The following is a 57,671-nucleotide window of genomic DNA, read 5'->3' on the forward strand; positions in this document are numbered from 1 at the left end:
CTTTATTTGTTTAACAGGTGAAGAAAGTATTAAGAATGTATATGCGCCATCAGGGATTCGAACCCTGGACACCCGGATTAAGAGTCCGATGCTCTAGCCATCTGAGCTAATGGCGCTAACATATAAGTTATCAACTCATATGTTAGCCCTGTCTATTTTGTTTGTCAATATGGATTTTTGGTCTAATCAACTCCGGTTGACAAATAAATCAAATAGGTATATGATATGACTATAAGTCATATGACTAAAAGTCATATCATGAAAAAGGAGAATGGTTATGGCATATAATTATTTTAGCTATTTGTGTTTTGGATGGGCTTTTGTTGGAATTGTTACAAGAATTTTAATGATTGTATTTGGAGAACGGTGGAACAGGTGGGAGATGGAACGTGCCTACACACAGAAGAAACCTATCTGGGTTATAGTGATATCTATAATAAGTGTAATCGTAGTCGTTTTTACATGGTATCAAGTATTTAATCTGGAGGTTGCTTACAGTTGGATTATAGCCATGCTAACAACATTAACCTTAGTCAAGATTGCCATACTAACATTTAACTACGATCAATTTAGAGTATTTGCATCAAATACACTGAATAACCCTGAAAAGAAGATGCTCCTTAATTCAATAGTATTTGTATTGTCACTCGTATTTATAGTTTTGGGTATATTTGTTTACTAGGTAGAAAACTTAGTCTGACACTTTTAGCTTGTTCGACTTGATATTCGTTAGGAGAAAAAAATGCCAAAATCAACGTTTTTAAATCTTTCGCCTGAAAAAAGGGATAGAATCATAGAAGGTGCTAAAGTAGCCTATACAAAAAAACACTATAATGAAGTTACGGTGGATTCTATAGTGGCGCATGCTGATATTCCAAAAGGCAGCTTCTATCAATACTTTGAAAATAAAGATGATTTATATAAATATATCTTTCAAGATCTTGGTCTTAAGAAAAGTGACATGCTTCTTGAGGAAATAAGAGACAATACCCACATAACGTTTCTAGAGTTAATAGTAAAACTGGTATTGAGTGGGGAACGATTTGAAGAACAAGACATAATGATGAAGAATTTAAAAGAACGTTTTCTGAAGGAATGCCCCCAAGAAGTTAAGCAGGATATATTAAAAGAGCTTACACCACAGACCGTGAATTTATTTAAGAAAATCATACAAAGTTTTGTGGATCGAGGCGTCTTTAGAGAAGATCTTGATGTAAATATGGGCGCACATCTCTTTACCGCAGTTATAATGAACGTAGAAGCCATCCTTATGATTGAAGGGGTGAGTTATAAAGAAATCATAGAAAGAATATGTGATGTTTTAGAATTAGGCATGATAAAGTCTTAGATAAATAAAAGTCATCTATAATTGAAATTCATTTTTGATTTGTTCCTAATAAGATGCTTTATCGTAAAAAAAGTATTGATGAGATGGAGGTTATTCATATGGAGGTTCAAATTGTTCACCTTGGGTTGATGGATTATAAAAAAGTGTATGATCTGCAGAAGATGGCACTAGGATTACGTCAGAAAAATCTTATTAGCGATACTTTATTATTGGTTGAACATGATTCTGTGATTACATCAGGTATACGAGGGGCAAGAGATCATATTCTTGTTACGAATCATTTCCTAAAAGATATGCATGTACCTGTCTATGAAATTAGACGAGGTGGTGATGTCACCTATCATGGACCGGGCCAGATTGTAGGGTACCCTATTATAGACTTAAAAAACCATGGTAAGAACATTCGAAGCTTTGTCAGGAGTATTGAAGAAATATTTATTAGATTGTTAAATGACCACTATAATATAGTAGCAAATAGAGATTCGCTTCATCCGGGTGTTTGGGTGGAAGACAATAAAATAACAGCCGTAGGTTTTGAGATTAAAAGATGGGTCAGCATGCATGGTTTTGCCTTTAATGTGAATACAAAAATGTACGAATTTGATTGGATTATTCCTTGCGGGATAAAGGAAAAAGGTGTTACTTCTTTACAACAAATAATCGGTAGAGCAGAAGACGAGAATCAGATAAGGGAATGGATCATCCATTATTTTTCCGAAATATTTAAAGTAAAGACACACAATATGGATAAACAAGAGTTTTTAGCAAGCATTGAAAAACTGCTTTTGGATAACATGTGAAAGTTCAACTATATAGTTTTGACGCCTTAACCAAACATCTAAATTAAAAAATTTTATAAATAAAAAAATTAGTCATTATAAACCATGTAAGACAATTAAAATAACAAATATATGGGATAATACACAATGACAGTTGATAAGGACTATCACTATCCGTAGATTTGTCAAAAGAAGAGAAAAAACATCTAGCTAAGTAACAATTACTTCCTGTTTTCAGCATGAAAGAATTCTTGCAATAAATAATAATGCTTGAAATTGATGGAAAACTATGGTAGATTATACAAATATTATATCAACGACAAAGATGACCTACCGATGACTTACAAATATTTTCCCCAAAAAAGCGTAAGACATCCTATCATTATTAAATCAGTTTAAACGGTTATAACACTTAAGACAATAGAGTCTTGGAACATCCTACCAAGTGATTGGTAAGATGGTCTAAGGCTCTATTGTGCGTTACAGGAACTGATTTATAGTTGTTGCATAATAGAAAAAGAGGTTAATACCGAATCCTAATGTAGTAATGAAACTTACGAATCAATCCAATTTTAAACAAGAAATGAAAGGGTGACTATTATGAGACAAATAGCGATTTATGGAAAAGGTGGTATTGGTAAATCTACCACAACACAAAACTTAACAGCAGCATTGGCAGAAATGGGAAAAGAGATTATGATTGTGGGTTGTGATCCCAAAGCAGATTCAACTAGACTCATTCTTAACGGTCTAGCACAACAAACCGTGCTGGATACTTTAAGAGAAGAAGGGGAAGATATTGAACTAGAAAACATATTAAAACCAGGGTATGGCGGTATTAGATGCGTTGAATCTGGAGGACCGGAGCCTGGTGTTGGATGTGCCGGACGTGGTATTATCACTTCAATTAATATGCTTGAGCAATTAGGGGCCTATGAAGATGATCTGGATTATGTGTTTTACGATGTACTGGGGGACGTTGTATGTGGTGGGTTTGCAATGCCGATTAGAGAAGGTAAAGCAGAAGAAATATATATTGTTGCATCTGGCGAGATGATGGCGATGTATGCGGCTAATAATATAGCAAAAGGTATATTAAAATTTGCAGACTCAGGTGGAACGAGACTGGGCGGTATTATATGTAACTCTAGAAAAGTAGACAATGAACTTGAAATGTTAACAGCCTTTGCCAAAGAACTTGGAACACAACTTATTCATTTTGTACCCAGAGACAATATGGTGCAACATGCTGAAATTAATAAAAAAACAGTTATTGACCATGATCCAACCCATGCTCAAGCAGAAGAATATAGAGTTCTGGCAAGAGCCATTGATGAAAATAAGATGTTTGTAATTCCAAAACCCATGTCACAAGAACGACTTGAAGAAATACTTATGGAACATGGTTTACTCGGCGTATAAGAAAAGAGAAATAAATCCAGCCGGCAAGCATAGAATTTATTTCCCTTTATCAATTGGATGGCTAAAGCCATCTGTGAGCAGTGCTCATTTATAGTATATCAAATTAATCTTAATGTGTAAAACGAATCTAAGGAGGCTATAACGATGAAAATGATCAGAGCAATTGTCAGACCGGAAAAAGCAGGTTTTGTGTTAGACGAATTAAGTGATGCCGGATATCCGGCGGTTACAAAGATAGATGTAGTTGGACGTGGAAAACAAAGAGGTGTCAAAGTGGGTAACATTCATTACGATGAGTTACCTAAAGAGCTACTCATGATGGTGGTAGAAGATCAGGCAGTGGATGAAATCATCAGAATCATCTCAAAAAGTGCAAGAACAGGCGATGGTACCTATGGTGATGGTAAGATTTTTGTATCAGAAATGGAAGAAGCGTACACAATCAGCAGTGGCACATCAGGACTATAGGAGGTAGCGTATGAAAGAAGTTATGGCAGTCATAAGAATGAATATGATCAACGACACAAAAAAAGCACTTTCAGAGGCTGGATTTCCTTCAATCACCTGTCGTAAGGTTTATGGACGGGGGAAAAAGAAAGTGAATTTTGCACTTATTGAAGATTTAATTGACGGATTACCTGTTGAAGAGCCGGCCGTTATAGAAGCAATATCAGAGAACTATCGACTGATTGCAAAAAGACTTTTAACAATGATTGTTGAGGATTCAGAGGTACAAAAGATCGTAGACATAATAATCGAAACGAATCAAACAGGGAATATGGGTGATGGGCGTATTTTTGTTTCTCATATAAGTGATGTTATTCGAATCAGAACAGATGAAGTTGGCGCACTTGCACTTTAGAAAGGAGTGAAATCCATGTCAGAATCAAAAAAATTGGTAGATAAGGTATTAGACATATACCCTGCTAAAGTTATGAAGAATAGAAAAAGTCATATGGTCATAAAAGATGCATCAGTAAAACAAGAAATAGCAGCAAATACACGAGCGATACCTGGAATCATCACCAATAGAGGTTGTGCTTATGCAGGTTGTAAAGGTGTTGTTATTGGCCCAATCGTAGATATGGTTCATATTGTACACGGCCCCGTTGGCTGTTCCTATTATGCATGGGGTACAAGGCGTAACAAGGGAAAAGCAAGAGAAGGTGGCCAGAATTTCTTAGAATATGCATTTACAACAGATATGCAGGAAAGTGACATTGTGTTTGGTGGTGAGAAGAAGCTTAGAGCAGCCATTGATGAAGCCGTAGAACTGTTTCATCCCAAAGCAATATCCATATCTGCAACCTGTCCGGTAGGACTAATTGGTGATGATATTCATGCTATAGCAAGAGATAAGTCCAAAGAGCATGGATTGAAGATCTTAGCCTTTAGCTGTGAAGGTTATAAAGGTGTGAGTCAATCCGCAGGTCATCATATCGCTAACAATAAGTTAATGACAGATGTTATAGGTACAATCGACACACCGGCAAAGGAATTTTCCATCAACTTACTTGGTGAATACAACATAGGTGGAGATGAGTGGGAGATTGCCAGAGTACTTACAAAAATAGGCTATAACATTATATCAACCATGACAGGTAACGGTGCCATTGATGAAATTGCCAACGCACACAAAGCGGATTTGAACGTTATACAATGTCATAGATCCATTAACTATGTGGCAGAAATGGTTGAAACCAAATACGGACTGCCATGGATCAAGGTTAACTTTATCGGCGTCGAAGGTTTTTCAAAAGCACTCCGAGATATGGCCAAATATTTTGATGATCCGGCACTAACAGCTAGAACAGAAGCGGTTATAGCTGAAGAAACTACCAGTATTGAAGAAGAAATGGCAGGCTACAAAGCATTGCTAGACGGAAAAACAGCGGTTCTTTTTGTAGGTGGTTCTAGGGCCCACCATTATCAAGGCTTACTCAGAGAGATTGGTATTGAGACAATCGTGGCCGGATATGAATTTGGGCACCGAGATGATTACGAAGGTAGAGATGTTATACCATATATTAAAGTAGACGCAGACAGTCGTAACATTGAAGAAATTCATGTAGAAAAAGATGAGAAAAAATACTCGCTCAGAATACCGGCTTCAAGAGCAGAGCAACTTAAAAAAGAGATTCCATGGGCATCCTATGATGGCTTGTTGTCAGAGATGAAAGATGGCACCTTAGTTATTGATGACTTGAATCATATTGAAACGGAACAAATCATAAAAATCTTAAAGCCTGAGTTCTTTGGATCAGGGATCAAAGATAAGTACATGGTACAAAAAATGGGTGTTTATGCGAAGCAAATGCATTCCTATGATTATTCCGGACCTTATGCAGGGTACCAAGGCGCTGTTAATTTTTCAAGAGACGTTGCAGCAGGGATATTAACGCCTGCATGGAAATACATAACGGCACCATGGTATAAAGAGCCATTGCTAAGTGGCAAAGTGGAAGGAGTTGAACAAGTATGTTAGATGAAACCAAAGGTTTATATAAAAAAAGAACAGGTCTAAAAATCAACCCGGCAAAAACATGTCAACCAATAGGTGCTATGTACGCTGCTCTAGGTATTCACAAATGCTTGCCCCATAGTCATGGATCACAAGGCTGTTGTTCTTATCATCGTATGCATTTAACGAGGCACTATAGAGATCCAATAGTAGCATCAACCAGTTCATTTACAGAAGGTGCCTGTGTATTCGGAGGTAAATCCAACCTAAAGAAAGGTCTTGAAAATGTTTTTCATATATATAATCCGGATGTGGTCGCAGTCAATACAACCTGTTTATCGGAGACGATCGGAGACGACGTAGGTGAGATTATCAAATCCACGGATGTTCCCGAAGGGAAAACAGTAATCTTTGCCAACACACCAAGTTATGCAGGGTCTCATGTGACAGGCTTTTCCAATATGTGTAAAGCCATGGTCACCCATGTATCTGAGAAAAAAGAAGGCAAAAAAGCAAAAGGCATTAACATCTTACCGGGCTATGTAGAACCCAGTGACATGATGGAGATTAAGAGAATAGCCACATTGTTAAACGTTCCTTTTACAATGTTCCCGGATACAAGTAATGTTGTCGCAACACCCAACACAGGTAACTATAGCATGTATCCGGAGGGTGGAACCACCATTAAGGAAATCAGAAGAGCAGGCAATGCCATTGCAACCGTAGCCCTTGGTAGCTTCTCATCTGAAGCAGCAGCTTATGAACTTGAGAAAAAATGTGAAGTCGTCCCCTATATCATGAAAGAACCAATCGGTATCAAAGCAACAGATGCTTTCATTATGAAACTACTGGAATTAAACGGTGGAAATATGGATGCTTCATTAGAGTTTGAGCGGGGCCAATTGGTAGACGTTATGGTGGATGTTCACAATCATTATCATGGTAAAAAAGTTGCTCTCTTCGGAGATCCGGATATCTTGATTGCCATGACAGAATTTGTTATTGATCTTGGCATGATTCCCACCCTTGTGCTGACAGGCACACCCGGTAAGGCATTTGTGGCAGAGATTCAAGATATGTTTGACCAAGCGGGACTTGCAGAGAGTCAGGTGATGATCGAAGAAGATTTATTTACCTTCCATCAATTGATAAAAGCCTCACCTGTAGATCTAATTATTGGGAATACCTATGGTAAATACATAGCACGTGCAGAACAAGTGCCGCTTGTGCGTATGGGATGGCCCATTCTTGACCGAGTCGGCCACAGTTACTTCCCGGTTGTTGGTTATAAAGGTGCACTAAGAATCATAGAAAAAATAACAACAGCCTTATTGGATCACTACGATCAGACATGCGAAGAAGAAGATTTTGAACTGGTTATGTAAGCACTAAAACATTGGGTGATTTCAAATAGAAATCACCCAATAAATTAAACCATGAAGATAAGGAGGCGCCATATGAATCAGAAATCAACAATCATTGTAGATCATAGAGAAAACCAAGTGCTGGTCAACGACAAACAGAAAAATCAGGCCATCGCTTGTGATACCCATTCGGTTTCAGGGGTTGTCAGCCAGAGGGCTTGTGTTTATTGTGGTGCTAGGGTGGTTTTGAACCCGATTACAGACGCTGCCCATATCGTTCATGGACCAATAGGATGTGCTTCATATACATGGGATATTAGAGGCAGTTTAAGCTCAGATAGTGAGTTGTTTCGTACCAGTTTTTCTACAGATTTAAGAGAACATGACATTATTTTTGGTGGTGAGAAAAAGCTGATAGCAGCCATTGATGAGATTGTGATTCGAGAAAAGCCGAAGGCAGTATTCATTTACTCCACTTGTGTGGTAGGTGTCATTGGAGATGATGTCAAAGCCATAGCAAAAAAAGCAGAGATTAAACATGGTATTCGGGTCATCCCCGTTCACTCATCCGGATTTTCTGGAAGCAAAAAAGACGGTTATAAAGCTGCTTGTCATGCCATATTAGACTTAATGGGACCTGAAAAAGCAGAAGTCAAAACACCCCATAGTCTGAATTTCTTAGGGGATTTTAACTTGGCAGCGGAGGCATGGATTATAAGAGATTACCTTGAAACTATAGGACTAGAACTTAAAACAGTCATAACAGGCGATGCAACCATAGAGTCACTAAGAGCGGCGAAATCAGCAACTTTGAATGTAGTCCAATGTGCCGGCTCCATGACCTATTTAGCCAAACAAATGAAAATGAATTATGACATTCCTTTTGAGAATATAAGATTTTTCGGCATCAAGGATACCATTAGATCTCTTAGAAAAATCGTGTTTTCTATAGGAACAGAGGAACATCTAAAACGATTTGAAACATTGGTGGCCCAAAAAGAGGCCTATTATCAACCTATGGTAGAAGCTTATAAAAGAAAATTAATCGGCAAAAAAGTCGCACTGTATGTTGGCGGTGGTTTTAAAGCCATATCACTTATAGAACAATTTTCGGATTTAGGCATCCAGACGGTACTGGTAGGGACACAAACAGGCTCAAAAGAAGAATATGAGCAATTTAGAAAACTAACAGGGGAAGGGACAGTAATCTTAGATGATACCAACCCGACTGAACTGGAACATTTTATTAAAGAAGCAGGCGCTCATATATTGGTAGGTGGCGTTAAGGAAAGACCGCTGGCTTATAAGCTGGGTGTTTCCTTCATCGATCACAACCATGAGAGAAAGCATCCCTTGTGTGGTTTTGAAGGGGCACTTAATTTTGCAATGGAAGTGGATGCTACCGTTAATTCACCGGTTTGGGATATTGTGAAAACATTCAAGACTCATAATGAAACTAAAACTAAGCAAGCCAATAAAGTGAAGCCATTTGATGTTATAGATCTCACTATAGAAGGAGGCGTCCTATGATAAAAGTGATAGAACCTAACACAGACAATGTGACGATAAAAGCTGTAAAAGCATTAATGACAGAAATTCATAGAGATGATGCCAAGGATAGAAACAAGGATAGAAACTATGTAAATATGCAAGTGAACCCATGTAAGATGTGTATGCCTATGGGCGGTGCCTTGGCGCTAAAAGGTGTTAAGAATGCCATGACCATTATTCACGGATCTCAAGGATGTTCCACTTACATAAGAAGGCATATGGCTGCCCATTATAATGAACCTATTGATATAGCATCGTCCTCTCTTTCAGAGGAAGGGACGGTCTATGGCGGTTCTAAGAATCTGAAGATTGGTTTTCGCAATCTTGTGAATATGTATCAACCGGAAGTGGTTGGTGTATTAACCACTTGCTTGGCAGAGACCATAGGCGATGACATTGAACGTATCGTAAGAGAAGTCAGAGATACGGGAGAATTTGAGGGGATTGATATTATACCAATACCGACACCTGGGTATGGCGGCTCCCAAACCGAAGGTTATTTTGACACCATAAAAGCATTGATGGCCTATTTTGTTAAGAAACCGGTGCATGTTGGAAAAGTACTGGAAGAAGCATTAGAACCACTAGAACCATTTATAAACATCATCCTCTCCGATGCCACATGTGAAGATGTTAGAGAAATCAAACGTATGGTTGAGCTATTTGGCGTAAAGGCAATATTCATACCGGATATTTCGGATGCACTGGATGCCCCTTTTACCAATCATTATAACAAGCTATCAGAGGAAGGTATATCAAGAGAGGAACTAAAAAAAGTAATCTATGCAAAGGCAACCATAGAGCTTGGTGACCTCGTTGGGCCCAACCATTCCCCGGCTTTGTTCTTGGAAGAAGAGTTTGGTGTAAAAGCCTATCGTCTGCCACTACCCATAGGTATAAACAACACCGATTGTTTAGTTCATGCACTGGCAGAAGTTTTGGATACAGACATTCCAAAAGCCCTTGAAGTTGAACGTGGTCGTTTGATGGATGGTATGATTGATGCCCATAAGCACAGCGCAACAGGTGACATAGCTGTATTTGGAGATATGAACTTAGTGATGGGCATAGCCGGTCTTGTTCTTGAAAACGGTATGCATCTAAAGCTTGCAGCAACTGGCTCTATGAGCAAACGGTTTAAGGAACAGCTAGAATCCAAACTGGATCAGTATCATCAAAAAGCTGAGATACTTCAAGACACGGATTATGAGACCATTCGTGAAGTCATTCAACAAGAAGGTGTCAACCTCATGATGGGACCCTCAGATGGGAAATTTATATGGGAAAAAGACCATGTTGATTTTATTCGAGTGGGATTCCCGGTACATGATCATGTAGGCGCACAGCGAAAAAATCTAATGGGGTATAAGGGTTCCCTAATATTCTTAGATGAGATTACCAACCATTTATTAGATCAAAAACATAAAGGCTATCGTGACCGGATGTATCAGACTTACTATCCCAAAAAAGAAAGCCATAAACCCATACAAGCCGATGAAGCGGTAAGATAAAGGAGGTAGATTTATGAAGAATCTCTTAGGCACCATAAGATTAAAGGACCATAACTCAGATATAACAATAGATAAGAACGAGAAGCATCCGTGTTTTACAGCAAAAGCTCATGATTTTGCACGTATGCACTTACCGGTAGCCCCCAAATGCAACATTCAATGTAATTATTGTCATCGTAAGTATGACTGTAACAATGAAAGTCGTCCCGGCGTTACCTCGGACATATTAACACCCAAAGAAGCACTACACAAATATATAGAAATCAAAAAGAAGATGCCCAACCTATCTGTGGTGGGTATCGCCGGACCTGGTGATGCACTGGCCAATTGGGAGAATACAAAAGAAACACTTCGTTATATAAGGGCCTATGATCAAGATGTTGTCTTTTGCTTATCTACCAATGGTTTAAAACTGAGGAAATATGCAGACCAGCTGATCGAACTGGGCGTGACACATATTACTGTAACCATCAATACCGTCTATGAAGATGTTGCAGCCAAGATCTACAAATACATACGCTACGATGGTAAGAAATATTTTGGTGTTGAAGGGGCGAGACTTCTTTTAAAAGAACAATGGGCAGGCGTTGCTTACTTAGAAGACAAGGATGTTTTGACAAAAGTTAATATTGTTTATCTCAAAGGCATCAACGATGACCACATAGATAAAATCGTAGAAAAAGCGGAGGCTATGGGCGCCAGTGTTACCAACATTATGGGTCATATACCTGTCGCTGATACACCTTTTGAAGTCCTTGAGCAAGCAACAAAAGAAGAAATCACTCAAGTAAGGCTAGATAATATGGGCACATTACCACAGATGCTACACTGTAACCAATGTAGGGCAGACGCAGTCGGTAAAATTGGCGGATGTCGCAGTGTAAGTTAAGTAGGAGACAAAACTATGATAGAAAATAGATTAATAATTATCGACACAACCTTAAGAGATGGGGAACAATCAGCTGGTGTTGCTTTTAGCCATAAAGAAAAAATGACCATCGCAAAAAAATTAGATGGTCTTGGTGTCGATATGATTGAAGCAGGCATTCCTGTCATGGGTAAGTCAGAACAGAAAGTCATCTACGAGATGCTGTCAGCCAATCTGCGCGCAGATATTCTGACATGGAATCGAATGTGTATCAAAGACATTGAAGCAACACGGGTTACAGGTGCGACACACGCACACATATCTGTTCCTGTATCGGATATACAGATTAGGCACAAACTCAGAACAACCCGAACAGAACTTATAACTGCCTATAAAAAAGTACTGGATTTTGCACGGTCACATGAACTTGAAGTCTCAATCGGTGCAGAAGATGCGTCTAGGGCAGATGAAGTATTCTTGGCTCATATCTATACCATTGCCATATCCTATGGTGTTAAGCGCATACGCTATGCAGATACCTTAAGTGTGCTGGATCCATTTTCAGCTTATGAGAGAATACAACAACTTACCAAGAGATTGGCACAACATTTTAATATAACACCTAGCGTATTATCCCAGACGCTAGGGATAGATTTTCATGGTCACAATGACTTTGGGCTAGGTACGGCCAATGCACTAGGAGCTTTCAAAGCAGGTGCAAGAATTATAAGCTGTAGCGTAAACGGCCTTGGAGAAAGAGCCGGAAATACACCACTTGAGGAAATTGTTGTGGCACTGAGTCATATGGAAAGATCTGTTACTTCTATAGATATGAAAAAGATGATGGAAGTCTCAAAGCTTGTTGAACTGTATTCTGGTCGAACCCTTCAAGTCAGCAAACCTATCGTAGGGGACATGGTTTTTTCTCATGAGGCAGGTATACATGTGGACGGGCTTATAAAAGACCGTCGCAACTATACGTATCTTGATCCGGCCATTTTGGGTAGAGAGCATCAAATGATCATGGGCAAGCACTTTGGTAAATATAAACGAATAAATTAAGAGAGAACAGGTTCCTTAACTAATTTTTGCGCAAAGACAACGGCCCCTTCAATCTCATCTTTGTTGGGATGGCCCATAGCTTTGAATAAAAAGCCACCTTGGCATAGATATTCCTCAGGTTCAACGTTGATGCCGGTGTCCACTAATGTCTGACGAAGAGAGCCTTGTGCACTATTTCTTGTGGACGAGGTGATAAGGGCGACTTTTTTTATAAGCGTTGGGGATAGATTTTTTACATAATTTAGAAGTTCAGGCTTAGCTTCACCACTATAGATACCACTGACGATGAGTAGCAAATCACAGTTAGGTATGATAGGGTCATCCTTCAAATCATGGGCTTTGGTATCCAAATTTTTTGCGATTGCGTGGGCAATCTTTTTGCTGTGTCCGGTCATGGTTGCATATAGTACTTGAGTTTTCATAATTCTTCCTCCTTCATAGTAGAAAGCGTCGTATAGATCTTTTGCTGTGCTAGGTTAAGTGTTGCGATTTCTTCTTTTGTTAGGGTGCCAAACATGGTGTTTACAAAATTCTGGGTATAAGAACGATTTTCTTCTTCCCATTCCTGACACTTAGGTGTAGCAGCAATGCGTAAGGCACGACGGTCTTTGAGATCCTTCTCAATACGTACAAAGCCTTTTTTTTCTAGCTTTAGAACCAACTGCTTAATATTTTGGTGGGAGCTGTCACACATTGCGGCAAGTTCTTTTAACGTAGGTGGATCATCAAACATACCAAGCATCATGAGAACAAACCATTGTTTAGCCGTTAAGTCTGTAGCATTTTGATCCATCACATTCTGTAGCCGATTAGACAGTAGAAAAATATTGCCGAAAACAAGATAGCGTGGATCCATATTCTCTAAATCATACATGGAAGTCTCCTTTGAGTAATATATTACCTAATAAAGGTATTATATTACCTTTATTTAATTTTGTCAACTCGTATTTAACATAATGTATCACGATATCATTCAAAATCTAAAAGGGTCTATTTTAGATTACTGGTCTTATGAACACTTAGATTAATAAGTGCTTGTATCTTCTCTACACTTTGACCATAGCTTTTTACATCAGTCTCCAATAATTGATTTGCCCAAGTGATATCATACTGCAACTTGGTGATTTCTCCTGAAGGCGAAGTTATTGTCACATAGAAGTCTTCTAAGTTTTCAATTAGGGCAAAGAGCAACACAGCTATTTGCTGTATTTCAGCATCATCATAGCTCGTGTTTTGGGCGCCATCTAATAGCCATTCTAAGCCTCGTTCATCCTCTTTTGTATAGAGTTGTATACTGCTGTGACTAAGACTTGAGGGGATAGGCATCAAGTTAAGGAGTTGACTTACACCGGAATTATCGCCGACATAGGGTATGCGAGCATGCCATAATTCGTTTGTAGAGACAACTTTAACAGAATATGCGGCAGTGGATAAGTGATTGTCAAAAAAAGATTTGACAGCGGATGGATTAGTGATTTTGTAGGAAAAACTGGGCTTTATGTCATTATCAACCCATATTTCAGTATAGTCTGAATTGAAGTTGAAGTATATGTTCATGGGGCTTTCATCGTAAAAGCCATTAAAAACCATTTGAATTCGGTTGGAAGCATCACGACCACCACTTCGACTTTTAGAAACCTCTGACTTGTGTACTTGTAGAGTTTCGATAAATTCTACAAAATCAGGCACACTTGATGCACCAAATGTTGATTTCTGACCTTCACTAATCATCGACCAAGCGGTCACTCTACTTAGGTGATCTTCACTCAAATATATGGAATCCGCATTCAACAAATCAACATGATTGATGGGGTTCGTTATTAACCCAATTCCGATGACGATGATAACCAGTGTTGTAACCATAAGACCCCAGAAAGTCGGTAATTTTACAAACATGGCTATACCTCCTTGTGCTCATCAATAAGTTGTTGGATTTCAAGAATTTCTTTTTTTCTTAATTTTTTATGGCGGGTAAAGGCGGCTAAAAATTGAGGCAATGAGCCATCAAATGAAGTCTCAATAAATTGCTCCCCTTGTAGTGCCCCAAACTCATTTTTTGACATTAAAGAACGGACTATTCCGTTACTATTCTGAAAAATACCCCGATCACATAAGCGCTTCAGCATGGTGTAAGTTGTCGTGCGTTTCCAATCAAATACTTCAGTACATATCTCGGAAAGTTGACGTGACTGGATGGGTTCATGAAGCCAAATCAAATCAGCAAATCGCTGTTCCATCTCACCTAGTTTATATTTATTCATAATGAATTCTCCTTGTCGTATGATTGTAGACTAACTACAGTCTAATAGCATTAGACTAAGATGTCAACATACTTCTTGAAACTGTAATAATAGTAATAAAGAACGATAAGCTTTAAGTCTATTTTGAGAAGAATATTGTGTTGTATAGTAAAAATCATTGATGTAAAATGCATTTATAAAGTTTATTTTATGAGGTATCAACCGAGGGTTTGATAGTTTAACTGTGAAGGGGAGGGTTGTAACGTGATAAATAAAAGAATATTAAGTACGATACATCATGCTTCAAAATGCTTAATCATAGTGTCTGTTATGTTAATGCTCATATCTACAGGATGCACACGTGTTGAGAGCCCAAAGACACCCATACCCATATCTGAGACGCCTGTCGAAGAACCAATAACGCCGGTAGCGGATATAGCAAATCCAACTAAAAATAAGTACGAGGCAATTATACAAGCATATCTAGAACAAATACCGGAAGAAGCTTTAACACAGACACCAGTATTTGAGGAAGACCAGTCTATACTTGTCAATAGGATGGTTCAATTATATAAAGAAAAGGCATCAACCAAGGAAATATATGAATTATATCTTGAGGGGATTAGGCAATTATCACCCAAGCAAGGGGACAAGTTTGTAGCGTACGCCATTTCCGGTATGAATAACAATATATATGATGACTCAATGGATCTAGAAAAAATTGCTTATGACCCCATATTTTTTGAAGAAGCAGATCGGGTGCAATACAAGTATATTGAATTAAGCAGGGACCCAAAACGAATCATGAACCAAGAGGTTCGAGAAATAGTTGAAGCGGCAAAAGACCAAGGCTATTATGTGGCCAGTTCAGAAGGTATGTTATATTACCTAGTGGATTTCACTGTCTTTGCCAAATATAGAAATTATAATACGGCTACTATGGCGACATTAATCGAGATTCTGGCCTTTGATACTCTAGATCCTATGACATCAGATGCAGCTTTGATTGTCAGTGGGAGTACACTTGCGGCTAGAACTTACTACATTGAAAAAAACTAGAAGAGTATCCAAGTTCCCCAGATATGGCACCTTTAGCTATGAGGTACAAAGAATATATGTTCATGTTGTTATACGGCGTCAATAATACACCGACATTTAGCTATGAAACCAATCGATTAACAGATGAAACAATGAGCCTTTTTGAGGAAGTTAAGATGTTAGAGGATTCATATATGTCAGAGTCGGTCAAAGAGTTCAGAAGGATTGTAGAAGCGAATGATGGCATAATCGACGAATCAACAAGAGATAAAACAAAAGAAATATTTGTCAAAATTGATAAAAGATATGGTATAACAGATGATGAGTATTATGATTTTGAACCATGGATGTCAGATACGCCATAATAGGGATTCATATAGTCGTAATTTGTTTGGAAAATCTAATCAAAAATTAACCTCAATTATATCAAAAGTGTAAATTATTTTGATATAATTGAGGTTAGGGTTGCAGTGTTAATATTATACTTCATTGGGGGTGTGTGATGTCAAAAAATATCATTTATTATTTTACAGGCACAGGAAATTCCTTGGCAGTAGCAAGAAGTATCAGTTCGGCCATGACAGATGTTGTGTTGATACCAATGTTAAAAGAAGATGCTCTAACTTATATTGACACACATACAGAAAGCATTGGCCTGATTTATCCTATACATGTCAATGCGTTACCTCATGCTGTTATTCATTTTATTCAGAAAATCCATTTACTTTCTATGACTTATATCTATGCAGTCGCAACACATGGTGGAATCCCCGGAATGTCAGGTCTTTATCTTAACAAGATATTGAAAAAGCAAGGGATTGACTTAAAAACCTATTATGAGATTGAGATGCTTAACAATACACCAAAAGGTATAGCGCCAAAATTCTTAATGCGACTTAACTGGGAATTAGAGATTACACCTGAAGAAGTAGAACACAAGTTGAGTGTTATGAAAATTAAGATAGAAAATATAGTAAAGGGTATAACCGACAAAGAAGAAACGACTTTACAGAAGCCACCATCAGGTACAAGGAGAATGATGTACTGGATGATGCAAATCATGTGGCTGATTAGTAATCCGTCCAAATACAAGCTACAATTTCTTGTGGATGACTCTTGCAATGGGTGCGGAATATGTCAACAAGTCTGTGTAACAAAGCGCATAAAGATGAATGAGGATAAGCCGGAGTGGGTACATGATTATTGCAATTTTTGCTATGCATGTTTTAATTACTGTCCCAAGGAAGCCATTGGCGTCAAGTATTATACCAAGAAACTTGGTCGGTATCATCATCCGGATATAAGTGCCCAGGACATTGCGGCACAAATAAAGTGAAATGCGGGTTAAAGTATTATTAAAATAGAAATAGGAGACGCGTACATATGAAAATAGTTGTGATCCATGGCAGTCCAAGAAAGGGCAATACCTATAAAGCGACTAAGCAGTTCAAAGAAGAAATGGAAAAACAAGGTGAAGTAGAATTTGTTGACTTTTTTTACCAAAAGATATGCCTGAATTTTGCCACGGTTGTATGAACTGTTTTTTAAAGGGAGAGGAATACTGTCCTCACGCAACCCATACGATGCCGGTCTTAGATCAGATGGTATCCGCGGATGCACTTATATTTACAACGCCGGTATTTGTTCTTTCTCTAAGTGGCTGTATGAAATCATTCTTAGATCATTATGCTTATATTTTTATTGTACATAGAGCAAGAAGTGAAATGTTTAATAAAAAAGCATTTATACTAACGTCTACTGTTGGAGCCGGATCAAAAGCTGCCATAAAAACAATCAGTACCAGTCTGAAGTATTGGGGCGTTAACCGAGTGTACAATTATAGCTTTACAACTTTTGGTACCGAATGGGACAATATGGCATTGGATAAAAAATCAAAAATCAAAAAAGAAATCATGAATAAGTCGAAGAAGTTCTATACGGAAGTGAATTCCGGTATAAAGCATAGGCCTTATCTATTCATAAGTTTCATGTTTAAAATGAGCAGATTCATTCTAAAGAAATACGCAGACGAAAGTTCTCTAGATAAGCAGTATTGGATTGATCAAGGTTGGTATTTTGGAGAAAAAAGTCCCTTCTAATAAAAGTGATGAGTTGGAAAATGCGTATGCAGTTATAGTAAAGGAATTATAAATGAGAGGAAACCACAAGATGAAAGTACTTGTAACAGGCGCCACAGGGAATGTAGGGAAATATGTCGTAGAGGCTTTATTAAGACTTAATGAGACGGTAGTTGCAGCCGGTACCCGTACAAACAAGCTTCAAGAGATGTTTGGCGATTTTGTTGAGACAGTCGAACTTGATTTTGAAAAGCCCCACACTTATGAAGGCGCACTCAAAGATGTGGATCGAATATTTTTGATGAGACCGCCCCATTTAGGTAAGCCAGAAGATCTGTATGCATTTTTGGAAGCGGCTAAAAGCCACTCTATTAAGCTGATATCCTTTTTATCCCTTATGGGTGTAGAGAAAAATACAATACCACCCCATCATAAAATTGAAAAGCAGATTGAACAGCTAGGCATTCCTTTTGCGCACATAAGACCGGGATTTTTTATGCAGAATATCTCCGGTATTCATGCGACAGAGATCAAAGAGAAGGATGAAATATTTGTCCCAGCAGGAAGAAGTAAGACAAGTTTTATTGATGCAGAAGACATAGGTCTTGCTATTGCAACCGTGCTACATGAATCAGAACAACACAAAAATACAGCCTATACCATTACTGGACCTGAAGCAATAGATTACTATCAGATTGCAGAGATTCTGAGTCAAGTAACAGGGAGAAGGATTCTATATAAAAAGCCCGGTTTCCTGGGATACCGCCATTACTATATAAAAAAAAGAGGTCTAGACCCCTCGTATGTGAATGTAACGGTTGCCCTTTATTTTATGACAAGATTGGGTACAGCCAAAGCGGTTACGGACGACTTCTATAAACTCACAGGAAAGAACCCCAGAACCTTTATGGCCTTTGCAAAAGATCATATTAATGATTTTGCTGCGCAAGAAAATAAGAATAATAAATGAGTTTTTTATTCGAAAACGGCATATACATTTTAAGAAAAAGTGCTACTGCAGTAAAATTTGCAGTAGCACTTTTCAATGAGAGTAAGGTAATCGAACCGGAAGAACTGTCCCTGCGGTTAGGTTGCTATTCCCACTTAAAAAACCGAAGAGACACAAACGAACACACACCAGCAATTGCGCCCATGACAATGATGGAAGGCAAGACGTTTTCTACCGGTAAGCCAAGTGACGTCGCTTTTAATAGTTTGATTCCCTGAGTCAAGGGCAGCAAATCAGCTGCTTTTTGCATGGCACTTGGCATAACTTCATAGGGTAAAGTAGCCCCGGAAAAAATAAGCATTGGGAAGTAAAGCAAGCTGGCAAGTATACCCGCAACCTTGATATTCTTTGCAAGACCACCGACCATGACACCGATACTGAACATGGACACCAACACCAAAAACCAACCAAGAAGGAAATGCAAAAAATCCCCTTGCATTCTGAAGCCATAAAAAACACTGGCAATCACATAAAGAAGAACCAGAGAAGTCAAAGCATACAAGCCATAGATGGTGATTTGTACCAGTAAAATAATAACAGGTTGTGCAGGTGTTACCTTTAATCTTTTTAGTATTTTTTTGCCCCTATAGTCGGAGATGACAAGGGGCAGCCCCATAACACCACCGGCACTGATGGCAATGGACACAATCGCACCAAAAGATTGTTCTAAAAAAGTATAAGACGCACCATCGTAAGCCGGCTTGTCTCCATAGATGATGCCAAGTATCACAAGTACCACGATGGGCATACAGATGGCAAAGATAAGCATATCCATGCCACGTAGAGATAGTTTTAACTCCGTTTTCAACATTGTATTAAAGGTCTTCATGTGTCATATCCTCCTCATCGCTATACCAAAGGTATGCATCTTCCAGTTTCTCATAGGGGCTTTTTTCGATGGCTTCTGAGACAGTACCGTAGAATACGGTCTCACCCTTCCTTAGAATACAGATGGTGTCGCAGAGTACTTCCACTTCATCCATAAAGTGGGAGGTTAACAAAATGGTAAGCCCAGAATCCTTTAGTTTACGCAGAATCTGCCATACATCGCGTCTGGCCCGAGCATCAAGACCTGTTGTAAGTTCATCTAGTACCACAACTTGAGGATTAGGGATTAGCGCTAAGACAATGAATAAACGTTGTTTTTGACCACCGGAGAGTTCCTTTACCGGTGACTTGATTTTGTCAGCAATTCCAAACTGTGTAAGCAGATCCATATAATCTGCCGGATTTTTGTAGAGGGAAGAGGTTACCTCACAAAGTTCTCCTACTTGTATGTATTCTTGATAATGTGCCTCTTGAAACTGAACACCCACCTTTTCAAAAAGTGTTTTTCGATCATGAATCGGGCTTGAATCCAGTATGGAGATAGAACCAGTATCCGGTTTCTTCGTGCCCAAAATACATTCGACCGTCGTGCTTTTCCCAGCACCGTTGGCGCCAAGTAAGCCAAAAACACTTCCAGCCTTAACGGACAGACTGAGATTCTTAACCGCTGTTAAGTCGCCATAAGATTTTGACAACTGCCTTACTTCAATTACATTTTCCATTTGAATACCTCCTTGGTAATATATGGTTAAAGGGTCAAAACAAAGTTTCACTAAATTCACATTTGAGTCTATGTGAAAGTTCAACTACATAGTTTTGACACCTTAACCATGTATAAAAATAATAACACCAAAGAAAAGTCTGGTGTTATAGTGGAGGGTTGAAGTTATTTATTTTTTTATTTAATTGATGTGAATATTTATTTTTCATATCATAAAGGCTTATCAGGATTGCTTCTGCATTGTTTTTAGCATGTTTTAATGAAATGATTAGATGATCACATACTGAAATAATATCTTTGGTTTCTCCAGGTGTGTTTAGCACTTCTTTAATACTGATGTTTTTATCGACGGAGAGGGCATGCATCATTCTCAAAATAGCAGAAAGTGAATAGTTGGCACATCTTAGGGTCCGTATGATCTTAAGCCGCTTGATGTCCTCGTCGGTATAGATACGATATCTGTTTTCTTTGCGTTTAACTGTAAGGAGCCCATTCATCTCCCAGTTCCTAAGGGTGTCCATGGTGATGTTAAGTTGTTCTGAAACCTCTTTTCGTTTAAGTGCTATGGGAACTGTTTTCTGTTTGCCTTGTAATAGGGCTTGGGTAATCTCGGTAGCTTCATGAGCATATTCTATTTCATTTTGTATGGAAATGAGATAGTCTTGTGTTAAACCAATGGCTTCATCGAAACGACCAGAAGCAGATGCTTTGATAACAGAAAGCATCTGCTTTCGTAGTCCGTTTTGCAGCACTTCGATGTGAAAAGCCGTACGCGCCAACTTAAACTGATCGATATGAAAATCCGTAAAGATACGATACCCATTTTTCTTACGCTTGACGCTTGGAATCAACGCCAGTGTTTCATACAACCGTACCGTATTAGGATGGACGCCTATTATATGGGCCACTTCACTTGTGGTATATGTTTTTTTCATAGATTCACAGCCTTTGCAATCATGGTTATTTAGAATATTTTGGTAGAATCTTTAGTGGATGAATCTTAATAACCATTTTATCACAGCAATCAAAGGGATTCAATCAACACGACCAACTGCCGTATGGGTATTGCCTTATTACGAAGTCTGTGACATTATATAAGAAACATATGTAAGAATAAATAACAATGGAGAAAAGACATGATGAAATTCGTTTATTCAATAGGACTGATATTCTGCGGCCTATTATTAGGACAAGGTATTAGAAAAAGAGTGGACACAGAATCTATAAAAGCCTCCGTACCGGTTGAAAAATATATTAGATTCATTCAAAAATTCGCAATCCTGGGCATTAACCCAATTATCACCCTCGGCGCCTTTTGGGGTGTTCAGATCACCAACATTCGATTTATAGCCCTTCCCATATTAGGTGTAATCGCCATCACTATAGGTGGGATTCTAGGATTTGTGGTATCCAAACAGATGAAACATGGAAGAAAGCAAACAGGTTCTATGTTTGTTTCAAGCTCCTTTACCAACCTCGGTAACTTTGGCGGACTTATATGTTTTGCCTTCTTTGGCGAACTCAGCTATGCCTTTGTTTCCATGTATAAGATGTTTGAAGAGATTCTGTATTTTATGGTTGGTTATCCCATAGCAAAGCTACATGGTGAACAGGACTTAAATATCAAAACCAAAAACCCGTTTCTTAGAATCATTACAGATCCTTTTATCTATGTGTATTTTATTAGCATTACAGTAGGCCTGGTACTTAATGTATCCGGCTATGTAAGACCCGGCATCTACCAGAATATTAATGAGATCTTAATTCCTTTATCCTCCATTTTTTTAATAACTTCTGTTGGTTTTTATATGAAAATACGCGCCATAGGCAGCTATCTAAAAGAATGCATAGCAATCGCTTCAATAAAATTCATCATCATGCCCATCGTCATCGTATCGATAGCTTATCTTATGGGACTTAGAGATATTAATGACGGCTTATTGTTTAAAGTGGTTATCGTACTATCGGCCATGCCACCGGCTTTTAATTCCCTCATCCCACCACAGATTTATGGGTTGGATGTGGATTTGGCAAATTCCAGTTGGTTATTTTCTACAGGCTTATTAATAATAGTTGTGCCGATCTTGTACTATATAGTAAACATGATATAAGCATATAAAATACGCCTCTGTATTGCTTATATTTACCTAAGGTACGAATAAATAATGTTATAAAAGCGTGGATGTAGAGATTACGGATATATAGCTAATAACTACGTTCTATTGGTATTTTGTTTCTGTGATAGAGTTCGTGGGAACGTGATGTTAAATTCAGTACCAACACCTTCTGTATTAACAAGCTCTATTTTGCCCATGTGTTTTTGGATGATGGACTGAGTTAAAGTTAATCCAATACCAATGCCATTATTTCCCGAACGTGATGGATCAGCTCTATAAAAGCGTTCGAATATAAAAGGCGCATCTTTTTCTTGTATGCCTCGACCATTGTCCTTAAACTGAATAAGATAATCACCATGATTATAGTTATTTAATATAATACTTATTTGTGTGCCATCACCTGCATATTTGATAGAGTTCGATAAGAGGTTAATAAAAACCTGTTTAATTTTATCAGCGTCACCATAGAAATGTTCATAACTTTTAGGATTGTATTGATCGCCTAGAGTAATATTCATGGTCATCTGATGTTCGATTAACTCGGTTTCAAAGTTTTGTGCAACAATAGAAATAAGCTTAAAAAAATCGAAATCATCTAAGTTCAATTCGGTATAACTGTTTTCTAATAAGGAAAGTGACTCAATTTCACTGATCAATGTCTTAATTCGAATAATTTCTTCAAAACAGCTTCCAATGCGTTCTGTATTCATCGGAAATATTCCGTCAATCATGGCTTCCATTTGACCCTGTATCGATGTAAGGGGCGTTTTTAATTCATGAGCCATGTCCTGAGTTAATTGTTTGCGAAGTTTTTCTTGTTCACCGATGCGCTTTTGTAAAGTTTGGGCACTATCATATAATGCTTTTAGCTCAAGGGTTTTAATAAAGTTATTGGGTGCTTCAGAGATGGTAGTATCATGCATATTATTAAGATGATGAATGACGGTCTCAATTGGTTTTGTCACACCATTTGCTATAATAATACCGATTAAGATTGCAAGAAACATTGAGAAGAATCCAACATAAAAAAGAACCCGATTTATAGAGGTTAGAAAATATAACTCTTCTTCATTAAAATAGAAAGGGCCTAAGTAACCAACATTTATGGTACCAACAATAGCATTATCAACTATGATATCAAATGTATCTTCCGTGTAATTACCTTCCCAGCGACTATAATGGTTAAACATATTTTTTTTAACATTTGCAATCATAGCCTCACATAGACCGGCATTGTGTTCCATGGCAGACCATAGAGGTGATAAGTCGGCATTATTAACAGTAATAATAAGACCTTTTTCAATGGCTTTAATACCTATGTGTTCGATATCGTTAATATCAAAGCCATTATTTTGGACATAGGAATGACGGATATTATTTCTAATATCCGATACGCGTTGTTCATGTTCATCTATTATGTAATTTTCAAAATTTTTCCGCACACTAAAATTAATCAGTAGGCTAATGATGCCAATAATAATAATAGCTAACAGAACATAGGAAAGAATAAGCTTATTACGTAATTTGAGATTCATCTATTCACAACTTTCTTGGTCACAATACTGATAACCAATACCCCTTATGGTCCTTATATAGTTGTCTGTTGTATAATTGGATATTTTACTTCTGATATTTTTAATATGTGAATCAATACTTCTATTATAGCCTTCATAGTATTTTGTGAAGGCTATGGATGCGAGCTCATCTCTTGTAAATACCTTGGTTGGTCTTCCAAGTAAGACTGTGAACAACTGATATTCTGTTGCGGTCAACAACAGATTATGACCATTAAGCAACACAGTATAGTCACTATCATTAATTTTAAAAGGTCCGGTTGTTGGTGATTCTGAGTCATGAATCAAATCTGATCTTCTAAACAATGCGTTGATGCGTGCTACAAGTTGTCTTGGACTAAAGGGTTTGGTGATGTAATCATCAGCGCCCATATTAAGACCCACAATGATACTGTCCTCATCTGTCTTTGCGGTAATCATGATGATTGGAACACGAGATTTCTCTCGTATAGCTCTACAGATTTCTTCGCCTGATAAGTCGGGAAGCATCAAATCAAGAAGGATTAAGTCGATAGATTCACTATTAAAAAGGTGGAGTGCTTTCTGACCATTTTCTGCAATGATAGGGTTATATCCTGAGTTTCTGATATAAGAACTGATAAACTCTAAAATCTTAGGTTCATCTTCAACAACGAGTATATTTTTTGGATGCATAAGCCACCTCCTTAAACATATTATAGTTTATCTTGTCCTACTCTTCAACAACCTCGATATAACTGGTGATCATACCCATCCAACATGTATAGGCCATCTTACCGGTTTCTTTCGGTGTGAAATAGATGACATTTTCTCCTGGTACCAAAGTATATTCTGTGCCGAGGGATGGAATGGTGATTGGATTATTGCAACCGTTAGTTGTATCAGTATCAGCATAGATTATGAATTTTACAGGGATATCTTTTATAACTTGGATAGGTGCATAATTGTTTGCAGTTAGATCGATGCGTACTTCCTGAAGGTCTTTATTGATAACCGTAGATAAGACTTGATCACCATTGTATTGAAAAGGCAGTAGTATACCAGCCAGCGCAGCACCTCGTGAAAACATAGTTAGTCCAAGTACAAAAATCAAAATACCACTGTACTTCATAATGTTCTTTGAGAATTTGTGATTCAGTAGAGAGCTTATAAAGCCTAGACTGAACATTAAAGGGAAGGTACCAAGGCTAAAATAAAACATAGATAAAGCGCCTCTTACAATACTACCCGTTCCAAGGGCGTATAATTGCATGGATTGTAAAGGTCCACAGGGCATGAAGCCATTAGCCAGTCCAACAAAAAACGGCCCTTTTCTAGACATCTTGTATAAAGCCTTTTGTAGTGATTTTGGGAGCTTAAGTTTCGGTAATGGAAGATCAAAAAGCTTGAGCATACGTATTGCCATTAATACCATAATGAAACTCACAAATAGGGTCACATAACCTCGAGCTTGTCCACTAAAACTTAAAACAGACCCTACACCACCGATGACACCACCGATGATTGTATATGAAGTGATCCGTCCAAGGTTATATAAGAGGCTAGGTTCAAAGGTGCCAGTCTCCCGATATTTATTACACTGACTGATATTGATGCCACCGCACATCGCAATACAATGAACAGATGTTAAGAGCCCTACAATAAATAGAGCACCATAACCCATATGTTGACGAATATTAGGCAAAAAATCAAAAGAAATGCTATTACCATATTTTAGAACCAGAAAACCTAAGACAGTTAGGACCATAAAGATTAGTAAATTTGTTCTTTTTGAATCCACTCTGACGGGCGATACAAAATAACCCACTCTTTCAATATCTGAGATCATCTTTTCTAAGTTTATAACAGAATCGTCATATTCTAGATGAACCAGATTTTTTGAAGCCTTTGCTTTTACATCAATGATGCCTGAGTTTTGGTATAGTGCTTCAGTAATTTTCTTTTCGCAGTGGGCACAGGTCATGCCCTCTATATGTAACTTTTTTTTCATAATTATCTCTTCCAGTTAGCAAAAAGAGGTTCAAAAGCTGCTAGAGATTCTGGGTTAATGGCGATGGTGGTATCATTTTCCGTTTTCATATCATCAACGATAGGAACAGGGTTACAGCCACCTTTTATAAGCTCGATTTGGTCGATTGTGAACTGATTTCCACAGTTGTTACAGATAAGGACATTGCCGAGTTGTTCATAATAGCCTCTACCGGAATTATAACAAACTTGACAGGTGTTAAGTGCAGTACGTACTGTATCGTCATTGGCCCTAACAGCGATGATTTCCATATAAGTGCCATTGGACTCATAAGGATAAAAAGAAGCAGTTTTCGTGATATTTGCTTTGTCAATAATGAGTTCACCAGCATTATTTGATGCTAAGACTTCAGGTTCTGGATCTTTGCCGGTTGCCAAAGTTAGTACCACAATCAATAGGATTGCTATTAGTCCAGAACCCAGATATAACCCCTTTTTTTTGTTTGAATGTTGATTTGTTTTTTTCATCATAACCTCCAAAGTTAATGTTTTATACCATCATACATACCTTATGTGGATTTTTAATGGATTTTTGAAAAATAAGGGGATAGTCAATACCGAATAAAAATATCGACTTTACATACCCTACAGGGGTATGGTATATTGAGCCAAAGGAGGTGTTGTTATGGAACAGTCCCACATCAATCAAAAGATACCAACCGAAAAATCAATAAAAAATCAAAAATCAGTTATGGACAGACTGAGTAAAATAGAGGGTCAGATTCGTGGCATAAAAAATATGATTGAACAAGAAGCATATTGCGATGATATTATTAATCAAATAGAGGCTTCGCGATCTGCACTTCATTCTGTTCAAATTATTTTGCTAGAGAGCCATATAAAAAATTGTGTTATAGATCAGTTACAACAGGGTGATTCTGATGCTGTAGATGAAATATTAAAAACGATTAAGAAACTAACAAAATGACAAGAAATAATTGACAACGATGATATGAACAACACAATGCGAAAGGAGCCTTGATGGATAATCCGGGATATAAAGCAGTGCTTGATGAGGAAAAAAACACACAAAAAATAACATTAAGAGTCAAAGGTATGAGTTGTACAGCTTGTGCAAGTAGTATAGAAAAAGCATTAAATATTGTAGACGGCGTTGTAACGGCTAATGTTAACTTTGCAGTTGAAAAGGTAACCATTGAATATGAACCAATAAAAGTAAGGCTTATAGATCTTCAGAAGAAGGTTGCTTCACTTGGATTATTACATCCAATGCTAGGCGCTGCTGCCATGGCTATAAGTTCATTGAATGTGGTATACAACTCTTTAAGACTCAGAAAAGTAGATATAAGCCCAAGTTATGTAGTATAATATATCAAGTCAATCAGGGGGAAGGAAATTTGATAGATGATGAAACAATCCATAAGAAATTTTATAATTCAAACATGCGTAGTAGCCTTAGTTGCCTTTATAATACAACTAATTTGGGAGTATAGTCAGTGCGGACCTTTTTATATTGCGGATGATCTAACTGGCCATACAAGACTCATGATTAGCGCCACAATTGGAGACATGAATATGAGTATAGTGTTGCTTTGGATGCTGATGTTCATAAATAAGGATGTGAATTGGTTAATAGGCAAATGGTATAGACACGACTATACGATCATGGTTTTTTATGCATTATTTTAAGTTTTTATTTTGAAATTCATGCATTGCATACAGGCCGTTGGGGATACAATCCGGATACCATGCCTATAATACCTGGAACACCTATCGGATGGTTGCCTGTTATTCAGTTACTTATACTTTTTCCAATTATATTTATGGTAAGTCGTAGATTATATATTCAGCTTTCAAAAAAGCTAAAGTCCGATTAGTATTAATGTCTTTTGTTATAGAATGCCGCCAATTGGTTTCGTACTTTTGGCGGCATTTTTTTATTGTTTCTCACAACCTTTTTTTAAGCAATAATCATATTTCTGCCATAGTTATCCTTGATAATTGAGTAATAAGAACAATAGAAAAGGAGTCAGTCCAAAACGACTTTAAGCAGCGATGCAATTGACAAACTGAAAGTATTATACGTTAATGGCGAAATCACAGAAGAAGAATTTTTAAAACGTAAATATGTAATTGAGAGAAAGTAGGTTTATTATGAAAAAAACGAATATATTATTAGTAATTATTGGAATAACGTTTTTAAGTATTGGGATAGGTGGCTACTTACTAACGAGAGATAGTGACAATATTCAAGGACGCAATTATCGTGGAATGGACCCAATTGAGGGAGAATCTATCAGTTTCGGGGATGATTTCTTCAGTGATGGCTATAGGATGCGCGGCATCAATGCGTTCAATCAAGATGTAAACAAGGGTGAAAAGTTTGAATTAGATCTGTTAAAAGTAGAAGTAGAAGAGTATATAGATAGATATGATAGTGGTCTTGCTATAGCGGATATATTTATTTATGAGGACAGCGCGTATTATTTTTCTATTGTTGAAGAAAGTACAGGTAGAGGCGCTATGGAGTTGCTGGTTAATCCTTATACGAAAGAAGTTTTCCCTGAGTACGGACCGAATATGATGTGGAATTTGAAGTATGGCATGCATAATACCGGTGGTATGATGGGAAGAGGCATGATGGGTAACCAAAGATTTGGTAATAGGTCTGGCATGATGTCTGGTCGTGGAATCTTCGGGAATTCATACGATGATGATGATTATAATAGCAGCTTCACAGAAGACAATGTAATTGATGATAAAGAGGCCTATACGATAGGTGAGGCCTATCTTATGAAAAATAATAATGAATTTACACTCGGTGAAGCATATCATGCGTTTTATGGTTATTACACCTTCCATGTTGAAAAAGATGGAAAACCAACAGGCATGATGAGTGTTAATGGGTTTACCGGTCAAGTATGGTATCATGATTGGCATGGTGAATTAATTGAGATTATTGAAGGACATGAAAATGAAGTACAGTAATTTATAGAAAATCCATTATAATTAACTTCTATATGAAATAAAGGAGTGATATTATGCTAAATAAAATCAAGGAAAGTTTGAAAAAATTAATGGATAAGATTGCTGAACAAAACAAGGCAAACTATGGTGAAGGCGGCATTAATTGTTGTGAGTTAAAAGATAATACAGAAAATAAAAGCAAACGGTAAATATCTAAGTATGTTAAGTCCATGAAAATCTATATTATGAATGTGGGATTAGTTTGGGTATTGACATGAGATGAGTTCTCATTTATAATTCATTTTGCGCAAATGACTATTACTATCAATAAGATGCCATGGAGGAAACAAATGAAAAAATAGTATCAATGATCATCGTAGCAGTATTGTTGGTAAGTGTTGCAGGGTGTGGAGTAGAAGAAGAGAAAGTGGTCAATATCTATACAGACAGACATTATGATACAGACCAAGATTTATACGATAAATTCACGGAGCAAACAGGTATTGTTGTAAACGTCGTAAAGGCAGATTCAGATGAACTGCTCGAAAGATTGAAGGCAGAAGGTGAAAATACAGAGGCAGATCTTCTTGTGACATCAGATGTTGGAAGATTATTCAGAGCTGGAGAGATGGATCTTATTAAGGCGTTTAATTCAGATGTTGTAGAATCAAATGTACCCGAACATTTAAGAGCTACAGATGATCTTTGGACTGCATTAACAGTAAGAGCTAGAGTAATTACTTATGCACTAGACAGAGTGGATCCAAGTACATTATCGACCTATGAAGCCTTAACTGAACCTGAGTGGGAAGGCAAAGTTCTAGCTAGATCATCAAGTCATATTTACAACCAATCACTATTGGCATCATTCATTGCTCTAAATGGTGAAGAAGCAGCTAAAGAGTGGGCACAAGGTCTAGTCGCTAATATGGCAAGAACACCTGAAGGTAATGACAGAGACCAAATGAAAGCTGTTGTTGCAGGTGAAGGTGATGTAGCCATTGTAAATACTTATTATCTTGGAAAGTTACTTAACTCATCAGATGAGGTAGAAGTAGAAGTTGGCAAACAGATTGGTGTGTTCTTCCCAAATCAAGAGACAAACGGAACGCATATTAATATTAGTGGCGCTGCATTGACAAAATATGGAACGAATGATGAAGCTGCGATCGAACTTTTAGAATTTTTGACAGGATCAGAAGCACAAAATGACTATGCAAGTGCAAATTATGAATATCCTGTCAATGAAGCAGTGGCGCCATCTGATTTGCTAAAAAGCTTTGGAGAATTGAAGATTCAGAATATTGCTTTATCATTGCTAGGTGAATACAATGATAAAGCAGTTAAAATATTTAATGAAGTTGGTTGGCAATAATTGTTTGCAAGATTTAAAGAAAGGGGACTGAGTCCCCTTTTTGTAATTGTTACTTTAATCATTGTGGCTATAGTATTACCATCAGTTTTTATATTCATTCGACTTTTTCACCCGGTTACAGAATCTTGGTTACATATTAAAGAATATGTTCTGGCAGATTATATTCATAATTCGTTGGTTCTTGTGGCTGGAGTTAGTGTGATAACAGGAATACTAGGCACATTTTTTGCATGGTCATTATCAAAGTATCAATGGCGCTTTGGGTTATTACTTGAAAGTTTATTATTTCTTCCAATGGCGATACCACCTTATATCGCAGGCTATGTTTATGGTGGTATTTTCACACCTTTTGGAACACTTGATAGAATACTAAATCAAGTTGGCAAAGAGCCTATTCGAGTTGATATTTTGTCTAAAGGTGGTGCGATATTTGTTTTCAGTTTGTTCTTGACGCCCGATGTCTTTCTTGTAACAAAAGTTTTTTTTGAGAAGCTACCTAAAAACATAGAGGAATCCTCTAGACTCTTAGGAAGAAATCAGAGCGCCACTTTTTTTAGGGTGATTCTACCGATGTCAAGGGGCGCGTTAGTAGGTGGTATTGTACTTGTGATGCTGGAAGTATTAAACGATTATGGTTTGGTTCGCTATTTTGGTATTCCAACTTTTAGTACAGCTATTTATCAAACATGGTTTGGTATGAGTGACGTAGATGGTGCGGTAAGGTTGGCTGCCAGTCTCATGAGTATTGTCATTATAATACTACTGATGGAGCAGTTTTTCAGAGGGCGAGGACGTTTGAGTCAAGCTAGGGCGATATCAGATGGGGGCATAAAGAAGCGTGCCTCGAAAGTCTACAAAGTCGTTTTCTATGTGCTTACCTTTGTTTATCTATCGCTCGCCTTGATTCTTCCAATCACTCAATTGGTTTGGTGGAGTTCAATTGCTAAACAAACCAACGTTATGAGGCGATTCGGTTCTATTTTGTTTAATACAATTAGTGTTGGTGTTATCGTCACAATCCTTGTGGTTGTTTGTGGCATTCTTATCGGCAACTTGAATCGGCTCAATCCGAGCATATTGTCAAAAATATATGCGCGAATTGTTATTTTAGGCTACTCCGTTCCGGCATCGATCATAGCAATCGGCGTACTTGTTACGTTTATTAGTGTCGATCGTAGCTTATCAGGACTATATGGTATCCTTGATTTGAAGAATTTATTTCTAACAAGCAGTAAGTTTATCCTCATTTTTGCTCTAACCATAAGGTTTATGGCCATTGGCTTTAATAGCATTGAATCCGGATTTAGCAAGATGGGGAAGAAACATTATGAAGCCAGTAAGCTTTTAGGACGTGATGAGTGGTACACTTTTAGGTATGTTGATTTTCCGATATTAAAACCAGCAATCATAAGTGCAGCCATTTTTGCGTTTGTTGACGTGTTAAAGGAGTTACCGTTAACCCTTATACTAAGACCATTCAACTTTGATACATTGGCTACAAGAGTATTTACCTATGCTGGTGATGAGATGATTCATGAAGCCAGTGTCTATTCTCTCATTATTATTGGTGTGAGTATTGTTGCATTGATTTTGCTTAGTTTTATAAGAAAGGGGACCAGAATATGATTAAGCTAATAAATATTTCCTTTCAGTATGACAATGCGAGTACTGAAACGCTGAAAAATATTAATCTAGAACTTGAAACAGGTGAAGTACTTGCAGTTGTTGGACCAAGTGGCGGTGGTAAGTCAACTTTACTCCGTGTAATTGCAGGTCTTGAAAAACCTAAAGTAGGTGAAATATTTTTGGGAGAAAAGTGTTTATGCAAAAAAGGAACATTTGTTAATCCTGAAAAGCGAGGCATTGGCATGTTATTTCAAGATTATGCACTGTTTCCCCATATGACAGTAGCAAAAAATATTGAATATGGGCTTATAGGCATGAATACCACCGAGAGAAAAAAACGCGTCAAAGAAGTCCTTGGTTTGGTCAATTTGGTTGAATATGAAAAAAGATATCCCCACGAGTTAAGCGGCGGTCAACAACAACGCATTGCACTAGCCAGGGCCATAGCGGCAACACCAAAGATATTACTACTGGATGAACCTTTTAGTAATCTTGATACACATTTACTTCAAAGTGTTCGTGAAGAACTTTTTGGAATTATTCGTGAGATTGGTATAACAACAATTATGGTTACGCATAACCCAGAAGATGCTACTACACAAGCGGATCGCGTGATTGAGATTGTTGAGGGCATTGCTTCGGAGAAAAACTGGACTAAAAATAACAAAGGATTTATCTGAAACAAAATCAGGATAAGTCCTTTTGCTGCAATTTAATTCTAAGCTAACCCTATATTCAAAACTATAATTGCTGAGTGCTTTTATCAAAAGTTATATAAATGTATAATTCAGTCATATTTTAAACAAATTTGGTCGGTATAATCTAATATAAGATGAAAGAGAATTCTAATATTAGGAGTGTTAATTATGAAAAAATATATGAATAACCATAAGAAAGTCATTATATCTCTAGGAATTGTTGCCGCCATAGCAAGTTTGGCGTATTTGTATAGAAATGACATTAACAATATTTTTGAAACCCTATCAAGTGGCACCGTGGATGATCTGGTGACTTTGATTCAAAGCTGGGGTATCGGTGCGCCCATTGTAAGCATATTGCTGATGATTTTGCAGGCCTATATAGCACCAATTCCCTCGTTTTTAATTGCAGGGGCCAATGGACTGGTCTTTGGCACTGTTGGTGGTATTATCATATCTTGGATCGGTGGCATGCTGGGTGCTATGGGTACTTTTTATCTAGCGAGACTACTGGGCTCAAAATTTGTGAAGAAATTTGTCCAAAGCAATAGCCTCATGGAAAAGGTAGATGAAATCAGCCAAAAGCACGGTACGAAGGTTGTTTTTATCGGTAGGCTATTACCCTTTATATCCTTTGACTTTTTAAGTTATGCGGCAGGGCTTAGCACCATGAAACCATGGCGATTTTTTCTCGCCACGGCAATAGGGATGATACCTGGTACAGCAGCCTATGTATTACTTGGGAATCAAATACTAAAATACAGCCGCTATACCAATCAAATGTTTTGGATCACCATTGTACTCATACTTGTCTTTATTGTGTATTCCAAAATAAAAAGGCGGATTCGCCAAGAATCGTAATAGGTACAAAGCGCTAAGCCTCTATAAAGTGGATTTGATATAATCTATAAATAGATCGGCCAGCTTGGGATCGAACTGGGTGTAGGTACAGCGTCTTATTTCGTCTATGGCTTCATCGGGTAGCATGGCCTCTTTGTAGGGGCGATTGCTGATCATGGCATCATAGCTATCACATAAGTTCAAGATGCGGGCCCCTAGAGGAATGGCTTCACCGGCAATGCCACGAGGGTAACCCAACCCGTCATAACGTTCATGATGACAAAGCACGATATCCTGAACCTCGGAAAAGCTACCACAACTCTTTAACACCCTGTATCCGACATCCACGTGCTTCTTAATAATATCGTGTTCGAAGACCGTTAAACGACGAGGTAACTCTAATATGGCATAGTCGATGGCTATTTTCCCGATGTCGTGAACAAGTCCGGCTGTCTCATAGGCAATACGTTGGTTATGATCATAATCCAGAAAAGACGTGAAACCAATAATATGTTCTCGAACCCGTTTTACATGTTCCTCTTCTCTTGGATGCTTTTCATGTAAAGTAGATAAGATCCCTTTAATTACATTCTGATGATAATTCTCATTCATAAGCAATTTCTTTTGATACATTCGGTCTTCTGACAGCTTTAACACATCAAGAATCGACTCATCCTCGTGTTCTTTTACCGCAGCGCCAAAAGCAATGGACAGATGAATGCCATTAACTTTTAGTGTGCTTTCTTGAGATTGAAGACGTTTTAGAATCATTTCCACTGTAGCTTTATCAACTTTGTTTAGGATGACCGCGAATTCGTCTCCGCCATATCTGGCCACAATTTCATCTTCACGAAAATGTTCTTTGATAAATTTCCCCGCGGCTCTAAGAAGCTGATCTCCCATAGCATGGCCAAAAGTATCGTTCATTATTTTTAATCCATTCACATCGGCCATTATAATGGCCACTGGAAGGTGTTTTTTATGATCCACTCTATTTAACTCCTCGTTAAAATAACGTCGGTTATAAAGTCCAGTCAATGTATCATGGAAACTCATATATTCAATGCGTTTTTTCTGAATGATTTCATCGGTAATATCTGCAAAGGTACACTGATAATAGCGCCGGCCTTTTAATATGAGTGGATGGCTCGTTAGTTTATAATAGCGCTTGTGTCCACCAACCGGTAACATAATCTGGTCCACCAATTCAGAATCTTTTTTCTCTAACTTTCGCATATGAAAATAGAGGGTATCTTGACTTTCTGGGTGAATCATATCTTGAAGCTTGCTGCCTTTGTTTATGGTAGGCATATATTTCTTACACAGATGATTATACTCAAGGATTATAAATTGATCATCCAAGTACAGATACATCATAGGTGCTTTGTCAAAAAGGACTTCATATTTCTTTTGGATTGTCTCAAGGGCGGTATAACTTGATTTTAACTCTTCATTTTGGAAAATAAGTTCTTCATGATATTGTAGTAAATTTTCTACTATATCTTCTCTTGTTTTATCTTTTAGATTCAAGCGTTTGTGTTGATCTAAGGTCTCAAGAATCCTTTCTCTCATTCTGTCCATAAAATCACCTCGCATTAGTAACACTTTAGTCATTGACTTAAGCTATTATAGTTTAGGTGTTGGTGTGACGCTCCTGAAAGGCAGCTAATTCATTTTGGCTCTGCTTAAGCTGTGTGATATCAACCAGCGTCAGGATGATGCCGTCGATGGCATAATTGGTTGTTCGAAAAGGTCGAATCTTTGCGATATAAGTATTGCCTTTGTCATCATGAATTTCTCGTTCAACTGTGTTTAGGTTCTCAAGAACATGCTCAACATCATGGAAGAGGTCTTTATAAACTTCTGCAACCGATAAATGATGAATAGGTCGCCCAATGTCATTGTCTATAATATTCATAACACGGGTAATCACAGGTGTGATACGCCTTATGCACAACCGGCTATCCAGATACAGCGCCCCGATTTCGGTATTTTTAAGCAAATTATTGAGATCATTGGTGAGCATCGTTAGTTGTTCAATCTTCTGTTGGTATTCATTATTAACGGTGTAGAGTTCTTCGTTAACGGATTGCAATTCTTCATTGGTACTTTGCAACTCTTCATTGGAGGCCACAAGCTCTTCATTAGAGGATTGGAGTTCTTCGTTGGATGTTTCCAGTTCTTCTATAGTGGCTTGAAGGCCTTCTCTTGCAAGTTGGAGTTCTAACTCCAGTTGTTTAACCCGTTCCTGACTCTCTTGGCTCATGTTGATGGTGACCGGCTTAATATTTTTCTCAATATCAGCAAAGTAAAAACTAATCAACAAATAATCCTCTTCATGCATTTCAATAAGAGAACCTTGAATATTTAGAGTTTTTTTCTCATCTCTGCCATATTGAATATTGTCAATACGGATAGTTTTTCGGTCATTTTTTAACCGTCTAAGCAAATTGTTGATATAGAGATTTAACTCCTTATTGACATGGGTTAAGAGTTTGTTGGAGAAGCGTCCGGTTTGTAAGCTGAAAAAGGGTGAAACATCCCCAATAATATGGAGTATATTCTCTTTATTATCCACGATGACAGAGGGTGCCAGATTCTGGCGTAAAACCTCAACCAACATCTGTTCAAACCATAGATTTTTTCGGCTTTTTATAGAGTAGTTATCTTGATCACTGCCACGTAAGGATAAATTGGTTTCAATATGGGTATTCATTTCAAGGCCGAGTTGGGGACGGTAGCTATCTCGAAAACGATAGATTTTCCATTTTGTATCAATTTTTTCAAAAGCATCGTTCATGTCCCCTAAGGATTCACTGCTACCAAGAAAAAGATAGCCTCCTCGGTTAAGGGCATAATAGAAGTTATTAAGGATTTTTTGCTGATACTCACTTTTTATGTAGATAAATAGGTTCCGACAAACAAGTAGATCCAGTTTGCCAAAAGGTGGGTCCTTAAGAATGTTATGCTTAGCAAAGACCACAAGCTTTCTTATTTTCTCATTAATCTGATAACCTTCTTCGGTACTGTTAAAGTATTTGGCAAGGATGAGCGGTTCCATATCCCCAGCAATGCTGGCAGGGTACAAACCGGTACCGGCATATTCAAGGGCACGGCTGTCAATATCTGTTGCAAATAATTTGAGGTCACATTTGAGATTGTGCTGGGCCAAATACTCACTCATAAAAATGGCGATGGAATAGACTTCTTCCCCAGTGGAGCAACCGGCTGACCAGATTCGAATCACATCTTTGTTGTAGTCCAGTTGACTAAGGACGCCAACAGCTAGAGCTTCAAAGGCTTCTTTGTCTCTGAAAAAGCTGGTAACACCAATCAGTAGTTCTCGGTACAAGGTTTCTTTTTCTTTATCGGACTCAGCAAGAAGCTGAATGTATTGGGTTGTATTTTCACAGTCATTCAGTTTGATGCGGCGCTCAATTCTTCGAATCAAGGTGCTTTCCTTGTAACTGGTAAAATCTACAGTCGTAAAGCTTTTTAGAATATGACAGATCTTCGTCAGATCATCAAAGTTATTCTTCTGAATCTCTTTTTCCATACCAAGCGTAGCCGGATATTTAATATACTTCATGATTTCTGTGGTCATTCTTTGAGGCGGCAAGATAAAATCAACAAGGCCCGTAGCGATGGAACTTTTTGGCATACCATCAAACTTGGCACTTTCTTCATCTTGAGCCATGACCATGCCACCCATTTCCTTAATCTCACGAATACCTAAGGTGCCATCGCTTCCAGTTCCGGACAATACGACAGCAATGGCATGTTTTTCTTGGTCTTTTGCTAAGGATCTGAAAAAAATGTCAATGGGCAGAATCAACTGATGTTTCTCATAAACTTGAGGCTTTAACAGGAGACGACCATCTACCATGGTTAGATTATGCCTTGGTGGGATCAAGTAGATTTTATTGGGTTCAGTCATCATTTGATCTTCGGCTATTAAGATCTCCATTTTTGTATGTCTGGCAAGTAACTCATTCATTAAACTTTTGTAATCGGGTGATAAGTGCTGCACCACAACAAATACCAACCCGGAATCATCCGGCATTGCCTTGAAAAACATTTCAAGGGCTTCAAGGCCGCCAGCTGAAGCACCAATGCCTACATAATATTGTTCATCTACCATAAGCTCACCTAGCTTTCGTTAAATCATTTAATTACCAAGCATGAATAAATGCTACTATTTTTTTGTTACTCCAAGAATATCGATTATTTGATAGTAATCATTATACACTCGTCTGTAAAATTATTTTACCACAGAATGCAATAAAAATCAGCTAATTCACAGATTTTTAATCTTTTGAGATGTAAAAATCTAAAAAAAATAGGATGCATAGATTATTGATTGAATAAACATTGTCAAAAAAAGAAAAATTTATGAAAGTTCTTGTTAGCGTTGAAAGATGTGATTATGAATGATAGAATATTCAAGTAATATATAATTTCTTGGCATAAGCGTAGTGGGTTTAGAAGTTTGGTTTTGATTTTATAGATAGGAAGGATGAAGGGGGAATGGCGTATTAAAAAACAGAGAAAAATAGTAATTCTATTTTTATTAGTAGGGTTAATGGTGATCTTGTCTGCATGTCAAAAAGAAAGTGAAAGCATTTTTTTGACAGAAGAAGAACAAGCTTGGTTGGAACAGCATGAAGGCAAGATCAGTATAGGGTATACGACGGATTATCCGCCGGTTGAGTTTTTGATTGCAAGTGATTATGTAGGTATCTCAGCAGATTATTTCAAACTATTGGAAGTAAAGCTAAATACAAAATTTGAAATGGTTGAATTTGATCAGTGGAGCGACTTGATTGAAGCGGCACGGTTAAAAGAAGTATCAGGTATAACAGCGGCTACTAAAACCCTTGAACGGAGCAAGTTTTTAGACTTTACAGTGCCTTATATTATGAACCCAAACGTGATTATCACGCGTAAAAATTTCTCAGAGAAGTTAACCTTTGAAAAACTTTCGAACTCAAGTATGGATGTGTTAGTCATCGAAGAATACTCTATTGTTGAAGACCTTGAAAAGAACCATCCCAAGCTTGAATTCCGTACGGTGGCAAATACGTCGGATGGTTTAAGGCTCGTAGCGTTTGGAGAAGCAGATGCATTTATTGTAGAGGTCATGAGCGCATATGCAGGTATTGAGCAAGATAAGATGACCAATCTCATGGTAAATACAGAAGTCCCTTATGACTCTAACTTATCCATTGCAACGAGAAACGATTGGCCCATGCTCAGTGCTATATTAAACAAAGGGCTCGCACAAATCACAGAAAATGAAAAACAAGATATCTTAAACAAATGGGTACCTATTCAAAGAAAAAGCATTGTTGAAAATCCATATTTTTGGATCATCCTTGGTACCATCTTAATTGGACTGAGTATAATCATCATAACAGTTGTAGTCTGGAATCGTCTACTAAAAAAGGCTGTACTTGAAAAAACAGAAGAACTTATTAGTAAAAACGAGCAGCTTTATAGAACGAAAAAACAGCTTTTAGAAGAAATAGAAGAACGAAAAAAATCAGAGGCCTGTATCAAATTCAAATCACAACATGATGAATTAACGGGTCTATACAACCGTGCGTTTTATAATGAGCAGTTAGAGCATTTTGAAAAGACCAAAAAATTACCATTTTCCATTATATTAGCGGACCTGAATGGTTTAAAAATAACAAATGATACGCTAGGGCATGAGATGGGGGATCGACTGCTTATTAAAATGGCTGAAGTCCTAAAAGCAAGTTGTGATGAGACTGACATCGTTGCCCGAATAGGTGGGGATGAATTTGTTATCTTAATGCCAGATCGTACAGATCAGATGGCTCAAGCGGTTTGTAAAAAGATAAAAAGCGCTTGTGAAGAAGCAAAGATGGACCCAATAAAGCTTTCTGTGGCACTTGGACATTCTGAAAGAGTCAGCTTAGATATGAGCTTACAATCAGTTTTTAAAAAAGCAGAAGATCAAATGTATGAAAACAAGATGAATGAAAGTGAAAGTACTTATAGAGGTATCCTAGAATCCCTAAAGGCAAAGTTAAAAGCCACTACTGAAGAAACCTCAGAGTGACTTTCCTAATATACGCGAACACATAACGAACTAACGATGATCGATAAGATATTGATCAAAGGCATCTAAATCAATGGGTCGACTGAAGTAATAGCCTTGTGCGATTGTACCGGCTGTTTGATTTAATAAGTCGACTTGTTCTCGTTGTTCAACACCTTCGACAACAATACTAATATCCATGACTTCAGCCAACTGAGATATAATTTTGTAGATTTCATAGGATTTCTTCTGAAGATGTATGTTATCTATAAATGTTTTATCAATCTTAAGGATATCGAAGGTTAATTTATCAAGGTAAGCCAGTGAAGAATAGCCTTTGCCAAAATCATCAAGGGCTATTTTTACCTGAAGTGCTTGAAGGTTTTGGAATATTTCGTTTGCCCGCTCAAGATTCTCAAAGCCCATATCTTCTGTAATTTCGATGGTTAACCATGTAGGATTAATCCCTGAAGTTTCTAAAATATGTTTAAGAGCCGGTAGCATGGCTTTGTCAGTGAAGGTTGTAGAAGTCATGTTGACAGATATTTCTAGGTGAGGGTAGAGAGACTGCCATCTTTTAATCTCAGTGCAGGCGCGTTTCACCATGAAGAAGTCAAGTTCTTTCATTAAACCATTTCTTTCAGCTACCAGTAGAAAATCATTGGGGAATACAAGACCTTTTGTGGGGTGTTGCCATCTCACTAAGACCTCACCACCGATTACCTTTTCTTGTGGAAGAATGAGCTGAGGTTGAACATATAACAAGAATTCTTCATTCTGTAAACCTCTTTTTATGTCTTCTACTAACTCCCTTTCTCGGATATAAGCGTTGTAGATGTCAAATTCAAAAACTAAAAACTGATCAATACCTAAGAAGTTGTGGATGTAATCCATCGTATGTTCGGCGTATTTGTAGAGCTCTTCAAAGCTATTGCCATGATCTGGGAACTTTGTAATGGCAATACTTGCAGTGAACTGTTGCAAGACGACTTTTGAATCACAATAAGCCTCAGTGATAGTTTTGATTTGATGGATGCGTTCTTCCACGCTAATAGAGGCATTATCATAAGCAATCAAAACAAAGGATGCTCCTGAAATACGACCGAGTATTAATTGTTCGTCAAGAATCGCTAAGAGTTCTTGAGCATATTCAAGGATAATCTGGTCCCCCATTTGTTGTCCTAACCGATCATTGATATCTTTAAAGTTGTCTATATTGATATAATATATTTGGCCATGATAGCCTTTAGCAATAAGACTGTCCGTTTTGGAAGTCAGACCATATTTATTAGGTAAATAGGTCAGCTGATCATTGGCAAAAAGAAAAGTAAGTCTTTCATTTTCAGATTTATTGATGAGATAACGAATATAGTAGCCTCCAAAAAAGATGAGATTAAGAACAACAAATACACTAAAGAGAATCAGACCATAATAATTCTTCTGTGCCTTCTTTGGAATAGAATTTAGACTAATCCTATTGATATGATCAATATCGGTAACCAGAATGGTCTTATTGATGATGGATATTAGAAGAGGTGACGCATTTGAGATATATAGATGCCTAGTTGCCATCTCATCAAGGGTATACATCGCCGATAAGGCTTCTTCACCTTCTGTGAGCCTATAATAGTCAAGGACATGCTTTGGAAGAAGGATGTAATCAACATTTTTACTAAATAAACGTTGAATTAAATCATCGTAATTCGCTTCATATAGTATATGACCTTCATTTAGTGTCTTAATAAGTTCAACATCCAAATCATTATCAAACAGGAGTCCGACGGTATGAGCTCTTAGGCCATATAAGTCATCGATATTTGGACTACCTGGTAAGCCGGTAACAACATAAGGTGTCTCCAGATACGCAAGTGAAGGATAAAAATCTTCCAAGTCAGCATGCTTGAAAGTTAACATTGTAACATCATGAACCGAATAATCCGTGGTAAGCGTGTCTTTTTTGCCAAGAATGAGATTAAGCCTAAGACCTGAAATACGCTCAATCTCTTTTATAATGCCAACGGTTGATCCATACAGTTTATCATCATTTTGAATCGTATAAGGTTTATCAGGGGTAATACCAATGGAGATGGAAGAATTATTGGATATAAAGTCACGTTCATCTTTGTCTAATATAGCTTTAAAGAGCGCGTTTCTTGTCGTGTAATAATCATGACTTAGAATGGATTCAAGATCACCCATTCGTTCCATATATAGAATCGCTTTTTGTAAAATACCATGAAGCAGAGTATCTTGACTGGGCATGGCTATAAAAACTTCATCTAAAGGTTGCTTTAAGATGAAGTTATTAACAGCATGTATCTGACCATCTAGCAACAGTATGGGGAGGTCAGATTGAAGAAAAAAACCATCAATTAGACCATCATTTAAGGCAATATTAAGATTTTCTAGGTCATCATATATTTTTATCTCGTTATTATTGGCTTCTAAGTCGTATGAAAAAACATAAGCGTCAGAGGAAAGAAGGCCAATGCTCTTATTAGAGAGTTCATCTAAATGATTAAAAGACTTGACTTTGGCGTAGTAAGAAAAACTTTGTTTTGATAAAACAAGTAAGGTTTGGTCGATGAAGTAGTTGGTTGAAGGACGACCAGATATAACGAAATCTGCATCGGTTTTTGAATGAACCAAATGAAGGTCTGTAAGATTAGATATCGATTGAATGAATTTTTGATCATCAAAATTCGTGAGATCATCTGTATAAAAGTTAAGAACATCCTCATTATTGTCTTTAATCCATTGAACCTCGGCATCATTTAGATCTAACACAACTGGTTGATTAAGTAAGGTTATTAATAAATAGAGGATGATAGCAATGGCGCCTGTGATGCCAAGAAAGTATTTTTGTTTTGAATTCATCCATGTTCCTCCTATTTAAAAATTAAGTGGATAAAGGATCAAAAAGTCATGACACCCAAACCATTGTAATTGTAACATACAAAATAAGACTAATAAAGTATGGATACATTGAAGCGAAAAAGGATAAAGCACAGTTGCTTTATCCTTTTTACTGTAGCTATAAGAGGGTTGTCCTACTCTTTCTTAGAAGTTGGGTTTGGAGCGTTTGAAGGCTTATCACTTTCAGAAGTTGGCTTTGAAGATGCATCACCATCAGGTTTTGAGACTTCAGCTTTGTCGTTTGCTTGACTTGGTAAGGAAGAAGATGGCTTATCAGCTTCAGATGCTGAATTTGAAGATTCAGGCTTATCAGGTATTGAGTCTTGAGCTTTATCATTTATTTGATTCGGTAAAGAAGGCTTATCAATTTCGGGTGGTGAGCTTGACGATTCAGGATCGTTAGGTATTGAATCTTGAGCATTTTCATTTGCCTGACTTGGTACAGAAGGTTTATCATTTTCAGATGTAGATTGAGGTTCGTTTGTCTTTGAGCTTACTTCTTCATTATTTTCTTGCTTTGGTATAGCTTTGTCAGTGGCATTTACTGAAGGCTCATTATCTAGTGTAGGTGGCTTATTCTCATTGTTGTTACTACTTTCTGTATTATTAACCTTATCACTCGGAGCTGGAATATCTTCTGACTCGGATTTCTTATTGGTATTTTCTTGAGCTGTATTAGAGACTTGAGGCGGCAAACTTTTGATGCTATGGATTTCTTGAAGGAACATCGGATCATGGTTTGAGCTTGCATTCATACTAACTTGTAAGCCGGAATCGAAGGCCATTGAGTGCTTTGCCAACGCAAGGATATCATTTGTTGATGGTCTTGATGTTGCTATAAGTGGTTTGGTAAGGGTTAGGACATCATAAGTGGAAGACTCATCTTCGAGGACGATTTTAATCGGGTTTTCATCGTTCATGTCTTCACTTGAGACTGCGGCAGCAACAAGGGTCTCGACGGTACTAAGATTAAGATCCTTATGGTCTTTTACATTGAGACCTAATGCTTCTCGACCTAAAGAGTGTTTAGGCTTTGAATCTTGAGCACGATCCATACCTTCTATGTAGACGAATTGGTATTTTGCCTTATTTATAGTCATATACGTTTCTATATGTTCTTCAATTGTAGGATCCTCAGTAGAATCAAGCTTAGCATCACTGGATTTTAGTACAGCAGAAGAGATTAGAATCATGTCACGGTCAACCAAATACCCTTTGTCTTGTGCGCTAAGGATAACTTCTGACAAGGCAGAATCTAAGTCTTGATTAAGCAAAGACTTACTTAGGATTTTTTGACCGTCTTTATTAAAGGACTTGTAACCGACAACAATACCGGATTGGTCCAAGCTAAGCTCGATGCTTGGGTTGATATCAACCGATACCACTGCATAGATTTCACGAGATCCGTTTTGACCAAAGGCCACAATGCTTGTAAGTATTAAGACAAGGATAAGGGCAAGCATAGAACTGGCTTTTTTATAATTAAACAAAAGGAAACCACGATAGCGATCTCTTTTATTGAACTCAATGCGTTGGCCGACTTTAACATTAATCCTAGGCTTGATTTTATCAATTGTCATTTGATCGGTCATAACAATCATGAAATTGTCTTCAATTCTTGTGATTAACCCTCGCGTCATGATAGTACCTACTCTCTATATAGGCATATTTACCTACAATACAATCCTATTGAACTACTTAATTTTATTATATCACGTTTTCATAACAAACATATGAATAGAGTGTGAACAAAAGTCCACTTTCTTTACACATTTTTTTATAATCCTATTTTTCCCAGAAATGTCAGAAATCCCCTTGAAATCAATTGGAATTAAAGGTAATATGTGATTAGGGAAATGTATAAGCGTCATAGAAAGACGTATTTAATATGGGGGGTTCAAAAAAATGAATCCAATAATAATGACAATTACATATAGAGCAGTCTAATCATAGTAATAACATCTCAGAAAAGAGAATGGTATTACTGTTTTGTGTGTTCGGATAAATATGGTATAGCAGGAGGATAAATCATGGTTTTAATCAGTGCATGTCTTGCAGGTATTAACTGTAAATATAACGGTGAAAGCAATACTGATCCAGTTATAACAGAACTTCTACAAACAGGTAAAGCCTTACCGGTCTGTCCGGAAGTACTAGGCGGATTGGAAATACCACGACCGGCTTGTGAGCAAGTCAACAAACCGGATGGAACGCACCGTATTATGACCACAGATGGCATAGATGTTACCGAAGCATTTGAACACGGCGCTCATAGAACCTTGGCCATCTGTAAAGCAGCAGGTATAACCGAAGCCATCTTACAAGAGCGCAGTCCATCCTGTGGCAAAGCTCAGATCTACGATGGTACTTTTAATGGAACGTTGATTCCTGGTAACGGAAGAGCGGTCCAGTTGTTGCTGGACCATGGCATAAAGGTCTATACAAAAGATGAATGGATAAATAAGGTGGGAAATGAGTAAGTATGAAAAAAACAAATGCTATGCGATTATTAGATCGTGATAAGATTCCATACACAGCTTATGAATACGAAGTCATAGATGGCAAAACGGATGGGTTAACGGTCGCCATGTCAATTAATCAAGAACCTGAGCGTGTCTATAAGACACTGGTAACCATAGGCGCCAGTCGGACCTATTATGTATATGTCATCCCGGTAGCCAAAGAACTAGACCTGAAAAAAGCAGCCAAAGCTGCGGGTGAGAAAAAGATAGACATGATACCAATGAAGGACCTTCTTCCGACCACAGGCTATATCCATGGTGGATGTTCTCCGGTAGGCATGAAGAAACAATTCAAGACTTTTATAGATGAAAACTGTAAGAATCACAAGACAATCCTTGTAAGTGGCGGTGTACGTGGGATTCAGCTTGAATTGAATGTGGAGGCACTGGTAGGGGTTACTGGTGCAGAGATTGTGGAAGTTGTGTAGTAAAAATGACTTATCTGTTTTAAAAGAGAGTAATGATAATCATTACTTGATGTACTCATATTCAAAAAATGATTTTATACAAGGGATATATTATGAAGAACGTTTTATTTTTTGACCTTGAAGTCACCATTAAGTCTCATGAAATAAAAGACTTTGGAGCCATACTGTCAAATGGTGAAAAACTTCATACCACATCTAAGGAAGCTTTTTTTAGATTTGTAAAAAAAGCGGATTATTTGTGTGGTCATAATATAATAAATCATGATCTGAAGTTCCTTAAGGTAATAGACTCAACGAGTATGGATAAGGTTATTATAGATACACTATATCTGTCGCCACTATTATTTCCATGCAAGCCTTATCATCACCTAGTCAAAGATGATAAGTTGCATTCAGAACAAATGAATAACCCTTTGAATGATTCGATTCAAGCCCAAAATCTATTATTTGATGAGATTACAGCTTATAACCGCTTGGATGATAATATGAAGAGAATACTAGTAGCGCTATTATCCTCAACCTATGAGTTTAAGGGTTTTTTTGAGTATTTAGGAATAAGTACATATAAAGTTAGTGATAGTCGGACGGTTTTTAAACTAATAAAAGAAAACTTTGACAAAGAGATTTGTGATAATGCAGAAATATTGAATCTTATAATAAACAATCCAATCGAATTGGCCTATTGCTTGTCGTTAATTAATGTTGACGATGAGGCTTCGATTACGCCGCCATGGGTTATGAAGTTATACCCTGAAGTTGATCGAATTATGTACATCTTAAGAGGTAATCCATGTATTGAAGGTTGTCCTTATTGCAATAGTAAACTAGACGCTATTGTTGGACTCAAAGATTTTTTTGGTTATGACTCTTATCGGTCATATGATGGCATTCCATTGCAGGAAAAAGCGGTGACATCAGCGATACAAAATAAATCACTACTTGCAGTATTCCCTACAGGCGGCGGTAAATCAATTACCTTTCAAGTGCCAGCATTAATGGCAGGTCGAGCTACAAAAGGCTTGACGGTTGTTATATCACCACTCCAATCATTGATGAAAGACCAAGTGGATAATCTGGAAGCTTCAGGAATAACGGACTCTGTAGCCATTAATGGTTTGCTTGATCCCATAGAAAGATCAAAGGCATTTGAGCGGGTAGAAGATGGCAGTGCAAAGATTTTATATATTTCCCCTGAGTCATTAAGATCAAGAAGTATTGAAAGAGTCTTGCTGGGCCGAAGAATAGTTCGCTTTGTCATTGATGAGGCACATTGTTTTTCATCATGGGGTCAGGATTTTAGAGTAGATTATCTGTATATTGGTGAGTTCATAAAAACTTTGTGTAAAAAGAAAAATCTTAGTGAGATGATACCAGTGTCTTGCTTTACGGCTACGGCTAAACAAAATGTTGTTGCTGATATAAAAAATTATTTCATGGAAAAGCTTGAGTTAGACCTTGAGATTTTTTCGGCCAGTGCAGCTAGAAGTAACCTTCACTATAAAGTAATACCTTGTACGGAGAGTGCCAAATATGACAAAGTGCGGAATCTAATAGACTCAAAAAAATGTCCAACAATTGTCTATGTGTCTAGAACAAGGTTGGCAACTGAACTAGCTGAAAGGCTTGTAAGTGATGGTTACAGTGCAAAATCTTATCATGGAAAAATGGAAAAACAGGTCAAGAGTGCCAATCAAGAGGAATTTATTAAAGGCGATGTAGATGTTATGGTGGCTACTTCAGCTTTTGGCATGGGTGTTGATAAAAAGGATGTTGGTTTAGTCATCCATTACCAAATATCCGACTCCTTAGAGAACTATGTACAAGAAGCAGGTAGAGCAGGACGTGATGAATCCATTGAAGCAGACTGCTATGTATTGTATGATGACGAGGATCTGAACAGCCATTTCACACTACTGAATCAAACAAAACTTAACATATCTGAAGTGAGTCAAATATGGAAGGCAGTCAAAGAGATTACTAGGTTCAGAACAACCGTCTCTAACTCAGCCTTAGAAATTGCAAGAAAAGCTGGGTGGGATGATAATGTTCATGATGTTGAAACAAGAGTGAAAACGGCCATAGCAACCCTGGAACAAGCTGGCTATGTAAAGCGTGGTCAGAATATGCCACGGGTATTTGCAGATAGTATATTAGCAAATAGTGTAATGGACGCAACAGAGCGGATTCGTAGTTCTAAGAAGATTAATGGAAAAGATGAAGAAAATGCAATAAGAGTCATTAGCTCATTAATCTCAGCTAGAAGTCGGAAGAAGATGTCCGATGAAGTACCAGAAACTCGGATTGACTATATATCAGATCATCTTGGTTTATCTAAAGAAGATGTCATAAAGACAGTTGAACAACTCATAGAAGAAAATATCTTGTCAGATACAAAAGATCTAAGCGCCTATGTCAACGAAGATATGACCCAAGTCAAAGCCTTTAATATGTTCAAAGGGCATAAGGAACTTGAAGAATTTCTTTTGGAGAACATGTCGGAGATCAACAAAGTCATCAATATAAAAGAGCTGAATGAAGCGGCTGAAACAGAAGGTGTGAAGAAGGTAACAACGGATAAGGTTATTACAATTCTTAATTTTTGGACGATTCAACATTGGATCGATAAAGAGACTTCTCGAAGTTCCAAAAATCATTTTAGAATTACATTTAAGTATGATAAAGATGAACTAAAGAAAAAGTTTATTAAGCGTATTGATGTTGCAGACTTTATACTCAGGTACTTATATGAAAAAAGTGAAGATGATGAGGATTCAAAAGTTGTTGAATTTTCAGTGTTAGAATTGAAAAATGCTTATGAATATGAGAATCAACTTCTCTCCATGACGTCATCTATGGAAGAAATCGAAAACACCTTATTCTATTTGTCTCGAATAGGAGCGCTTAAAATAGAGGGCGGTTTTATGGTTATGTATAATGGCTTAAGTATTGAGCGATTAGAACTGGACAATCGAATCCAATATAAAAATGAAGACTATAAAAATCTCAGTAATTTCTATGAGCAAAAAGTACATCAAATTCATATCGTGGGTGAGTACGCTAAAAAAATGCTTCAGAATTATGGCGCTGCCTTACAGTTTGTAGATGATTATTTTCAGTTGAATTATCAAATTTTTCTAGGGAAATATTTTAAAGCTACAAAAGGCGAAGAGATTGGGCGGAATATCACTCCAGAAAAATTCAAGCAACTATTTGCAGACTTGTCACCAACCCAATTAAGTATCATTAATGATAAAGTAACCAAGTATATTGTGGTAGCTGCGGGACCTGGAAGTGGTAAGACACGAATTCTCGTTCATAAGCTTGCAGCATTGTTATTAATGGAAGACGTCAAACATGAGCAACTGTTGATGGTTACCTTCTCAAGGGCTGCTGCAACTGAATTTAAGAAAAGACTAAAAAAATTAATTGGACCAGCTGCCAACTACGTTGATATAAAAACTTTTCATTCTTTTTGTTTTGATCTCTTAGGAAGAGTTGGGGATATTGAAAAATCAGAAAACATCGTCATGGAAACAGCAAAGTTAATCAGAGATGGGGAAGTTGAGTTATCTAGAATTACCAAAACTGTAATGGTAATTGATGAAGCTCAAGATATGGATATTCATGAGTTCAACCTCTTAAGAGCCATGACCCTTCGTAATGATAATATGCGGGTTATTGCTGTAGGGGACGATGATCAGAATGTATTTGCATTTAGAGGATCCAGCTCAGAATATATGAGGATGATTCTAAAGAATAAAGAATCAAAAATGTATGAACTTGTGGAGAATTACCGCAGCAAGGCTAATTTAGTGGAGTTTTCCAATAGGTATGTTGCGGGTATAACAGATAGGATGAAATCAATGCCAATTGTACCTGTACAAAAAGAACCTGGTGTCATCCAGTTAATAAAATATCATCATGATAACCTCATCGATGGAATATCAAAAAAAGTATCGGAAGAAGGTGCCGAAGGATCTATATGTATTCTTACAATGACTAATGATGAAGCACTTCAAATGACAGGTATTTTATTAGACAAGGGGTTTAAAGCCAAGCTGATTCAGAGCAATGAACAATATAAGCTTATGCACCTTGATGAGGTCAGGTATTTTATTGATCAATTACAATTAGGCGAAGGCATACACACCATCGATAATGAGATCTGGAACAAAGCAAAATATTTGTTATCAAGAGAATACGCGCGAAGTGAGAAGCTAAGTGTCTGTTTGAAATTAATAAGAGACTTTGAAACGACTTCAGGAAAACAAAAGTATATATCAGATTTTAAGATATATTTGAGGGAATCCAAGTTGGAAGATTTCTTCGTTGAAGACCATGACGCCATACTGGTTTCCACAATGCATAAAGCAAAAGGTAGAGAATTTGATACGACAATCATTATGCTGAATAATTTCAAGGATAACAGCAGTGAAACAAAAAGACTCTTATATGTGGCGATGACTAGAGCCAGAAAGCATTTGGAAATTCATTATACAGGCGGAGACTTAGAAAGAAGCTTTATATCTATGGGGCTTAATTATACGAATAGCTTGTTTGAAAAAATAACCAATGGTCTTAGTAATAACAAAATATTGGGTTGTCAGTTGATAGAAGAGAAGAACGCGCATAAAACAAGGTCGAAATTAGTACTTCAACTAGGTTATTCAGATGTATTCTTGGATTTTTTTTATGGACCTAATATTAATGAAATGCTAAGTAAGTTACGAAGCGGTGATCCACTGACAGTTGATGATAGAGGTTGTAAAAATCAATTAGGTAGATACATCGTTAGATTCTCACAGAAATTCAAAAGTCAGCTAGATAAACATATAAGTAAAGGCTATAACTTAGAAAAAGCAACCGTACATTTAATCCTCCATTGGAAAAAAGAGGAAGAAGAAGCAAAAGAAACCAGAGTGGTGTTGCCGGAAGTGCATTTGGTGAGGGGGTAGTTGTTAATAGACGTTGTTGCATGCAACTAGATTTCGAAAAGGAGATAGGTATGAAGGATAATTTGTTGAATAAGTTGATTAGGTCAAAAGAAATTATTGATTTGCTCATTGAAGGTGAAAACCCTTTTGAAGAGTCAAAAGATGTCGGTTTTGATTTGATTAATGATATTAGATATATTCGATGGTTACATTTTATGTCCGACTATGTGACAGGTGAAATTCAGAACATAACTCAACGAAAAGGTAATAATGGGTTAAAAAATAGACTCGCATTTAAGATTAGTAAAGAAGAGTTTATGAGTATTAAATTTCCGGACTACGATATTGGTATTTCCCAATTCTGTAAAACTGTAAATGAAATGATTGATACAGATGTTATGGAGCCACTAAAAGCAGTTGATATTAATAGTTTTTTAGTGCAAAAAGGATATCTAAAAAAAGTAATGTACTCGGAGAATAAAATGAGAACTGAGCCAACTGAATTAGGTTATAATAATGGAATGCTACTTCTTGATGGATTTAGTTACGGTAAAAAATTTGTTAAAATAAGTTATGGTGATGAAGGCAAACACTTTTTATTAGTTAGTTTACAAAAAATGTTATCTTTGTAAAATCATGACCTTAAAATGTATAGTGATAATTCATATATTATAAATCATCGCTATTTTATATCTTTTTCAAGGATAAATTGTAAATAAATTATAAAAAATGATAGAAAATTGGCTGTATCGTAACTTATTTCAATATTAAACAAATAGAGGTATATTCAGGAGAAGAACATGAATTTACATGAGATTATCGAAGATGTTTTAAATAATTATATAACAGCAAAGAAAGAAACTTTTGCTAATAATAACATGGCCAAGAAATTAAGAAGTGATTTTCCTCAGATCATTTTTAATAGTTTGCATATTAGCAGAGATGAGTTTGTAGTAACTGGTAGTCCAGGACAAGGGAATTGGGCGACTGTTCCATGGGTCGGTATTTTCAACAAAATGATCACAACTAGCGCAACAAAGGGAGTGTACATTGTTTATCTCTTTGCAAGTGATTGTGAAACCGTATATTTAACACTTAACCAAGGTTGTACGGAATTGAAGAAAAGTCTAGGAAAAAAGAGTGCTGTTATTGAGATGCAAAAAAAAGCAGCCATGGTAATAGACTTAATTCAAGATAGAGGATTTGTGAAAGGGGACTCCATCGATTTAAAAGATAATCATGAGCTACCCTACTTGTATGAAAGAGGAACAATCTTTTATAAAGAATACAAGAAAAATAATTTGCCGAACAATGACGATCTTATATCTGATTTATTGAGTATGAAAGAGATTTACGATGAGTATATTGAAATACAAAAGAGCAAAAATGATAAACCAGAAGATGAAAAAGTTTCAATTAGTGAAAAAGAAGTCGATGATGATAAGGATGTGAGAATTGTGATGAATCATAGTGCTATCTTGGAAAATATACATGCTTTTATAGAAAATAACGGATTTTGCTATGAGCAAGAGATGATAAAAAATCTCTACTTATCATTGAAATCAAAGCCATTTGTAATTCTTGCAGGGATATCTGGCACAGGTAAATCAAAAATTGTTAAGATGTTTTCAGAAGCTATTGGAGCAACAACACATAATGGTCAATATAAGTTGATACCAGTTAGACCTGACTGGTCGGATTCAACGGATTTGCTAGGTCATTTGAATCTTGAAAATAAATTTATTCCTGGAGTTGTAACAGAATTTTTAGAAGAGGCTAATAAAATTGAAAATTTGGACAAACCCTATATTCTTTGCTTAGATGAAATGAATCTGGCTAGAGTTGAGTACTATTTTAGTGATTTTCTCTCGGTTTTAGAAACTCGAGGCATGAATTCAGAAGGCAGAATTGTCTCGGATAAATTATTGTCCAAGTCGTCATTTGGATATAAGGCGAGCGCTATGGAAAAGTATTGTGACCTTCATATTTCAGAAAATGTCTATATCGTTGGAACTGTTAATATGGATGAGACAACTTTTCCATTTAGTAAAAAAGTTCTAGACCGGGCCAATACAATTGAGTTTTCGGATATAGATTTGTCTTTAGGGACAGAGGAATTATCAACGCTAGAGCTAGCTGCAATTCAAGTCAACAATTCCTTCCTGAAAAGTGAATATTTAAAGTTTAGTGATTGTTATAGCGATAATTCAGATGAAATTGATAACCTTATTTTGCTTCTTGATAGAATAAATAATGCATTAAGAATAGTAAATGCACAAGTGGCCTATCGAGTTAGAGATGAAGTCAGCTATTATGTGTCTTATGCAAAAAAATATGATTTGATTTCGTTTGATGAAGCCCTTGACAATGCTTTGCTACAAAAGATTTTACCAAGAGTGCAGGGGAGTTCATTAGTTTTAAGAGGTGTTTTTCGAGAACTATTTAAGATTAGCGCCGGTGGTGATAATTTTGAAGATAATGAATTATTAGAGCAAATAGAAACATTTATGAAAAACTCATCAGGGAAACTACGATTCCCAAAAAGTGCTGCAAAAGTGGCATTTATGTTAAGGAGATTTGAAGAAGATGGATACACTTCTTACTGGCTCTAGTGTTAGTTTATCAAAGGAACAGGAATTGATTTGTATTGAAAATGCGACTTTGGCACTAACTATAAAAGGAAAAGCAAGTCATCCGAATTCAAATATTGAATCTTTGGAGACTATATCAGGTGTTAAAGCTATTTTAGCTGCTGATGATTTTAGTGTGTCAGTATTTCCAGAACATAAGGAAACTATTCATGGGAAAATTCTCGTTAAAAAGATAAAGCCATTATTCTATGAGCAAAGAAATTATGAGATATGTATCGAATATATTAAAGTGAATCCGAATGATAGGGTCATATTCTGGCATGAGAACATTAATATCAGAGAAAAAGTAACAACGACAGGAAAGTTGAATCAAGAGAAGATATCCATCTTATCAGGCGTTATCAACTTTGGTAATGAGATAGGATATAGTAGTCTTTCGGTTCGAGTCAATGACAAAGAGCAAATTAGATTAGAAATTGAAGTGTTTCCTGCAAAACTGGATTATCAAAAAGATTATCAAGCAATGTTGCATGATGTAACAGATGAAGTCTATAATTTGGCTTTTGACTTTATGAAAAAGACTTACCAAAAAATGAATTTAGTTGATAAACATAATAATAGTAATAGCGAATTCTTTAGTATTATAACGTTGATATATGATCATTTTTTACATGCCGTTGATATGATCATTGCGAATGCACATCATGAATTAGAAATCTACTCAGAGAAAGTGCCGGTTCACAAGGTGAAACGCATTGATCAAGCAACAATGAAATGGATGGCAAAACATCCAGAAAAAGCATATAGAACGACAGATGGAAAAGTCTATTTTGAATCGGTTCAAGCAACAAAAAAAAGAGCCACTTATGATACTTATGAAAACAGGTTTGTCAAATTTATCCTGTTGAGCATAAGTCGACGACTTGACAATATAAAAAGCACTTATTCAAAAGTTGTCGGCAATGGACGTAAAAAGGATGTTGAAATTATTAATCAACTTAACAAGATGATGAATCAAATATATCGAAGAACCGAGTTTTCTTTTTTTAGTCAGGTAGGGAACTTAAGTGACAATAGAAGTATGTCCTTAGTGTTTGCTATGACTCCAGGTTACAAGGAGATTTATAAGTACTTTTTGATGTTAAAAAAGGGATTATCTTTGCACGGAGAGTTATTTCATATGTCGATGAAGGAAACTGCTCTTCTTTATGAATACTGGTGTTTTATTAAATTGAATCAAATACTAAAAAGTGGAATAGGATTGTCTGGACAACAGAAATATCACCTAGTTAAGCAGGATGTTCTCAAAGTTGACCAGTCAGGATTAAGCGTTACCTTAAAAAAGGGTGCTCCATCGAAAGTTGAATATTTAAACCCTACTAATGGAGAAAAGATTGAATTATCTTATAATCCCAAAGTATCAAAACTGCCGACAATAACTCAAAAGCCCGATAATATTTTATCATTGTTAAAAAGAGAAAATGGACGCAAGTATGAATATGTTTTTGATGCAAAATATCGTGTCAATATGGCCGTAAAAGGCAGTGACTATGAAAGAGATTTTAGAACACCGGGACCTGAAGTAGATACAATAAATGCTATGCATAGATATCGGGATGCCATAGTATGCGGAAACGGAATGGATAAACCCTATGAGCGCCGTATGTATGGAGCGTATGTTCTTTTTCCTTATGATGATGAAACAAAATATAAAGATCACAAGTTTTATCAAAGCATTGAGACCATGAATATTGGGGGTCTTCCATTTTTACCGGGGACAACAACCCTTGTCGAAAAGTTTTTGGATGAATTAATTCTCGATTCTGCTGATTCGGCTTTTGAAAGGGCTACGCTACCTAGTGGTATTGAAGAAAAACTGGAACGTGTAAATCTTAAAGACAGAAATGTACTCGTGGGATTACTGAACGAAAAAGAACAGTTGGCTCAATGCTTAAAAAACAAGTTTTATCATATTCCGGCAAAATTAATTGCTGATGATAGCTTTCCGTTTGAGTATGTTGCAATTCATCAAACAAAAGAGCTCTTTGGTAAAGATGCAGGAATAATGCATTATGGAAAAATAAAAAAATATAGTAGGCGAAAACGATCTGATATTAAAGAAATCCCAGTTTCAAGAAGGAATAATGGCGATGAGTTGTATTATTATTTTGAAATTATTGAATGGATACAACTAGAACAGAAGATCGAAGTAGACCGCATGAGGCGAAGTTACTATACTAACATTCATTTGCTTGAGAATTGTAGCAATCGACCGGAATTATCTCTGACATCGATAGAGCAGTTGAGATTGTATAAAGAACTTAAGAGATTATCTGATTCGGTGATTATAAAGGATGACAATAATATTATCAATGGTTTTGAATTCAATGGAAGTTATATTTCCTTTGATGGAAATGAAATAACAGTATTATCCCAAAGTGGTAAAATTAACAAATATAAGGCCGCCTATTGGTCTAAGAGCATGAAGGCTACATTTGATGAAATAAAGGTTAATGTAGATTGTGAATAAAACTTACATAAATACGAATATTCTTTGACTAGTTGAAAATCCAAAAAGCATTTTATAGTAAGTTAGTATCCGTAGAACTCTAACAAAAAGGAGCCACCATGTCAATCAACTACTACAACACAAACGCTAAAAACTTCATAAACAACACCTTCAACCTATCCATGTCAGATCTAATGGATGAATTTCTAGCTTTCATTCCAGACAAAGGAATTATCCTAGATCTTGGCTGTGGTTCTGGTCGGGATTCTGTGGAGTTCCAGCGCCGTGGCTACGAAGTGGTCGCGGTGGATGGTTCACAGGCGATGATTGACCATGCAGCTAAGTTCCTTGGCAGTCATGCAGTGTGTTCGACTTTTGCTGACTATGAGACGGATATCAGGTTTCATGGCATATGGGCACTTGCTTCATTGCTTCATGTGCTAGAGGAAGATATGGCTCAGGTGATTCGAAAATACCTTGGTCTATTGGTAGATGAAGGTATTTTCTTAATGTCTTTTAAGAACCGTGATATGAATTATGAAAAGGATGGACGCATATTCACATGCTATACTAAGGATAAGTTAGCAAGTCTATTATCTGAAGTTGGGTCCTTAGATGTGATTAAGTTTTTTGAAACTGTGGATAGACGTGAGGACCGACATGACGAGAAGTGGATAAGTGTAATCATTAAGAAATCAGCAAGAGATATGACCAAGGAATAGATGAGTTTTAGAATGCGTGATGGAAGTGGGGTGGCAGAATGCAACTGGATATGAATCGACAGGAAGCCATATGGCTTGAGAGAATGTTGGAGAGATCTAATATGGTAACCAGTTATAAAGCCTATTGGATGATAGGTGTGCTGGAAGAGATTATTGAAGGCCATGATGTGATAGATTTTGATAAAGTGGTTTCACGAATGATTACCAATGCATGGTATCCAATCATTCAGTATAAGTTGAACTTCGGTTTTCAAGACCAACTCGGTAAGGTAATCCATTATATCAATGATACTTATCATTATGGCGCAGAGATCAAAAAAACCAATTTGTTGAATCTATTATGCTTTTCATCAGAGTTGTTAGGCGACACTACCTTACAAAACATGAAGAAGGCATTTTATAACATGGTCCCTTATAGATTGCTATCTCCTTTTTTTAGAGAAAAAACAAAAGGTCTAAAAGATCAGAAGAAGAATCGACTTATCACACAGCTATCTCAAGATAGTCAGGATTGTTTTTATAAAATTGATGAGCCAAATAAAATGATTATCGTCAACCCTCACTGGACGGATTACATTAATGAGAATCAAGCAGTGATCAAAGGCTGGCTTCAGAATAAGTTAATCATATACCTTCAAGTCAAAAACCCAAGTGTGCCAAGCATCCCATTTAAGCTTGAACCTCCAAGTAGTCGGAATCTTACCAAAGCGACGAATTACTGGAAAAGATTCAATATGGTTGAACCTATTAAAGACATCTATACAGGCAAGCCATTAACTTCAGAATACTATGAAGAACTAGGTGCCTTTAGTATCGATCATTTTATTCCATGGAGCTTCGTCTTACATGATGAATTATGGAATCTAATGCCAACCTTCAAGCACATCAATAGTTCAAAGAGTGATAAACTTCCATTATTGGACAAGTATTTAATGGAATTTTGTGACCTTCAATATAGAGCCATTAACTACATGAAGCAGTCCACTTCCAATCAAAAAATACTTGAAGATTACTTAACCATTGGTGGTAGTGACACAACGGCCTCTATCATAAAAAAAGGCAGTTATGTCGATCAAGTAATCTTTACAGAATCCATTAAATCAGCTCTAATGCCAATCTATCAGATTGCTTATAACCAAGGGTTTGAGGTATGGGAACATGGATCTTTATATTAACTACTGATTTTCTTAAAGGTAGTGGCGTTATAATGGGTGCATTAATCATTATTTCACTTTTGAAAAAATAAAGCAGGTTATTATAAAAGAAGATATTGTATCAACAGAGGATTTAGCCCCAGAAGGTTTAATGTTTTGTGAAGCAATCCACAGGAGGCATAAAATGACTAACAAATCGATAGAAGCTACGCAAACTAAGAATCATCAAAATATGAGCCTAACCCCAAAGAAATCAGATATCATATATATAAGAAGAGCTCATTATCATGAAACAGATCAAATGGGCATTGTACATCACTCGAATTTCATTAAATGGTTTGAAGAAGCAAGGATACATCTGATGAAGGCAATAGGAACTTCAT

The 57,671-nt window shown here is 36.9% G+C and carries 53 protein-coding genes and 1 tRNA gene (1 of these 54 running past the window's edge); 38 read left to right on the forward strand and 16 right to left on the reverse strand.

The genetic code is table 11. The features are described from left to right. Positions 1 to 42: 42 nt before the first annotated feature. Positions 43 to 116 (reverse strand) — tRNA-Lys (locus P0N36_RS05395). Positions 117 to 277: 161 nt separating this feature from the next. Between P0N36_RS05395 and P0N36_RS05400 the strand changes: the two genes are divergently transcribed. The 12 genes from P0N36_RS05400 to P0N36_RS05455 all read left to right on the forward strand — a co-directional run bounded on the left by P0N36_RS05400 (position 278) and on the right by P0N36_RS05455 (position 12,366). Continuing rightward, the gene (locus P0N36_RS05400; protein WP_275841817.1) at positions 278 to 682 is read left to right on the forward strand and encodes a hypothetical protein; all 405 of its coding nucleotides are present in this window, start codon (positions 278 to 280) and stop codon (positions 680 to 682) included. A gap of 60 nt (positions 683 to 742) precedes the next feature. Further along, entirely contained in the window at positions 743 to 1,348 is a 606-nt protein-coding gene (locus P0N36_RS05405; RefSeq protein ID WP_275841818.1) for a TetR/AcrR family transcriptional regulator, read from the forward strand. 83 nt (positions 1,349 to 1,431) lie between these two features. Further along, positions 1,432 to 2,148, forward strand: a complete 717-nt coding sequence (lipB, locus tag P0N36_RS05410) for a lipoyl(octanoyl) transferase LipB (RefSeq protein WP_275841871.1) — start codon at positions 1,432 to 1,434, stop codon at positions 2,146 to 2,148. Positions 2,149 to 2,727: 579 nt separating this feature from the next. Continuing rightward, positions 2,728 to 3,549 carry a nitrogenase iron protein gene (gene nifH, locus P0N36_RS05415; RefSeq protein ID WP_275841819.1) on the forward strand — a complete coding sequence of 274 codons (822 nt, stop codon included), beginning with the start codon at positions 2,728 to 2,730 and terminating at the stop codon, positions 3,547 to 3,549. Between the two features lie 144 nt (positions 3,550 to 3,693). Next, entirely contained in the window at positions 3,694 to 4,017 is a 324-nt protein-coding gene (locus P0N36_RS05420) for a P-II family nitrogen regulator (protein ID WP_275841820.1), read from the forward strand. 10 nt (positions 4,018 to 4,027) lie between these two features. Beyond that, positions 4,028 to 4,411: a P-II family nitrogen regulator gene (locus tag P0N36_RS05425; RefSeq protein ID WP_275841821.1), complete on the forward strand. Its 384-nt coding sequence runs from the start codon at positions 4,028 to 4,030 to the stop codon at positions 4,409 to 4,411. A 15-nt stretch (positions 4,412 to 4,426) separates the two neighbouring features. Then, positions 4,427 to 6,034, forward strand: coding sequence for a nitrogenase molybdenum-iron protein alpha chain (gene nifD, locus P0N36_RS05430; protein ID WP_275841822.1), 1,608 nt, complete (start codon positions 4,427 to 4,429; stop codon positions 6,032 to 6,034). Then, on the forward strand, positions 6,028 to 7,395 hold the full coding sequence (gene nifK / locus P0N36_RS05435) for a nitrogenase molybdenum-iron protein subunit beta (RefSeq protein ID WP_275841823.1): 1,368 nt from the start codon (positions 6,028 to 6,030) through the stop codon (positions 7,393 to 7,395). The genes nifD and nifK overlap by 7 nt, the downstream gene beginning before the upstream one ends. Before the next feature lie 72 nt (positions 7,396 to 7,467). After that, positions 7,468 to 8,904: a nitrogenase iron-molybdenum cofactor biosynthesis protein NifE gene (gene nifE, locus P0N36_RS05440; protein WP_275841824.1), complete on the forward strand. Its 1,437-nt coding sequence runs from the start codon at positions 7,468 to 7,470 to the stop codon at positions 8,902 to 8,904. After that, the gene (locus P0N36_RS05445) at positions 8,901 to 10,436 is read left to right on the forward strand and encodes a nitrogenase component 1 (protein WP_275841825.1); all 1,536 of its coding nucleotides are present in this window, start codon (positions 8,901 to 8,903) and stop codon (positions 10,434 to 10,436) included. Before nifE ends, P0N36_RS05445 begins: the two co-directional genes overlap by 4 nt. Before the next feature lie 13 nt (positions 10,437 to 10,449). Continuing rightward, positions 10,450 to 11,325: a radical SAM protein gene (locus P0N36_RS05450; RefSeq protein WP_275841826.1), complete on the forward strand. Its 876-nt coding sequence runs from the start codon at positions 10,450 to 10,452 to the stop codon at positions 11,323 to 11,325. A 15-nt stretch (positions 11,326 to 11,340) separates the two neighbouring features. Further along, the gene (locus tag P0N36_RS05455) at positions 11,341 to 12,366 is read left to right on the forward strand and encodes a homocitrate synthase/isopropylmalate synthase family protein (RefSeq protein ID WP_275841827.1); all 1,026 of its coding nucleotides are present in this window, start codon (positions 11,341 to 11,343) and stop codon (positions 12,364 to 12,366) included. On the opposite strand, the gene P0N36_RS05460 is transcribed toward P0N36_RS05455, so the two are convergent. The 4 genes from P0N36_RS05460 to P0N36_RS05475 all read right to left on the reverse strand — a co-directional run bounded on the left by P0N36_RS05460 (position 12,363) and on the right by P0N36_RS05475 (position 14,627). Beyond that, a complete protein-coding gene (locus P0N36_RS05460; RefSeq protein ID WP_275841828.1) occupies positions 12,363 to 12,788 on the reverse strand; it encodes a flavodoxin domain-containing protein in 426 nt (141 codons plus the stop codon). The two genes, P0N36_RS05455 and P0N36_RS05460, sit on opposite strands and share 4 nt — an antisense overlap. Beyond that, positions 12,785 to 13,240, reverse strand: a complete 456-nt coding sequence (locus P0N36_RS05465; RefSeq protein ID WP_275841829.1) for a MarR family winged helix-turn-helix transcriptional regulator — start codon at positions 13,238 to 13,240, stop codon at positions 12,785 to 12,787. Before P0N36_RS05465 ends, P0N36_RS05460 begins: the two co-directional genes overlap by 4 nt. 116 nt (positions 13,241 to 13,356) lie before the next feature. Then, entirely contained in the window at positions 13,357 to 14,262 is a 906-nt protein-coding gene (locus P0N36_RS05470) for a DUF4825 domain-containing protein (protein ID WP_275841830.1), read from the reverse strand. Positions 14,263 to 14,264: 2 nt separating this feature from the next. After that, a complete protein-coding gene (locus tag P0N36_RS05475) occupies positions 14,265 to 14,627 on the reverse strand; it encodes a BlaI/MecI/CopY family transcriptional regulator (protein WP_275841831.1) in 363 nt (120 codons plus the stop codon). Between the two features lie 243 nt (positions 14,628 to 14,870). Here P0N36_RS05475 and P0N36_RS05480 point away from each other — a divergent pair, with 243 nt between their 5' ends. From P0N36_RS05480 to P0N36_RS05505, 6 genes are all read left to right on the forward strand, one after another. After that, a complete protein-coding gene (locus P0N36_RS05480) occupies positions 14,871 to 15,665 on the forward strand; it encodes a hypothetical protein (protein ID WP_275841832.1) in 795 nt (264 codons plus the stop codon). Positions 15,666 to 15,721: 56 nt separating this feature from the next. Beyond that, positions 15,722 to 16,009, forward strand: a complete 288-nt coding sequence (locus P0N36_RS05485; protein WP_275841833.1) for a hypothetical protein — start codon at positions 15,722 to 15,724, stop codon at positions 16,007 to 16,009. Positions 16,010 to 16,146: 137 nt separating this feature from the next. Further along, positions 16,147 to 16,980: an EFR1 family ferrodoxin gene (locus tag P0N36_RS05490; protein ID WP_275841834.1), complete on the forward strand. Its 834-nt coding sequence runs from the start codon at positions 16,147 to 16,149 to the stop codon at positions 16,978 to 16,980. Between the two features lie 47 nt (positions 16,981 to 17,027). Beyond that, entirely contained in the window at positions 17,028 to 17,180 is a 153-nt protein-coding gene (locus P0N36_RS05495; RefSeq protein WP_275841835.1) for an NAD(P)H-dependent oxidoreductase, read from the forward strand. After that, positions 17,177 to 17,743, forward strand: coding sequence for a flavodoxin family protein (locus tag P0N36_RS05500; protein ID WP_275841836.1), 567 nt, complete (start codon positions 17,177 to 17,179; stop codon positions 17,741 to 17,743). Before P0N36_RS05495 ends, P0N36_RS05500 begins: the two co-directional genes overlap by 4 nt. 70 nt (positions 17,744 to 17,813) lie before the next feature. Next, entirely contained in the window at positions 17,814 to 18,692 is an 879-nt protein-coding gene (locus P0N36_RS05505) for an SDR family oxidoreductase (protein WP_275841837.1), read from the forward strand. Between the two features lie 124 nt (positions 18,693 to 18,816). Here P0N36_RS05505 and P0N36_RS05510 read toward each other — a convergent pair whose 3' ends face one another. The 3 genes from P0N36_RS05510 to P0N36_RS05520 form a co-directional block, all read right to left on the reverse strand. Further along, positions 18,817 to 19,560 carry an ABC transporter permease gene (locus tag P0N36_RS05510; RefSeq protein ID WP_275841838.1) on the reverse strand — a complete coding sequence of 248 codons (744 nt, stop codon included), beginning with the start codon at positions 19,558 to 19,560 and terminating at the stop codon, positions 18,817 to 18,819. Then, the gene (locus P0N36_RS05515) at positions 19,547 to 20,281 is read right to left on the reverse strand and encodes an ABC transporter ATP-binding protein (protein WP_275841839.1); all 735 of its coding nucleotides are present in this window, start codon (positions 20,279 to 20,281) and stop codon (positions 19,547 to 19,549) included. The genes P0N36_RS05510 and P0N36_RS05515 overlap by 14 nt, the downstream gene beginning before the upstream one ends. Before the next feature lie 145 nt (positions 20,282 to 20,426). Next, positions 20,427 to 21,215 (reverse strand): MerR family transcriptional regulator, encoded by a 789-nt coding sequence (locus tag P0N36_RS05520; protein ID WP_275841840.1) that lies wholly within the window; start codon positions 21,213 to 21,215, stop codon positions 20,427 to 20,429. A gap of 201 nt (positions 21,216 to 21,416) precedes the next feature. Between P0N36_RS05520 and P0N36_RS05525 the strand changes: the two genes are divergently transcribed. After that, on the forward strand, positions 21,417 to 22,391 hold the full coding sequence (locus P0N36_RS05525; protein WP_275841841.1) for an AEC family transporter: 975 nt from the start codon (positions 21,417 to 21,419) through the stop codon (positions 22,389 to 22,391). A 101-nt stretch (positions 22,392 to 22,492) separates the two neighbouring features. Here P0N36_RS05525 and P0N36_RS05530 read toward each other — a convergent pair whose 3' ends face one another. The 4 genes from P0N36_RS05530 to P0N36_RS05545 are packed head-to-tail and all read right to left on the reverse strand — an operon-like array spanning position 22,493 to position 26,446. Then, entirely contained in the window at positions 22,493 to 23,932 is a 1,440-nt protein-coding gene (locus P0N36_RS05530; protein WP_275841842.1) for a sensor histidine kinase, read from the reverse strand. Continuing rightward, the gene (locus P0N36_RS05535; protein WP_275841843.1) at positions 23,933 to 24,625 is read right to left on the reverse strand and encodes a response regulator transcription factor; all 693 of its coding nucleotides are present in this window, start codon (positions 24,623 to 24,625) and stop codon (positions 23,933 to 23,935) included. A 37-nt stretch (positions 24,626 to 24,662) separates the two neighbouring features. Next, complete coding sequence (locus P0N36_RS05540) at positions 24,663 to 25,940, reverse strand: urease accessory protein UreH domain-containing protein (protein WP_275841844.1); 1,278 nt, start codon at positions 25,938 to 25,940, stop codon at positions 24,663 to 24,665. 2 nt (positions 25,941 to 25,942) lie between these two features. Next, positions 25,943 to 26,446, reverse strand: a complete 504-nt coding sequence (locus tag P0N36_RS05545) for a DUF2318 domain-containing protein (RefSeq protein WP_275841845.1) — start codon at positions 26,444 to 26,446, stop codon at positions 25,943 to 25,945. Between the two features lie 157 nt (positions 26,447 to 26,603). On the opposite strand from P0N36_RS05545, the gene P0N36_RS05550 reads away from it, so the two are divergent. The 9 genes from P0N36_RS05550 (at position 26,604) to P0N36_RS05585 (ending at position 33,466) form a co-directional block, all read left to right on the forward strand. Then, on the forward strand, positions 26,604 to 26,906 hold the full coding sequence (locus P0N36_RS05550; protein WP_275841846.1) for a metal-sensing transcriptional repressor: 303 nt from the start codon (positions 26,604 to 26,606) through the stop codon (positions 26,904 to 26,906). 53 nt (positions 26,907 to 26,959) lie between these two features. Then, complete coding sequence (locus P0N36_RS05555; RefSeq protein WP_275841847.1) at positions 26,960 to 27,307, forward strand: cation transporter; 348 nt, start codon at positions 26,960 to 26,962, stop codon at positions 27,305 to 27,307. A 692-nt stretch (positions 27,308 to 27,999) separates the two neighbouring features. Next, entirely contained in the window at positions 28,000 to 28,086 is an 87-nt protein-coding gene (locus P0N36_RS15720) for an SHOCT domain-containing protein (protein ID WP_442957181.1), read from the forward strand. 7 nt (positions 28,087 to 28,093) lie between these two features. After that, positions 28,094 to 28,927, forward strand: a complete 834-nt coding sequence (locus tag P0N36_RS05560; RefSeq protein ID WP_275841848.1) for a hypothetical protein — start codon at positions 28,094 to 28,096, stop codon at positions 28,925 to 28,927. Positions 28,928 to 28,980: 53 nt separating this feature from the next. Then, positions 28,981 to 29,115: an LDCC motif putative metal-binding protein gene (locus P0N36_RS05565; RefSeq protein ID WP_275841849.1), complete on the forward strand. Its 135-nt coding sequence runs from the start codon at positions 28,981 to 28,983 to the stop codon at positions 29,113 to 29,115. Positions 29,116 to 29,243: 128 nt separating this feature from the next. Next, complete coding sequence (locus tag P0N36_RS05570; RefSeq protein ID WP_275841850.1) at positions 29,244 to 30,281, forward strand: Fe(3+) ABC transporter substrate-binding protein; 1,038 nt, start codon at positions 29,244 to 29,246, stop codon at positions 30,279 to 30,281. Beyond that, complete coding sequence (locus P0N36_RS05575; protein WP_275841851.1) at positions 30,282 to 31,907, forward strand: ABC transporter permease; 1,626 nt, start codon at positions 30,282 to 30,284, stop codon at positions 31,905 to 31,907. It abuts the gene before it with no gap. Then, a complete protein-coding gene (locus tag P0N36_RS05580) occupies positions 31,904 to 32,587 on the forward strand; it encodes an ABC transporter ATP-binding protein (protein ID WP_275841852.1) in 684 nt (227 codons plus the stop codon). Before P0N36_RS05575 ends, P0N36_RS05580 begins: the two co-directional genes overlap by 4 nt. Before the next feature lie 186 nt (positions 32,588 to 32,773). Further along, positions 32,774 to 33,466, forward strand: a complete 693-nt coding sequence (locus P0N36_RS05585; protein ID WP_275841853.1) for a TVP38/TMEM64 family protein — start codon at positions 32,774 to 32,776, stop codon at positions 33,464 to 33,466. A 21-nt stretch (positions 33,467 to 33,487) separates the two neighbouring features. Here the strand turns inward: P0N36_RS05585 and P0N36_RS05590 are convergent, their stop codons facing one another. Together P0N36_RS05590 and P0N36_RS05595 are read right to left on the reverse strand one after the other, a co-directional pair. Next, complete coding sequence (locus tag P0N36_RS05590; protein WP_275841854.1) at positions 33,488 to 35,026, reverse strand: diguanylate cyclase domain-containing protein; 1,539 nt, start codon at positions 35,024 to 35,026, stop codon at positions 33,488 to 33,490. A gap of 52 nt (positions 35,027 to 35,078) precedes the next feature. Then, positions 35,079 to 37,586: a chemotaxis protein CheB gene (locus P0N36_RS05595; protein ID WP_275841855.1), complete on the reverse strand. Its 2,508-nt coding sequence runs from the start codon at positions 37,584 to 37,586 to the stop codon at positions 35,079 to 35,081. Positions 37,587 to 37,961: 375 nt separating this feature from the next. Between P0N36_RS05595 and P0N36_RS05600 the strand changes: the two genes are divergently transcribed. Then, positions 37,962 to 39,533 carry a transporter substrate-binding domain-containing diguanylate cyclase gene (locus tag P0N36_RS05600; protein WP_275841856.1) on the forward strand — a complete coding sequence of 524 codons (1,572 nt, stop codon included), beginning with the start codon at positions 37,962 to 37,964 and terminating at the stop codon, positions 39,531 to 39,533. Between the two features lie 30 nt (positions 39,534 to 39,563). Here the strand turns inward: P0N36_RS05600 and P0N36_RS05605 are convergent, their stop codons facing one another. After that, positions 39,564 to 42,389 (reverse strand): EAL domain-containing protein, encoded by a 2,826-nt coding sequence (locus P0N36_RS05605; protein ID WP_275841857.1) that lies wholly within the window; start codon positions 42,387 to 42,389, stop codon positions 39,564 to 39,566. Positions 42,390 to 42,562: 173 nt separating this feature from the next. Continuing rightward, positions 42,563 to 44,068 (reverse strand): anti-sigma factor domain-containing protein, encoded by a 1,506-nt coding sequence (locus tag P0N36_RS05610; RefSeq protein WP_275841858.1) that lies wholly within the window; start codon positions 44,066 to 44,068, stop codon positions 42,563 to 42,565. 390 nt (positions 44,069 to 44,458) lie between these two features. Here P0N36_RS05610 and P0N36_RS05615 point away from each other — a divergent pair, with 390 nt between their 5' ends. From P0N36_RS05615 to P0N36_RS05655, 9 genes are all read left to right on the forward strand, one after another. Then, entirely contained in the window at positions 44,459 to 44,908 is a 450-nt protein-coding gene (locus tag P0N36_RS05615) for a DUF523 domain-containing protein (RefSeq protein ID WP_275841859.1), read from the forward strand. 2 nt (positions 44,909 to 44,910) lie between these two features. Then, positions 44,911 to 45,378, forward strand: coding sequence for a Cys-tRNA(Pro) deacylase (gene ybaK / locus P0N36_RS05620; protein ID WP_275841860.1), 468 nt, complete (start codon positions 44,911 to 44,913; stop codon positions 45,376 to 45,378). Positions 45,379 to 45,470: 92 nt separating this feature from the next. Beyond that, the gene (locus P0N36_RS05625) at positions 45,471 to 50,333 is read left to right on the forward strand and encodes a RecQ family ATP-dependent DNA helicase (protein ID WP_275841861.1); all 4,863 of its coding nucleotides are present in this window, start codon (positions 45,471 to 45,473) and stop codon (positions 50,331 to 50,333) included. Positions 50,334 to 50,383: 50 nt separating this feature from the next. Further along, positions 50,384 to 50,944, forward strand: coding sequence for a hypothetical protein (locus tag P0N36_RS05630; protein WP_275841862.1), 561 nt, complete (start codon positions 50,384 to 50,386; stop codon positions 50,942 to 50,944). 168 nt (positions 50,945 to 51,112) lie between these two features. Continuing rightward, the gene (locus P0N36_RS05635) at positions 51,113 to 52,924 is read left to right on the forward strand and encodes an MrcB family domain-containing protein (protein ID WP_275841863.1); all 1,812 of its coding nucleotides are present in this window, start codon (positions 51,113 to 51,115) and stop codon (positions 52,922 to 52,924) included. Then, the gene (locus tag P0N36_RS05640; protein WP_275841864.1) at positions 52,899 to 55,433 is read left to right on the forward strand and encodes a restriction endonuclease-like protein; all 2,535 of its coding nucleotides are present in this window, start codon (positions 52,899 to 52,901) and stop codon (positions 55,431 to 55,433) included. Before P0N36_RS05635 ends, P0N36_RS05640 begins: the two co-directional genes overlap by 26 nt. Positions 55,434 to 55,531: 98 nt before the next feature. Then, complete coding sequence (locus P0N36_RS05645) at positions 55,532 to 56,134, forward strand: class I SAM-dependent methyltransferase (RefSeq protein WP_275841865.1); 603 nt, start codon at positions 55,532 to 55,534, stop codon at positions 56,132 to 56,134. Between the two features lie 38 nt (positions 56,135 to 56,172). Then, positions 56,173 to 57,309 (forward strand): HNH endonuclease domain-containing protein, encoded by a 1,137-nt coding sequence (locus tag P0N36_RS05650; RefSeq protein ID WP_275841866.1) that lies wholly within the window; start codon positions 56,173 to 56,175, stop codon positions 57,307 to 57,309. 163 nt (positions 57,310 to 57,472) lie between these two features. Further along, positions 57,473 to 57,671 carry the start of an acyl-CoA thioesterase gene (locus P0N36_RS05655; protein WP_275841867.1) on the forward strand. The gene runs 293 nt beyond the window's last position, so only the first 199 of its 492 coding nucleotides appear in the window; it begins with the start codon at positions 57,473 to 57,475; its stop codon lies beyond the right edge, outside the window.

The organism is Petrocella sp. FN5, from assembly GCF_029210395.1.
Taxonomy (GTDB): Bacteria; Bacillota; Clostridia; order Lachnospirales; family Vallitaleaceae; genus Petrocella.

What these genes read in the sequence shown, in the direction of transcription:
- P0N36_RS05610 (WP_275841858.1), bottom strand. Translation starts at nt 44,068, where the DNA reads ATGACGCGAGGGTTAATCACAAGAATTGAAGACAATTTCATGATTGTT.
- P0N36_RS05650 (WP_275841866.1), top strand. Translation starts at nt 56,173, where the DNA reads ATGCAACTGGATATGAATCGACAGGAAGCCATATGGCTTGAGAGAATG.
- P0N36_RS05580 (WP_275841852.1), top strand. Translation starts at nt 31,904, where the DNA reads ATGATTAAGCTAATAAATATTTCCTTTCAGTATGACAATGCGAGTACT.
- P0N36_RS05615 (WP_275841859.1), top strand. Translation starts at nt 44,459, where the DNA reads ATGGTTTTAATCAGTGCATGTCTTGCAGGTATTAACTGTAAATATAAC.
- P0N36_RS05525 (WP_275841841.1), top strand. Translation starts at nt 21,417, where the DNA reads ATGATGAAATTCGTTTATTCAATAGGACTGATATTCTGCGGCCTATTA.
- P0N36_RS05405 (WP_275841818.1), top strand. Translation starts at nt 743, where the DNA reads ATGCCAAAATCAACGTTTTTAAATCTTTCGCCTGAAAAAAGGGATAGA.
- P0N36_RS05545 (WP_275841845.1), bottom strand. Translation starts at nt 26,446, where the DNA reads ATGAAAAAAACAAATCAACATTCAAACAAAAAAAAGGGGTTATATCTG.
- P0N36_RS05645 (WP_275841865.1), top strand. Translation starts at nt 55,532, where the DNA reads ATGTCAATCAACTACTACAACACAAACGCTAAAAACTTCATAAACAAC.
- P0N36_RS05445 (WP_275841825.1), top strand. Translation starts at nt 8,901, where the DNA reads ATGATAAAAGTGATAGAACCTAACACAGACAATGTGACGATAAAAGCT.
- P0N36_RS05420 (WP_275841820.1), top strand. Translation starts at nt 3,694, where the DNA reads ATGAAAATGATCAGAGCAATTGTCAGACCGGAAAAAGCAGGTTTTGTG.
- P0N36_RS05625 (WP_275841861.1), top strand. Translation starts at nt 45,471, where the DNA reads ATGAAGAACGTTTTATTTTTTGACCTTGAAGTCACCATTAAGTCTCAT.
- nifH (WP_275841819.1), top strand. Translation starts at nt 2,728, where the DNA reads ATGAGACAAATAGCGATTTATGGAAAAGGTGGTATTGGTAAATCTACC.
- P0N36_RS05520 (WP_275841840.1), bottom strand. Translation starts at nt 21,215, where the DNA reads ATGAAAAAAACATATACCACAAGTGAAGTGGCCCATATAATAGGCGTC.
- ybaK (WP_275841860.1), top strand. Translation starts at nt 44,911, where the DNA reads ATGAAAAAAACAAATGCTATGCGATTATTAGATCGTGATAAGATTCCA.
- P0N36_RS05540 (WP_275841844.1), bottom strand. Translation starts at nt 25,940, where the DNA reads ATGAAAAAAAAGTTACATATAGAGGGCATGACCTGTGCCCACTGCGAA.
- nifD (WP_275841822.1), top strand. Translation starts at nt 4,427, where the DNA reads ATGTCAGAATCAAAAAAATTGGTAGATAAGGTATTAGACATATACCCT.
- P0N36_RS05600 (WP_275841856.1), top strand. Translation starts at nt 37,962, where the DNA reads ATGAAGGGGGAATGGCGTATTAAAAAACAGAGAAAAATAGTAATTCTA.
- P0N36_RS05490 (WP_275841834.1), top strand. Translation starts at nt 16,147, where the DNA reads ATGTCAAAAAATATCATTTATTATTTTACAGGCACAGGAAATTCCTTG.
- P0N36_RS05640 (WP_275841864.1), top strand. Translation starts at nt 52,899, where the DNA reads ATGGATACACTTCTTACTGGCTCTAGTGTTAGTTTATCAAAGGAACAG.
- P0N36_RS05475 (WP_275841831.1), bottom strand. Translation starts at nt 14,627, where the DNA reads ATGAATAAATATAAACTAGGTGAGATGGAACAGCGATTTGCTGATTTG.
- P0N36_RS05515 (WP_275841839.1), bottom strand. Translation starts at nt 20,281, where the DNA reads ATGGAAAATGTAATTGAAGTAAGGCAGTTGTCAAAATCTTATGGCGAC.
- P0N36_RS05605 (WP_275841857.1), bottom strand. Translation starts at nt 42,389, where the DNA reads ATGAATTCAAAACAAAAATACTTTCTTGGCATCACAGGCGCCATTGCT.
- P0N36_RS05550 (WP_275841846.1), top strand. Translation starts at nt 26,604, where the DNA reads ATGGAACAGTCCCACATCAATCAAAAGATACCAACCGAAAAATCAATA.
- P0N36_RS05425 (WP_275841821.1), top strand. Translation starts at nt 4,028, where the DNA reads ATGAAAGAAGTTATGGCAGTCATAAGAATGAATATGATCAACGACACA.
- lipB (WP_275841871.1), top strand. Translation starts at nt 1,432, where the DNA reads ATGGAGGTTATTCATATGGAGGTTCAAATTGTTCACCTTGGGTTGATG.
- P0N36_RS05470 (WP_275841830.1), bottom strand. Translation starts at nt 14,262, where the DNA reads ATGTTTGTAAAATTACCGACTTTCTGGGGTCTTATGGTTACAACACTG.
- P0N36_RS05510 (WP_275841838.1), bottom strand. Translation starts at nt 19,560, where the DNA reads ATGAAGACCTTTAATACAATGTTGAAAACGGAGTTAAAACTATCTCTA.
- P0N36_RS05465 (WP_275841829.1), bottom strand. Translation starts at nt 13,240, where the DNA reads ATGTATGATTTAGAGAATATGGATCCACGCTATCTTGTTTTCGGCAAT.
- P0N36_RS05455 (WP_275841827.1), top strand. Translation starts at nt 11,341, where the DNA reads ATGATAGAAAATAGATTAATAATTATCGACACAACCTTAAGAGATGGG.
- P0N36_RS05500 (WP_275841836.1), top strand. Translation starts at nt 17,177, where the DNA reads ATGAACTGTTTTTTAAAGGGAGAGGAATACTGTCCTCACGCAACCCAT.
- nifK (WP_275841823.1), top strand. Translation starts at nt 6,028, where the DNA reads ATGTTAGATGAAACCAAAGGTTTATATAAAAAAAGAACAGGTCTAAAA.
- P0N36_RS05535 (WP_275841843.1), bottom strand. Translation starts at nt 24,625, where the DNA reads ATGCATCCAAAAAATATACTCGTTGTTGAAGATGAACCTAAGATTTTA.
- P0N36_RS05485 (WP_275841833.1), top strand. Translation starts at nt 15,722, where the DNA reads ATGTTCATGTTGTTATACGGCGTCAATAATACACCGACATTTAGCTAT.
- P0N36_RS05460 (WP_275841828.1), bottom strand. Translation starts at nt 12,788, where the DNA reads ATGAAAACTCAAGTACTATATGCAACCATGACCGGACACAGCAAAAAG.
- nifE (WP_275841824.1), top strand. Translation starts at nt 7,468, where the DNA reads ATGAATCAGAAATCAACAATCATTGTAGATCATAGAGAAAACCAAGTG.
- P0N36_RS05530 (WP_275841842.1), bottom strand. Translation starts at nt 23,932, where the DNA reads ATGAATCTCAAATTACGTAATAAGCTTATTCTTTCCTATGTTCTGTTA.
- P0N36_RS05570 (WP_275841850.1), top strand. Translation starts at nt 29,244, where the DNA reads ATGGAGGAAACAAATGAAAAAATAGTATCAATGATCATCGTAGCAGTA.
- P0N36_RS05450 (WP_275841826.1), top strand. Translation starts at nt 10,450, where the DNA reads ATGAAGAATCTCTTAGGCACCATAAGATTAAAGGACCATAACTCAGAT.
- P0N36_RS05590 (WP_275841854.1), bottom strand. Translation starts at nt 35,026, where the DNA reads ATGGACAGAATGAGAGAAAGGATTCTTGAGACCTTAGATCAACACAAA.
- P0N36_RS05585 (WP_275841853.1), top strand. Translation starts at nt 32,774, where the DNA reads ATGAAAAAATATATGAATAACCATAAGAAAGTCATTATATCTCTAGGA.
- P0N36_RS05400 (WP_275841817.1), top strand. Translation starts at nt 278, where the DNA reads ATGGCATATAATTATTTTAGCTATTTGTGTTTTGGATGGGCTTTTGTT.
- P0N36_RS05630 (WP_275841862.1), top strand. Translation starts at nt 50,384, where the DNA reads ATGAAGGATAATTTGTTGAATAAGTTGATTAGGTCAAAAGAAATTATT.
- P0N36_RS05635 (WP_275841863.1), top strand. Translation starts at nt 51,113, where the DNA reads ATGAATTTACATGAGATTATCGAAGATGTTTTAAATAATTATATAACA.
- P0N36_RS05595 (WP_275841855.1), bottom strand. Translation starts at nt 37,586, where the DNA reads ATGGTAGATGAACAATATTATGTAGGCATTGGTGCTTCAGCTGGCGGC.
- P0N36_RS05565 (WP_275841849.1), top strand. Translation starts at nt 28,981, where the DNA reads ATGCTAAATAAAATCAAGGAAAGTTTGAAAAAATTAATGGATAAGATT.
- P0N36_RS05505 (WP_275841837.1), top strand. Translation starts at nt 17,814, where the DNA reads ATGAAAGTACTTGTAACAGGCGCCACAGGGAATGTAGGGAAATATGTC.
- P0N36_RS05555 (WP_275841847.1), top strand. Translation starts at nt 26,960, where the DNA reads ATGGATAATCCGGGATATAAAGCAGTGCTTGATGAGGAAAAAAACACA.
- P0N36_RS05495 (WP_275841835.1), top strand. Translation starts at nt 17,028, where the DNA reads ATGAAAATAGTTGTGATCCATGGCAGTCCAAGAAAGGGCAATACCTAT.
- P0N36_RS05560 (WP_275841848.1), top strand. Translation starts at nt 28,094, where the DNA reads ATGAAAAAAACGAATATATTATTAGTAATTATTGGAATAACGTTTTTA.